The 55,744-nt window shown below is 63.8% G+C and carries 31 protein-coding genes (1 of these 31 cut by a window edge); 20 read left to right on the top strand and 11 right to left on the bottom strand.

Annotated features, from left to right (window positions below; genetic code table 11):
• Positions 1–92 (bottom strand): sugar phosphate nucleotidyltransferase (locus HOY44_RS11055; RefSeq protein ID WP_287434755.1); only part of this gene is annotated, 92 nt, incomplete at its 3' end.
• 143 nt (positions 93–235) lie between these two features.
• Here HOY44_RS11055 and HOY44_RS11050 point away from each other — a divergent pair.
• The 4 genes from HOY44_RS11050 (at position 236) to modC (ending at position 3,191) form a co-directional block, all read left to right on the top strand.
• Positions 236–604, top strand: a complete 369-nt coding sequence (locus HOY44_RS11050; RefSeq protein WP_502710689.1) for a winged helix-turn-helix domain-containing protein — start codon at positions 236–238, stop codon at positions 602–604.
• A 64-nt stretch (positions 605–668) separates the two neighbouring features.
• Positions 669–1,418: a molybdate ABC transporter substrate-binding protein gene (gene modA, locus HOY44_RS11045; protein ID WP_287434711.1), complete on the top strand. Its 750-nt coding sequence runs from the start codon at positions 669–671 to the stop codon at positions 1,416–1,418.
• A 1-nt stretch (position 1,419) separates the two neighbouring features.
• On the top strand, positions 1,420–2,112 hold the full coding sequence (gene modB, locus HOY44_RS11040) for a molybdate ABC transporter permease subunit (protein ID WP_008332722.1): 693 nt from the start codon (positions 1,420–1,422) through the stop codon (positions 2,110–2,112).
• Positions 2,109–3,191: a molybdenum ABC transporter ATP-binding protein gene (gene modC, locus HOY44_RS11035; protein ID WP_287434710.1), complete on the top strand. Its 1,083-nt coding sequence runs from the start codon at positions 2,109–2,111 to the stop codon at positions 3,189–3,191. The genes modB and modC overlap by 4 nt, the downstream gene beginning before the upstream one ends.
• Positions 3,192–3,194: 3 nt before the next feature.
• Here the strand turns inward: modC and HOY44_RS11030 are convergent, their stop codons facing one another.
• Positions 3,195–4,058, bottom strand: coding sequence for a 2-dehydro-3-deoxygalactonokinase (locus HOY44_RS11030; protein WP_287434709.1), 864 nt, complete (start codon positions 4,056–4,058; stop codon positions 3,195–3,197).
• Positions 4,059–4,183: 125 nt separating this feature from the next.
• Between HOY44_RS11030 and glf the strand changes: the two genes are divergently transcribed.
• Entirely contained in the window at positions 4,184–5,329 is a 1,146-nt protein-coding gene (glf, locus tag HOY44_RS11025; protein ID WP_287434708.1) for a UDP-galactopyranose mutase, read from the top strand.
• A gap of 93 nt (positions 5,330–5,422) precedes the next feature.
• Entirely contained in the window at positions 5,423–7,279 is a 1,857-nt protein-coding gene (locus HOY44_RS11020) for a M10 family metallopeptidase C-terminal domain-containing protein (RefSeq protein WP_287434707.1), read from the top strand.
• A gap of 4 nt (positions 7,280–7,283) precedes the next feature.
• On the opposite strand, the gene HOY44_RS11015 is transcribed toward HOY44_RS11020, so the two are convergent.
• The 3 genes from HOY44_RS11015 to HOY44_RS11005 all read right to left on the bottom strand — a co-directional run bounded on the left by HOY44_RS11015 (position 7,284) and on the right by HOY44_RS11005 (position 12,617).
• Positions 7,284–10,700 (bottom strand): calcium-binding protein, encoded by a 3,417-nt coding sequence (locus HOY44_RS11015; RefSeq protein ID WP_287434706.1) that lies wholly within the window; start codon positions 10,698–10,700, stop codon positions 7,284–7,286.
• 124 nt (positions 10,701–10,824) lie between these two features.
• Positions 10,825–11,484, bottom strand: coding sequence for an ABC transporter ATP-binding protein (locus tag HOY44_RS11010; protein ID WP_287434705.1), 660 nt, complete (start codon positions 11,482–11,484; stop codon positions 10,825–10,827).
• Complete coding sequence (locus tag HOY44_RS11005) at positions 11,484–12,617, bottom strand: KpsE/RkpR family capsule polysaccharide export protein (protein WP_287434704.1); 1,134 nt, start codon at positions 12,615–12,617, stop codon at positions 11,484–11,486. The genes HOY44_RS11010 and HOY44_RS11005 overlap by 1 nt, the downstream gene beginning before the upstream one ends.
• Positions 12,618–12,759: 142 nt before the next feature.
• On the opposite strand from HOY44_RS11005, the gene HOY44_RS11000 reads away from it, so the two are divergent.
• Positions 12,760–13,572, top strand: coding sequence for an ABC transporter permease (locus HOY44_RS11000; protein ID WP_287434703.1), 813 nt, complete (start codon positions 12,760–12,762; stop codon positions 13,570–13,572).
• A gap of 175 nt (positions 13,573–13,747) precedes the next feature.
• Here the strand turns inward: HOY44_RS11000 and HOY44_RS10995 are convergent, their stop codons facing one another.
• Together HOY44_RS10995 and HOY44_RS10990 are read right to left on the bottom strand one after the other, a co-directional pair.
• Positions 13,748–14,626: a methylenetetrahydrofolate reductase gene (locus tag HOY44_RS10995; protein ID WP_287434702.1), complete on the bottom strand. Its 879-nt coding sequence runs from the start codon at positions 14,624–14,626 to the stop codon at positions 13,748–13,750.
• A gap of 11 nt (positions 14,627–14,637) precedes the next feature.
• Positions 14,638–16,014, bottom strand: coding sequence for an aminomethyl transferase family protein (locus HOY44_RS10990; RefSeq protein WP_287434701.1), 1,377 nt, complete (start codon positions 16,012–16,014; stop codon positions 14,638–14,640).
• Between HOY44_RS10990 and HOY44_RS10985 the strand changes: the two genes are divergently transcribed.
• Together HOY44_RS10985 and cobF are read left to right on the top strand one after the other, a co-directional pair.
• Positions 15,959–17,326, top strand: coding sequence for a LysR family transcriptional regulator (locus tag HOY44_RS10985; RefSeq protein WP_353806633.1), 1,368 nt, complete (start codon positions 15,959–15,961; stop codon positions 17,324–17,326). The two genes, HOY44_RS10990 and HOY44_RS10985, sit on opposite strands and share 56 nt — an antisense overlap.
• A 73-nt stretch (positions 17,327–17,399) precedes the next feature.
• Positions 17,400–18,167: a precorrin-6A synthase (deacetylating) gene (gene cobF, locus HOY44_RS10980; protein ID WP_287434699.1), complete on the top strand. Its 768-nt coding sequence runs from the start codon at positions 17,400–17,402 to the stop codon at positions 18,165–18,167.
• 22 nt (positions 18,168–18,189) lie between these two features.
• Here the strand turns inward: cobF and HOY44_RS10975 are convergent, their stop codons facing one another.
• From HOY44_RS10975 to HOY44_RS10965, 3 genes are all read right to left on the bottom strand, one after another.
• Positions 18,190–18,765: an invasion associated locus B family protein gene (locus HOY44_RS10975; RefSeq protein WP_287434698.1), complete on the bottom strand. Its 576-nt coding sequence runs from the start codon at positions 18,763–18,765 to the stop codon at positions 18,190–18,192.
• 47 nt (positions 18,766–18,812) lie between these two features.
• Positions 18,813–20,456, bottom strand: a complete 1,644-nt coding sequence (locus tag HOY44_RS10970) for a ShlB/FhaC/HecB family hemolysin secretion/activation protein (RefSeq protein ID WP_287434697.1) — start codon at positions 20,454–20,456, stop codon at positions 18,813–18,815.
• A 127-nt stretch (positions 20,457–20,583) separates the two neighbouring features.
• Positions 20,584–42,765, bottom strand: a complete 22,182-nt coding sequence (locus HOY44_RS10965) for a leukotoxin LktA family filamentous adhesin (protein WP_287434696.1) — start codon at positions 42,763–42,765, stop codon at positions 20,584–20,586.
• A 306-nt stretch (positions 42,766–43,071) separates the two neighbouring features.
• On the opposite strand from HOY44_RS10965, the gene HOY44_RS10960 reads away from it, so the two are divergent.
• Positions 43,072–44,700 (top strand): bifunctional helix-turn-helix transcriptional regulator/alpha/beta hydrolase, encoded by a 1,629-nt coding sequence (locus HOY44_RS10960; RefSeq protein WP_287434695.1) that lies wholly within the window; start codon positions 43,072–43,074, stop codon positions 44,698–44,700.
• Here HOY44_RS10960 and HOY44_RS10955 read toward each other — a convergent pair.
• Positions 44,676–45,170, bottom strand: a complete 495-nt coding sequence (locus HOY44_RS10955; RefSeq protein WP_287434694.1) for an invasion associated locus B family protein — start codon at positions 45,168–45,170, stop codon at positions 44,676–44,678. The genes HOY44_RS10960 and HOY44_RS10955 overlap by 25 nt on opposite strands.
• Before the next feature lie 120 nt (positions 45,171–45,290).
• On the opposite strand from HOY44_RS10955, the gene HOY44_RS10950 reads away from it, so the two are divergent.
• From HOY44_RS10950 to xylB, 10 genes are all read left to right on the top strand, one after another.
• Complete coding sequence (locus tag HOY44_RS10950) at positions 45,291–46,238, top strand: sugar-binding transcriptional regulator (protein WP_138422180.1); 948 nt, start codon at positions 45,291–45,293, stop codon at positions 46,236–46,238.
• A 139-nt stretch (positions 46,239–46,377) separates the two neighbouring features.
• Complete coding sequence (locus HOY44_RS10945) at positions 46,378–47,691, top strand: ABC transporter substrate-binding protein (protein WP_287434693.1); 1,314 nt, start codon at positions 46,378–46,380, stop codon at positions 47,689–47,691.
• Positions 47,692–47,805: 114 nt separating this feature from the next.
• Positions 47,806–48,678, top strand: a complete 873-nt coding sequence (locus HOY44_RS10940) for a carbohydrate ABC transporter permease (RefSeq protein WP_008332601.1) — start codon at positions 47,806–47,808, stop codon at positions 48,676–48,678.
• Positions 48,679–48,688: 10 nt separating this feature from the next.
• Complete coding sequence (locus HOY44_RS10935; protein WP_287434692.1) at positions 48,689–49,519, top strand: carbohydrate ABC transporter permease; 831 nt, start codon at positions 48,689–48,691, stop codon at positions 49,517–49,519.
• Between the two features lie 10 nt (positions 49,520–49,529).
• Positions 49,530–50,534 (top strand): ABC transporter ATP-binding protein, encoded by a 1,005-nt coding sequence (locus tag HOY44_RS10930; protein ID WP_287434691.1) that lies wholly within the window; start codon positions 49,530–49,532, stop codon positions 50,532–50,534.
• Entirely contained in the window at positions 50,531–51,304 is a 774-nt protein-coding gene (locus tag HOY44_RS10925) for an L-iditol 2-dehydrogenase (protein ID WP_287434690.1), read from the top strand. Before HOY44_RS10930 ends, HOY44_RS10925 begins: the two co-directional genes overlap by 4 nt.
• A gap of 4 nt (positions 51,305–51,308) precedes the next feature.
• Positions 51,309–52,778 (top strand): mannitol dehydrogenase family protein, encoded by a 1,470-nt coding sequence (locus HOY44_RS10920; protein WP_353806631.1) that lies wholly within the window; start codon positions 51,309–51,311, stop codon positions 52,776–52,778.
• A gap of 3 nt (positions 52,779–52,781) precedes the next feature.
• Positions 52,782–53,459, top strand: a complete 678-nt coding sequence (locus HOY44_RS10915) for an HAD family hydrolase (RefSeq protein ID WP_287434689.1) — start codon at positions 52,782–52,784, stop codon at positions 53,457–53,459.
• A gap of 13 nt (positions 53,460–53,472) precedes the next feature.
• Positions 53,473–55,035, top strand: coding sequence for an FGGY-family carbohydrate kinase (locus HOY44_RS10910; RefSeq protein ID WP_287434688.1), 1,563 nt, complete (start codon positions 53,473–53,475; stop codon positions 55,033–55,035).
• Positions 55,036–55,037: 2 nt separating this feature from the next.
• Positions 55,038–55,744, top strand: the 5' portion of a protein-coding gene (xylB, locus tag HOY44_RS10905; RefSeq protein WP_287434687.1) for a xylulokinase. 745 nt of this gene lie beyond the right edge of the window; 707 of the gene's 1,452 nt are visible here — the first part of the coding sequence; its start codon is at positions 55,038–55,040; its stop codon lies off the right edge, out of view.

The following is a 55,744-nucleotide window of genomic DNA, read 5'->3' as shown; positions in this document are numbered from 1 at the left end:
AATTGCTTGGGGTAGCTCTTGCGCGACAGAGGCCAAAGGCGCGTTCCCGAGCCTCCGCAAAGCAATACCGGCGTGATCGAGGTGGGTTTCATGTCCAAGCCCTTGTTCTTCTTGCTCGTTCCAACATGACCAAGGCTTGCACCCTACTCAAGCAATCATATGGCGAGAATTGGGTGTGATCCCGCCCTCGGCTTTCTTGCCAGCGCCATGTTCGACCTGCCATAGGATGCAAATGATGCCGAATGATGACGACCCGCGCCTGCGCTTGCGTCTGTTCTTCGCCGGGGGCGCGATGATCGGACCGGGCAAGGCCGACCTGCTTGCGGCGATCCGCGACACCGGCTCCATCTCGGCAGCGGGGCGCGCCATGTCGATGAGCTACAAACGGGCGTGGTCCCTCGTCGACGAGATGAACGGCGCGTTTCGCGAACCACTGGTCGACAGCGCGCGCGGCGGGGCACGCGGCGGTGGGGCTTCGTTGACCGAAACCGGGCTGGCCGTCCTGACCCACTACCGCGCGTTGGAGGCCAAGTCCCGAAAGGCAGGGACAGGCGAAATCGCGGCCATCGCATCGCTTCTGCGCGATACATCCGATGAAACTTGACGCTTGTCGCAGGGTGTTTGAGTTGCGATATGTTTCAGTGAACATATCCAAAGTGAGGATCAAGATGATCCGATCCGCCCTGCTTTGCCTTTTCCTGCTCACGGCACCGGCCTCTGCCGGACAGATCACCGTTTTCGCGGCGGCGAGCCTTGGTGACGTGCTGGAAGACATTGGGGCGGCATTCGAGGAATCGACGGGGCATGAGGTCGTGGTTTCCTTCGCCGGGTCCTCGGTCCTCGCGCGCCAGATCGAACTGGGTGCGCCCGCCGACGTCTTCCTGTCGGCGAACCGTGACTGGATGACCCGATTGATCGAGATGGGCGCCATCGACCCGGATAGCAAAGTCGATCTGCTTGAAAACAGCCTCGTTCTGATCGGCACCGGACCCCAGACACCGGCTGAAATAGACACTGATTTCGACCTGATGCAGCGTTTGGACGGCGGTTTTCTTGCGATGGCGCTGGTCGATGCGGTCCCCGCCGGCATCTACGGCAAGACCGCGCTGTCCGCCCTTGGTCTTTGGGATGCGGTCGAGGATCAGGTGGCCCAGACCGACAACGTGCGAACCGCCCTGACGCTGGTCGCGACCGGCGAAGCGCCTTTGGGTATCGTCTATGCGACGGATGCAAAGGCAGAGCCGCGCGTGAGCGTGATCGGGACATTTCCAGCGGACACGCACCCCCGGATCGTCTACCCCGCCGCTGCCGTCGAGGCGTCGAACAACCCGCTGAACGACGAGTTTCTTGCCTTCCTGCAAGGACCGGAAGCACGCGGCGTGTTCACGGCGGCAGGCTTTGCCATGATACCGGACTGACATGACGACGTGGCTTGGTCCGGCAGAGTGGCAGGCGATCGCGCTGTCTTTGAAGGTCGCGGTCTGGGCGACCCTCGCCGCGCTGCCGCCGGGGCTGTTCATCGCCTTCGCGCTGGCCCGGTGGGAGTTTCCGGGGCGCCAGATCCTGAACGGTCTGGTGCATCTGCCGTTGATCCTGCCGCCTGTCGTGACCGGGTACCTGCTGCTTCTGACCTTCGGCAAGACGGGGCCTGTCGGGTCGGTTCTGGAGCCCCTCGGGATCGTCTTCGCCTTTCGCTGGACCGGTGCGGCGCTTGCGGCCGGGATCATGGCGTTTCCCCTTCTGGTGCGCGCGATACGGCTGTCGATCGAAGCCGTCGACCCCAAGCTGGAACAGGCCGCCGCCACGCTTGGGGCGCCAAAGGGATGGGTCTTCGTCACGGTCACTCTGCCGTTGATCCTGCCCGGCATCCTTGCCGGGGCCATTCTCGCCTTCGCCAAGGCGATGGGGGAATTCGGGGCGACCATCACCTTCGTCTCGAATATCCCCGGCCAGACCCAGACCCTGCCCAGCGCGATCTACGCCTTCCTTCAGGTGCCGGGAAGTGAAAGCGCCGCAATCCGTCTGGTCATCATATCGGTCGCCATCGCCATGCTCGCGCTCGTCCTGTCCGAGATCGCCGCCCAGCGCATCGCCCGAAGGGTTCGCGGATGACGCTTTCGGTGCGCATAAGCCAGCGGCTTGAAAGCTTCACCCTCGACGCGACGTTCGAGGCCCCGGCGGGCGTCACCGTCCTGTTCGGACGGTCGGGTTCCGGAAAGACGAGTGTCATCAACGCAATCGCCGGCCTGACCAGACCCGAAACGGGCCGGATCGAGGTCGACGGCACGGTCCTGATGGATACGGGCACCGGAACGTGGCTTCAGCCGCATCGGCGGCGTCTGGGCTATGTGTTCCAAGATGCGCGGCTGTTTCCCCACCTCACTGTGGCGAAGAACCTCGGCTATGGCGCGCGTTTCGCGCCCAAGGATGCTGCGCCCGTGGACCGCGACAAAGTGATCGACATGCTCGGACTCGGCGGGATGCTCGATCGTCGCCCCGGCACGTTGTCGGGCGGTGAAAAGCAGCGTGTCGCCATCGGGCGCGCGCTTTTCTCGGCCCCGAGGATGCTATTGGCCGACGAACCCCTCGCCGCGTTGGACGAGGACCGGAAGGCGGAGATTCTGCCCTATTTCGAACGGCTTCGCGACACCTTCGACATCCCTATCCTGTACGTGAGCCATGCGGCCGCCGAGGTCGCGCGCCTCGCCACGACCATCGTGGTTCTCGAAAACGGCCGAGTGAAACGCGTGGGTCCCGCAGGTGAGGTCATGGCGGACCCGCAGATCACGCCCCTCGGCCCCGGAGCGGCGGGCGCGATGCTGGAAGCGGTCGTGCTCGCGCAGCACGCCGACGGACTGACGGAGCTCGACGCGGGCGGTCTTCGATTGCTGATCCCGCAGGTGGCGCGTCAAACCGGCGATGCGCTTCGGGTTCATATCGAGGCGCAGGACGTCATGCTCGCCCTCGACCGACCCGAGGGCATTTCCGCCCTCAACGTCCTGCCCGCGACCGTGCGCGATATCCGGATGGGCGATGGACCCGGCGCGCTCGTGCAACTCGACGCGGGCGGCAACCTGATCCTCGCGCGAGTGACCCGACGGTCGGTCGATGCGATGGGATTGAAAGCCGGGCAGCCGCTGTTCGCGATCCTGAAGGCCGTGTCGGTGGCACGGGATGCGGTCGGCGCGTGAGTGTCAGGCGCCTCGGATCGCGCGGAAACCGGCCAGCATGGCCTCTTCTTCATCCGCCTCTTCCAGGAGAACGCCCTGCACCTGCATCGCCGTGCGGTAAGCCGCCATCCGATCCCCCGATCCGATAAGCGCCACACGCTGCCCCAGCCAGTATGGCCGCGCCGCCGCCAGCTCGAGACCAAGGAACAGGCCCCAGACCTCATCCCGGATGGTCTGGTCGGGCAGCGTTCCCAGCCGATGCCCCGCCTCCAGCGCACCGATGCGTGCGGCCACCGCTTCGGGTTTCGAAATGGCCGACGCGACCGCGTCGCCAAGGCCGGCACCGGGCTGGCCGGAATTGCCCATCGCGGCAAAGGCCGTGGCGATGAAATCGCCGGTCACGAAACTTTGGAAGCTGACGATCTCGCCCGCGCTGATGTGAACCCAGCGGGTTCGCGGGCCTGCAAGGCAAATAACCCCGTCGAAGGTGTCGTTGAGGGCAAGAAACCCGCGGATGCGGACGGCATCCGCAAGCATCAGGCCCGGTGGATCGTCCTGACGGACGCCGGTGACGAGGTTGACGTGCAGGCGGTCATCGCGTGCTTCGACCCGCGTCGTCGCGTCAGGTCCGGGCGGTATGCAGGGCACTTTCGCGCAAGCCCCGTCACCCCAGCCGTCCGGGGCCGAAGGATCGCCGGTGACGAGAATGTCGATTCCGTCATCGTCGTCCAGATGGTGTGCGATGATCGGCGCAAGGCCCGTCTCGTAGGCCGTCAGGCCGGTCACATCGGCCTCTTCCCGGTCCAGAACGTCACCGTCGGCCCCGATCACCCAAACCCGCAAACGCCCCGCAGACCAATCGACGGCCATCCACCGCCCTTCGTGCATGCTCAAATCCTGCCCCTCCGCCTATGGCGGTGTTGTGCCACCTTTCCCGATGCCGCGACAAGCCCGCGGGTTGCGCGGCACGGGTCAACATGCCACAGGAATGGCCGAAGATCGGAGGGGTCGCGATGAAGTTTCTGATGGTTGGGGCGGGGTTGTCCGGGGCCGTGATCGGTCGGCGCATGGCCGAAGCGGGACACGATGTGACCGTGATCGACTCCCGCGATCACGTGGCCGGAAACTGCCACACCGAACGCGACCCCGAGACGGGTGTCATGGTCCATGTCTACGGCCCGCACATCTTTCACACCGACGACGAAGCTGTCTGGAACTACGTGAATGCCTTCACCACGTTCATGCCCTACAAGAACCGGGTGAAATCGACCACGCAGGGGCAGGTCTTTTCGCTTCCCGTGAACCTGCACACGATCAACCAGTTTTTCGGCAAGACCATGCGACCGGACGAGGCGCGCGCGTTTATCGAAGAACAGGCGGACACGAGCATCACCGACCCCCAGACCTTCGAAGAGCAGGCGCTGCGGTTCGTCGGCCCCGACCTTTATGAGGCGTTCTTCAAGGGCTACACCGAAAAGCAGTGGGGTTGTTCGCCGACCGAATTGCCCGCTTCGATCCTCAAGCGCCTGCCGGTCCGGTTCAACTACGACGACAACTACTTTTTCCACCGCTTTCAGGGGATGCCGGAGCATGGCTATACGCCGATGGTCGAGGCGATCCTCGACCATCCGGGCATCACGGTGAGCCTGTCCACACCTTTCGACCCGGGCATGAAGGCCGAGCAAGATCACATCGTCTGGTCGGGCCCGCTCGACGGGTATTTCGACTACGACATTGGGCGGCTGGGGTATCGCACGCTCGATTTCGAACGGTTCACGGCATCCGGTGACTGGCAGGGCTGCGCGGTGATGAATTACGGCGACCGTGACGTGCCGTTCACGCGCATCACCGAACACAAGCATTTCTCGCCATGGGAAAGCCACGAGGGCTCGGTGCTCTACCGTGAATTCTCGCGGGCCTGCGGACCCGACGACATCCCGTATTATCCCATCCGCATGGTCGACGAGAAGGCACTGCTGGCGGACTACGTCGCGCGGGCCGAGGGCGAGGATGGTGTGACCTTCGTCGGGCGGCTCGGCACCTATCGCTATCTCGACATGGACGTGACCATACGGGAAGCGATGGATACCGCGCAGGCATTCCTGACGGCCTTGGAACGCCAATCCGCGCTCCCGGTTTTTGCCAAACCGCCGCTTTAGCCGTTTACCAATCGTTCCGGTTTTACTCCCATTTGAGCTTAATGCCCGGTTAATTTCGCAGGCGGAGCGGGGGCTTCGCTGGTGGGGTGTGCCATGCCGGACATTGCTGGGAATCCGGGCACGACGGCAACGATTGCGGTCGGCGAGACCCGCATCGGGGCCTTGGAAACGGTCTTTGACGAAGACTGGTACAGGCTCGACCTGGACGCCGGCCAGACGGTGACGATCACGCTGCGCGGTGCGGCCGAGAACGGAGTGAGCGACCTGATCCTCGACCTGTACGACGCCTCAGGACACCTGATCGACCTGAACCTCGACATGAGCGCCGAGAATCTAAACGCCCGGATCACATACACCGCTACGGAAAGCGCCACCTTTTTCGTCGATGCCTACGCCTCGGGCGCCATGACCGGGCAATACGTTCTGAACGTCTCGTCCCTCGCCGACTCCCCCGTCGCGGCGATCCTCTGGGGAACGCAGGTTCCGACCAATGCGATCACCGTCTGTTTCGCCGCGGCGGGGGTCGAGGTGGACGGGATCACTTCGGAAGGGTGGAGCGCAGACCAGATCACACGGGCGATGCAGGCATTCGGCGCCATCGAAGCGGTCACCAATCTGACGTTCACGCGCGTCGATGACCCTGCGAGCGCAGATTTCCTTTTCGGTCTCGATGACGACGAACTCGCGGTTCACAACCTTCTGGGCTACTTCCATCCGCCGGGCGAAGCCAGCGCGGGACATGGCAATCTGAACGGCGAACGCTGGGACAGAAGCGCGCTTGTTCCGGGCACATTGACCCAAGCGATCCTGATCCATGAAGTTCTGCATGGTCTTGGCCTGTCGCACCCGCATGACACCGGCGGCACATCGACGGTCATGGACGGGGTGGCGGTCGCCTTCGGAGATTACGGCACGGCTGGCCTGAATCAGGGCATTTACACAACGATGTCCTACAACTTCGGCTGGAACGAGGGAGATTGGGGGAGTTTCGCCGCGCTCTCCGGCGGCTGGGGCTACCAGTCCGGGCCGATGGCTTTGGACATTGCCGCGCTTCAATCGATGTACGGCGCGAACCTTGCGACCGCCGACGGCGACGAAATCTACGACTTGCCTGACCTCAACGAAGCCGGAACCGGCTGGCGTTCAATCTGGGACACGGGCGGCACCGATACGATCCGGTATGCCGGGCTGCGCGACGCCATCATCGACCTGAGGCCAGCGACCTTGGACTATGGGCCGGGCGGTGGCGGCTTCCTGTCCGCTGCCCGGTCCGTCGCGGGCGGCTTCACCATCGCGCAGGGCGTTCTGATCGAAAACGCAAACACCGGAACCGGAAACGACGTGCTCATCGGGAACGACGCGAACAATGCCCTGATGTCCGGTCGCGGCAACGATCTGGTCCGGGGCGGCGGCGGTGACGACCGGATCATCGCGCACCGCGGCGCTGACACCGTCGAGGGTGGAGACGGCGAAGACTGGATTTCCGCCGGGCGAGGCGACGATGCCGTCACTGGCGGCCCCGGAGACGATTCGATCTATGCCGGGCGCGGAAACGACCGGATCTCGGGAGGCGCGGGGAACGACATCCTTTGGGGTCGCAAGGGTCGGGACGACATCGACGGGGGCACGGGGGACGATCTGATAATGGCCGGACCCGGCGACGATCGCGTTCGTGGCGGTGCGGGCGACGATACGATCACGCTTGGGTTCGGCGCCGACACCTTCGTTTTTCGGCAGGGCGACGGGCACGATACCATCACCGATTTTCGCCCGGCGCGCGACCGATTGGAGATTGGGCGGGAACTCGTCGACTCCGTCGATCTGGTCGTTGCATCCGCCGTGGCCGAAGCTGGCGGTGTTCGGATCATCTTCGACGCGCGGCACACGATCTTTCTGGAAGGGGATTTCGACCTCGCCGACCTTGTGGACGCTGTTTTGATCGGCGCGTGAGCCATCAGTCGAAAATGATGTCGCCCTTGTCGAAACCGCCATTGGTGAAGTCGACCAATTCAACCTGTTCGTTCCCCCACTCGATGAAGGTGCTCCCCCCCGACGTGTGAACCGACACCATGGACCGCGCGACATTGTGCAGCACGATCCGGTCGGACATCGAAAAATCCATCACCTTGTCCCGGTCGTCCCAGCGCCAGAACTCGAACCTGTCCGCGCCCGACCCACCGTAGAGAATGTCATTCCCCAGCCCACCGACCAGCTTGTCGTTCAAGCCGTCCCCGAAGAGGCGGTCATTTCCACTGTCCCCGCGCAAAAGGTCTGCACCCCATCCCCCGCGCAGCGTGTCGTTTCCCCAGCCTCCATAGAGCCTGTCGACGCCGACACCACCTTCGAGATAGTCCGCGTGGCCGTTTCCGAACAGGATGTCGTTGTGGGTGCCACCGTAAATTCGGTCGGCGCCGTCTCCGCCCCAGAGGAAGTCATTCAGACCGCCGCCATAGAGCCGATCATTGCCGGAATCGCCCCACAGACGGTCCACGCCCCATTCGCCGTAAATCACGTCATTGCCCCAGCCGCCGTGCAGCCTGTCGATGCCGACGCCGCCATACACGGTGTCGTTGTGGCCACTGGCGAAAACCACGTCGTGCCCGTCACCGCCATAAACGCGGTCGTAGCCCGTGCCCCCGTCGATCCAGTCGTTCATCCCGTCGCCATGAATGACGTCGTTGCCGGATTCGCCATAAATCCTGTCTTCACCCCAGCCTCCACGGAGCGTGTCGTTCCCCCAGCCGCCCCAGATGGTGTCGATTCCGATGCCGCCGTAAATCTTGTCGTCGTGCCCATGCCCCTTGAGGATGTCGTGCCATGCGCCGCCGTAGAGAATGTCGTCGCCATTGCTGCCCCACAGCACGTCGCGCAACTCGCCGCCATACATGACGTCATCGCCGTCTCCGCCGAACAGACGATCGAAGCCGCCCTCACCGTGAAGTTCGTCATCCCCATCGCCACCAAAAACAAGGTCCGCGCCATCGCCGCCGACCAGCCTGTCGCGACCGCCGTCCCCGTAGATCAGATCGTCGCCCCCATCGCCGATGAAATGGTCGTCGCCGTCCTGCCCCCACATGGTGTCGTCGCCGTCTTCGCCGTGTGCCACGTCGTCGCCGCTGCCACCTTCCATCAGGTCATTGCCGGCCCCGCCAAGCAGATGATCGCCGCCCGACCCGCCGAAGATATCGTCATCGCCATCGTCACCACGAAGCTGGTCGTTTCCGGACGCGCCCCACAGAATGTCCGCGCCCCGGCCACCGAACAGGATGTCATGACCGGCCCGGCCCCCAAGCCGGTCGTCGCCATCGCCGCCGTCGATCTGGTCGTCCCCGTTGCCGGTCGTGATGGTGTCGTCCCCGTCCTCGCCGTAGACCACGTCATTGTCGGTGGGGCCCTCGTCGTCGCCGTCGAGGTAGGTGTCGTTCCCGGCACCGAGCCACGCCTCGTCGGCCCCGGCGCCGCCCGTCACGGTATCGTTCCCGCCACCGGCCCGGATCAGGTCGCGCCCCGTTCCGCCATCGACATCGTCGTCACCGAGGCCCATGAGCAGCGTGTCGTTCCCGGCACCGCCGCGCACGACATCGCCGTCGAGCGCCGTGCTCGCATCCTTGTCGTCGAAGATGTCGTCGCCATTGTCGAGGTAGATCGTCTTGCGACCGGCACCGCCATCGACCCTATCGTTGCCTCCGCCCGCGTGAACCACATCATCGCCCGTGGACAGCGCGATCATTTCGGAGCGGGAACTGCCGGTAACCAGGTCGTCGCCATCCGTGTCGCCAAGGTCGTAGCCGAACGCGATATCCGGTTCTTCGTCCAGTTCACCGTCCCACTCCGGGAAGTCGTAACCGGACAGGTCCATCGCGCGATCCGGCGTCTTTCGCACGGCGTTGCGAACGGCTGAGGCTGACAGCGGAGTGCCGTCGTAGGATCTGAGCACCAGCACCTCGTCGCGCCATGTCACGACCGCACCGTTCGCGTTCGGCACGACCGACAGGGCGGCCGGGTCGTAAAAGAAGGGCCATGACGACAGGTCGAGCCTATCGACGTCAGGGTCGAAATCCATGATCCGGTCTTCGGTCCGGTCGTCCCGCAACACGAAAACGTCCGCGCCCGCGCCGCCCGTCAGAATGTCCAGCCCGGCACCGTCCACGAGGGTATCGTCACCATTTCCGGCCGAAATCGTGTCTGATCCGGCCCCGCTGACCAGTATGTCGTCCAGCCCGCCGCCCAGAAGCGACCCGCCTGACGTCTGCGTGCGGTGCTGCTGGCCCCCCTGATCCGACAGGTCGTAGGTCAGGCGTGTCAGCCCTCCGACCTCTTCGCTCGCGACGAACAGGTTGAGCGTGTCTGCGATGATCCCGCCCGAGATCGCCGTCACGTCCGCCAGCGCGGCCTGCCCATTTGCCCCATCCGTCCACGTGTTCTCGATCGCGTCGAGGAACTGAAGCTGACCGCCGGGCAACAGGACGAATAGCGAAACGCCATCATCCGCCCCGCCCGCGGCGACGTAGACCCGGCCGTCATGTTCGACCGTGGCGATGTCGGTGACGCCCCCGAACCGGGTGTCCAGATTGTCGGTGACATGATCCGTGCGGGTCAGCGTGCCGTCGGGTGCGACGTGAAACACCGTGAGCGCACCGTTCATGCCCTGCGCCGATGCGAGCACGAGGTAACTTTGCCCGAGGACGTCGACCACCTGCATGTCGGTCGGGTCCATGATGCCGATGCCGTCCTCCGGCCCTGCGGTATCCGCAAGAACCGGGGTGCCCGCCGTCGTCACGAAACTTGTGACACCGTCCTCACCAGCGTCCCCGGCAATGACGATCTGCGCGCCGCCGACCGTGGCCGTCGTGACCGACGTGACATGCGCAAGGTGGGTGTCCTCGTCGTCGGACAGCACAGTCATGCCGGACAGCGCCCCGGACCCGCCACGCACGGCGAAACCGAATGCGCCCGAGGCATCGGCAAAGGCCACGCTGTCGATCCCGACCGAAATGTCGGTGATACGCCCCAGATCGGAGCCCAGACCGGAATAGGACGATATCGTCCCGACCTGCCCCCCATCCGTGACGGAATAGGCACTCAGGGCACCTGTCGCCACCGACCCGAACAACGCCTCGATCCCGCCACCCGGCGCATCGTCGAGCGCGATCACATCCCCGGTGCCGGAGATCCATCCCGCGTTATAGACGACCTGATCGACGAGCCCGACCGTGCCGGTCGACACAGTCCAGCCTGCAAGACCCCCGTTCCGCCCGGAATGGCTGAACAGCGTCAGACCGGACCCGTTGGGCACGATTTCAAGATCGGTGATCCCGATGTCCAGCGCATCGATACCCGATGCGAAGTGACCTTGAACGATGATAGCCATATCCACCCCCAGCGCATTGGCAGGGATGGAATCGCGCAAAGGCATGGCGCCCGGCGGCACGCAAATGTGGCGCCTGCGCGAACTTCGTTTCCAATTCTCGTAAGTGTTTACAGTTGGTTAGGCATCAACGGCGGGCCATATCCCATTCGTGCTGTTCGATCGCGTCGTCGATGTCGTCGAAATATCGCGCTCGTCCACCCGCAAGGACCATCCCGGCGTCACAGGAGGCGCGCAGCTCATCCATGTTGTGACTCACCATGATCGCGGACGATCTGGCCAGACGGTCGCGCAGAACCGCGCGGCTCTTTCGCTTGAACGACGCATCGCCCACCGCGGTCACCTCATCCACCAGATAGGTGTCGAAGTGGATGCCCATGGCCGTCCCGAACGAGATGCGGGAGCGCATACCGGAGGAGTAGGTCTTGAATGGCATGTAGAAGTGGTCGCCAAGCTCAGAAAAGTCGTGCACGAACTCCACCAGTTCGTCGCTGTCGACGCCGTAGACCCGCGCGACGAAACGCACGTTCTGCACCCCCGTCATGTCCTTGTGAAAGGCCGCGCGCAGCCCAACGGGCCACGAAATCGTGCCCTCGGTCCTGACCTCTCCCGCGTCGGGTTTCACCGCACCCGACAGGATCGACAACAGCGTCGACTTGCCCGCCCCGTTGCGCCCGAGAAGGCCAAGCGACACCCCGGCAGGCACCTCGAAGTCGAGGCCGTCCAACACCAGCTTGGGCTTGCCTTTGACCATGTAGGATTTGGTGATCCCAATCCCTTGCAGCATCAGCCGCGATCCCGGATCGAGTAATAGATCAGCACCACGAGCGCCCATCCCAAACACAGGAACAATAGCGAGACGAGCATGATCTGTTGCCGTTTCGGATAGATCGGTGCCTCGGCCAGCGTCGGAAGCGCATAGGCCGCCAGATACCGGCTCTGTCGGGCTGCGCTTGCCTTGGCGGCGTCAAGTTGCGCGAGGGCGGCGCGGTAGGTCTCTTCCGCATATTCGCGGTCGACCGTCAGGCTTTCATACTCGGCGATCAGGGCCGGATACCCCTCGACCCCGACATAGGACTGGTCGGAGGCGAAGGCCTGTCGCTCGTCCGCCAGCCGATCCCGGATCACGTCGATCTTTCGCTCGGCCTGCACGACGCTCGGTGCCTGCTCGCCCGCCGACTGAACGAGAAGGTCGTATTCGACCAAGGCCTGAGCAAGTTGTTGTTGCAGCGATGTCTGAACCCCCATCCGGGCTTCCAGATCGGTTTCCGGGTCGACGATCTGGGTCCGGGTGCGAAAGTTCACCAGCGCCTCGCGCGCCGACTTGAGCCGCGCGAGGCCAAGCTCCACATCGGCTTCGGCCGCCATGACCAGATCGTCGCGGGCCGCCGCGTTCAGGTCATTGACGAGGCTTTGGCTCTCTTCCAGAACCGCCCGCGCCACAGACTGCGCAAAAGCCGCGTCGAAGGCGCGAAGTTCGAGTCCGATCAGACCCGTCGCCTGATCGTAGTCGATCGTGACGATCCGGCCCCAGTAGGCGTGCAGATCCTCGATCGTGCCGCCCGGGCGCAGCGCGAACACCGGGTCGGTCGCGTGAAACGCCGCGTAATGCGACCACAGGTCGAGCCGCTCATCGACCCGCGCCACCAGTCCCTGACTGCGAATGAACTCGTTCAGAATATCGCCGTCCAACGCGCCACCGGCGGCTGTCGGACCCGCCAGTTGCGCCAGTCCACCCAAAAGCGCCTGCGTCTGCCCCTGATCCTCTTGCCGGACCGTGAACCCGACGCGGGACGCGAACTGATCGACCGCCCGAACATAGGTGTACCAGCCGATCACGGCCAAGGGCAGCAGCACGATCACTACGAATGACAGGAGAAGACCGACATGCCGCCGTTTCCGGCGGGCCGGTCCTGCCATCGGGCGCACGATGACATCGGGGCCGGCTGTGGATCGTGACTTTGCCGAATCCTCGGGCACGCGGCGCCTTTCTACCTTGCGTTGAACTCTCGCCTCTCCTTCTACATACTCGCGCGCATCGGCGCCAGAATTCGAGACCCTCTTGTCGGCCAGCGATATCACGAACCAGCCAAGCACAGCTGCGAAACGCTCGTTCCCGACGCTTCGCACGGTCGGCGCGCTTGTTCTCAGGGAAATGTCGGCACGCTACGGCAAATCGCCCGGGGGCTACCTGTGGGCGTTCACCGCACCGTTGCTGATGATCGTCGCGCTGACCTTCGCCTTCGGCTTCCTGCAAAAAACGCCGCGCCTCGGCACCTCTTTCATCATGTACTACGCGTCCGGGCACCTCGTCTTCGCGATCTTCGGACAGGTGAGCGGCCCTATAACGGCAGCCCTCAAGTTTTCACGCCCATTGCTCAGGTTCCCGACCGTGATCTGGCTGGACACCGTGCTCGCGCGGTTCCTGCTCAACGCATTGACGGCCACGGTCGTGTTTTTCCTGCTGCTCTTCGGGATCGCCACTGTCTCGGGCCACGGGCTTCGCTTCGACCTGACCCCGGTTCTCTGCGCGGTCGGCCTTTCGGTGATGCTTGGCGCCGGTTTCGGCGTGTTCACCTGCTGGCTGTTCATGGAACTGCCCATCGTCGCGCGCCTGTGGGGCTTCGCGTCGCGCCCGCTGTTCATCATCTCCGGCGTGCTGTTCCTGTACGAGGATTTCCCGGACGATGTGCAACAGGTGCTTTGGTGGAACCCGCTGATCCACATCACCTCCCTCGCCAAGTCGGGCATTTTCCCGAAGTACGATCCGACGTGGGTTTCACCGCTTTTCGTGGTGACTTTGGCGCTGATCCTGACGGTGTCGGGCCTGTTCATGCTCAAGCAACACCATCAGCGCCTGCTGAACGGCGACTGATCTTCTTCGGTCTGAAAATACCTCGGGGAGTTTGAGGGGCAGCGCCCCTCATCCGCATGGCTTTTCGGGAACCGAAAAGACGTGCTTCCCAAGCGTGCGCCGCCCGGCGCACTCAATTAAAAAGCCCGCCGCCCTCGAAGGCGCCGGGCTTCGTGTCGGAGCAGGTCAGGCCCGTTCAGCCGTTTTCGCGGATATATTCGGCGCTGTTCTTGATGCCGCCCAGCGGGAAGACGTGCACCTTGTCGATCAGGCTGTCCGGGTTCTCGGCCTTGTAGGCCGCAAGGTCGGTCAGCACCTCTGTCGGCTCGAACGGCTTCAGAAGCTTGGTGAGATCCTTCGCGCGCTTTTGCAGCACGTTCAGAGACGGGCCGACACCACAGGCGATGGCGTATTTGATGAGGGTCTGAAGCTTCGCCGGGCCCGCGACACCGGCATGGATCGGCATCGTGATACCATCGGCCTCCAGCCGCTCGGCCCAGTCGATCATCGGCTGCGCGGCGAAGACGAACTGGGTCGTCAGCGCCATGTCGATGCCGGAGCGGTCGGCATAGGCCTGCTTCCAGCGCACGGCCTCGTCCACATGGGTGGTGGTTCCCTTGGCGTCGATGTCACCGTTGCCCTCGGGATGACCGGCGACGTGCAGACGCTTGAACCCGTCGAAGTAGCCCGTCTCGATCAACTGGATCGAGCTGTCGAGCTTGCCGACCGGCGTAGTGGGCGAGCCGCCCAGAAGCAGCGCCTGTTCGACACCGGCCTCCGACACGTAGCGGTCGATCCAGTCCTTGAGCTCGGCGGTGTCCTTCATGATCCGCGCGGGGAAGTGCGGCATGACCTGAAACCCGCCTGCGGCGAGGCGCTGGGCGGTGTCCACCATCTCTTCGATCGGCGTGCCCTCGATATGGGCGATGTAGACACGGGTATTTACCGGCAGGATCGCCGTGAAATCCTCGACCTTCGCCGCCGTGCGCGGCATCACTTCGATGGATACGCCCTCGAGAAACGCCGCCAGTTGGGCGCCCGCAGGACGGTTTTGCATCATGTTCACCACAGCCATCGGTCCTCTCCTCAAGTCTGCTTACGATATGTCTCGCGGACCGCATCATGGATGGGCCACGGGTGCGCTTCGGTCTTCACGTCGATCTGACGGTGCCGCTCGACGGTCGGTTTAGACGATCCGCCATCCGGTTCACCCCACGTTACCGTCACTTCAGTGCCGGTTTCCGCCACGTCGGCGTCGAGCACGGCGAGGCTGATCCAGGCCCGTTCGTTCGCCGAATAGGCCGGCGCGATCGAGATACCTACGGTACGGCCGTCTTTCGTCACCAGATCATAGGGATAGCTCGCGTAATGCGCGGCGGGGAAATCCATGTTCTTCGTCGGCAGGTCACCATCGTCCATGTAGCCCGCGTTCACCTTGAGCACGTCGTCGGCATCCCAGACCAGCGTCATTTTCTTGCGCTGGGGCAGCTCCGCCATCTTCTCAAGCGCCGCGCGCCCGATGAAATCATGGTCGAACTTGATGACCCGGCCATAATCCACGTCCCACGGGGTCATGTAGTAATCTTCGATGTTCCCGGTCTTCATCGACCCGCCAAGGGTCGAGAGCGCCTCGAACGACGTCGCCTTGAGCCATTGGCGATAGGGCTTCATCTTCTCGCCGGTGTAGATCGCCGGAACGACGCTCGGCACCCAGCCGGACTCGGCGGCGGCGGAGGCATAGGCGCGGCTGCCCACCAGACGCAGGCCGTATTTCTCGCCCACTTCCATAAGCCGTGCTTTCACCTTGTCGCCGTCATCGAACGGACCCCAGATCTCAAGCCCCTGCGCGCCGCCCATGCCGTGCGACAGCGTCTGGCCCTTGCAGCCCGCGATGGTGATCTCGCCCATGTTGAAGAATTTGGTGGTCAGCGGACCACCCTCGTTCACCTCGTTCAGCAGGTCGAGCGCCTTAGGCCCCTGCACTTCGTAGCGGTAGGTCAGGCGGCGATTGTCGGGATCGTCCAGCTTGCGTTCGTCGCGGGTGCAGACAACGTCATATCCGCCGGTCTCGGCGTGGAACTGCACCCAGTTCGGCACGATGGGGCGGCCGACGATGTTCACTTCGTCGTCTTCGAGGCCGAACACGATGGAGTCGCCGATAAGATAGCCGTCGTGGTTCACGCAAACGATCTGCTTGGCCTTGCCCTTGCCGAACTTGGCATAGCTGTTGACCGAGATGTCCGAGAGCAACTTCATCACATCCGGGCCCTTCACGTAGAGGTCGGTCATGTGGAAGCTCTGGTTCATCAGCGCCACGCCCTCGCGCCAAGCGCGCTGCTCTTCGGCCCAGTGGGTATATTCGCTCTCGATCGGGAACGGATAGCGGCCCATCTGGTTGTCGTAGAGCATGGCGAACGGGCTTTCATGCCCTGCCAGGCGGTCTTCAAGCGTCTTTGCGCTCATCTGCGCGTCCTCCCTTAATCCTCAAAGCGGATATAATGTGGGCCATCGGGTTTCGCTTATGCGCATATTGTATATGCGGCTTCACTTTACTTATAACTTATGTATGTCTGGAAACTCAGCCATCCTTTCAGCCCGGCAAGTTCGGGTGATCCGGGCCTTGTCCGAGCATCGGCGGCTCTCGGAAGCTGCCGAATCGACAGCCATGTCGCAGCCTGCGTTCTCGCGCACCCTGAACAGCGCCGAGGGCCAGTTGGGGGTCGCCCTGTTCCAGCGTGGCTGGTCCGGGTCCGAGCCCACGGCCCTCGGCGAGATCGTGATCGACCAGTGTCGCCGGATCACGGCCGAGTTCGAGACGCTGGAGCGTGGCGTATTGGGCCATGACGGGCCGCTGCGGTTTCCGAGCCTCGCGCGTTGGCGCCATCTGCGTGCCGTGTCCGCCGTCGTCCGCCATGGCACGGCCTCGGCTGCCGCCAGAGCATTGGGTGTCAGCCAACCCGCCATAAGCCAGTCCCTACGCGACATCGCAGGGTACGTGGCGCCGACCCTTTTCATTCGGCGCAAGGCAGGAATGGAACCGACGGAAGCTGCACGCGCGATTGCGGCGCTTTGGGATCGCATCAACGCCGCGCTGAACGACATCCCCGCGCTTCTGGCCGACACGGGCGACTCGCTCCTCGGGCGCGTGTCGGTGGGAATGCTTCCGTTCTCGGGACAGTCGCTGGTCCTGGAGGCATTCGGAGAGATCACACAGGCCCATCCGCGGGTTCAACTCGTCGCGATTCCCGGTGGCTACGACACGCTGGTCGAGGCACTTCGGCGTGGCGAAATCGACCTTATCATCGGCGTCCTGCGCAATCCGTCGCCTTTTCCCGAAATGGTCGAAAAGCATCTCTATTTCGAGGATTACATGATGATCGCGCGCACGGATCACGCGATACACGACCACAGGCCTTCGATGGCCGAGCTGGCCAAGGAACAATGGATCGTGGCACCTCACGGCACGCCGATCCGTGGTTTCTTCGACCGGATGTTCCGGGCCGCCGGAACCATCCCACCGGCGCAATCCGCCGAAATGTTCTCGTTCTCGAACGCCGAACAGATGATCGTCGCCAGCCGTTCGATCGCCCTGTTGTGCTATGGAAAATCCGGCCTCAGGAACCTCCCGACCGCTTTGAAGCCGGTCGACATCCGCCTGCCCGGCGCCCGCGTCTCGATCGGCGTCACACGCTATGGCGAAGAGCCGCCGAACGAGGCGATTTCAGGGTTTCTGGATATCCTTGCCCGCAAGATCGCAAAGGCCGGCGAGGATTGACGGCACGCCACCCACCTTGACGCGCCCCGCCAAGGACGCTGAAAAGGCGCGACGGATCGACAGGGGCCGAAGAATGAAACGTAATTTGATGGTGATCGGGATCGGTGCGGGGAACCCGGAATACGTCACTGTTCAGGCCGTCAAAGCCCTGAACAAGGTTTCGGTCTTCTTCATCCCGAACAAGGGTCAGGACAAGGCCGAACTGCACCATCTGCGCCGCGAAATCTGTGACCGTTACATCGACGGGTCCGACTACCGTCTCGTCGATTTCGACATTCCGGAACGCGCCAAGGATGGGGTCTACGCCACCGACGTTGCGGCTTGGCGGGCCGAGGTGCGCGCGATCTATGAGCGGCTGATGGTCGAGGAACTTGGAGAGGGCGAAATCGGCGGCTTCCTCATCTGGGGTGACCCTTCGCTTTACGACGGCACGATGGGAATTCTGGATGCCATCACGGCCGCCGGTCAGGTCGAACTGGAGTACGAGGTCATTCCCGGCATCAGCAGCGTCTCGGCTCTGGCGGCCCGGCACAAGGTCGCTTTGAACAGGATCGGGAAGTCGTTCACGGTCATGTCGGGCCGGCAGCTTTCGCAAGGTATGCCGGATGACGGCGGAAACGTGGTCGTCATGCTCGACTCGCGCGATGCCTTTCGCGACCTAGACGGGGATCTGGAGATCTATTGGGGCGGATACGTCGGGACCGAGGACGAACTCCTCGTTTCCGGGAAATTGCGCGACGTCGCGGAAGATGTCGCGCGAACCCGCAAGGACGCCCGCGCGCGCAAAGGCTGGCTGATGGACACCTATCTGCTGTCGCGACCCTCGGACGACGGGGAATGATCCGACCGCCCGTCGGAGGGCGTCACTTGATGGTGGCGGCCTTGAGTGCGGTCATCCCCTCACCGATCCCGCTCAGGTCCATGCGGAAAATCAGGGGTTCGGAGCGCAGGTTCGGGCGGTAGCCCGCGACGACCCCCTCTTCCGACGCCGCGTATTCTTCGAGCTTGGTCAGGTCTTCGGTCAACAATGCCTCACAGACATCGGCCGAACAGGATTGCCAGACGAATTCAGCCCGCTCTTCGCTGTCGGACGGTTTGAAGGCGAAGCCCGACGGGAAATACACGCCATTCGGAACCCGCGCGGCAAGGAAGCTTTGCTCGCCGTCGGCGGACCAGAACGCAAGAACTTCGGCGAGGAAGGCGTTGTCCGACGTCCGCACGAGACGTTGCGACAGCACGCAGGCCGTCTCGCCGACCGCCACGGCCTCACAGGTGACGGTCCAGGCGCCGAAGCGTTGGCCCTTCGCGATGCGCACGGGCGCGGTTTCTTCTGCCGGGGCGGCTTCGGTGGTTTCGGTGGTGTCGTCCTGCGACATGGCCAGACCCGGCAACAGGCTGAACGCAAGGATCGCCGCGAATTTCGTAATCTTCAGTGCCATGCCCCGGATCTCCCTGTTCCGTGTGTGTTGTGCGTTCGACCCGAACCTCAGAAATTGACCGAGATCGAACCGCCGATGGTCGGCGCCGCGCTGGGTGTGGCCCAACCGACGATTCCCGTGGTGAGGGGTTTGGCGATGTAGATATCGCCGAAGACGTTGTTGCCTTGGGTGAAGCTGGTGCCGACCCCGATCGAACTGGCAAGACCAAGGGGCGCGCGGGTGCTGTCGAAGGCCTGCCCGACGTCACCGAACACGAACGGTCGGACCCCGATGGAACCGCCAAGCGCGAAGGGCGAGGACTTTTCGATCTGGAACCGGGCGACATATCCGCTGTCGCCGACCGACAGGTTCGTGGGGTAACCGCGCACGGCGGCAGGGCCGGTCACCGCGAAGGTGTTCCATGTCGGCATGACGCCGGACACGCCATACTGGCCCGAGACCGAGAGTGACGCAAAGATGTGCTCGCCCAAGGACAACGCGCCCAGCGCGGACCCCGACACGGCGACATAGGTGTTGCCCGTCGTGGCGAAGACCGCATCCGAATAGGTGCCGGCGGTGACCTGACCGGACGCGGAAACGCTCCATCCCTCGCCGTTGACGTAGCCCGTCACCCCTGCGGTGCCTTGCGGGCCCCAGGCGTTCAGCGTCTGGACACCGAGAAGCGAAGACCGCTCCCAGTTGTATGCGCCGTTCACGAAGAGCGAGATCCCACGCTCGGCGGAGGCGAGGACGGGCAGCGTGAAGCTGGCATTCGCCGACCGCGTGCGCCCGGTCACGAGCGGCCCGATGACCGAGCGTGAATTGGTGCCGAGCAGGCTGAGGGAAACGCGCCCGCCATTGGGCAGGACGACCCGTGAATAATCGACGGTTCCGGTCAACGACCCTTGCCGGATCAGGGCGGCGACGGTCAACGGATCGTTCCAGCCCGTGACACCGTTGATCGTGTGGCTCACGCCAAGCTGCGCCCGACCGAAGGCGGGCGAGCCGTAGTTATCGAGCGTGATGGTCGTGGCGTGGCGCTGGATGTCGGGCACATTCACCACAACGTCCACGGTGTTCTCGGCCGAAGGTGCGTAGTCATAGGACAACGGCAAACCATCCGTCGCCTGAAGCCGCGCGATGCGTGGGTCGATCTTCCGGTCGTCCGCCAGCTCGCCTTTCGGCAATTGCAGACGGAAGTCCAGATAGCGGTTCGAGACGATATTGGTCCCGCCTCGCGTCGCGCCGATGACCGGTTCGTAAAAGGCCACGTTCAAGACGCCGCCGGAAATATTGTAGGGGATCACCCGGGCCGAGCGGATTCCGCGATCCCGGTACATCTGCGTCAGAGCTTCGGCCAAGGCCTGAGCCGACCCGTTGCCGTATCGACGCCCGACAAGCGCCGCCTTGGCCGCCGCGATGTCCTCCGGTGCGAGATAGGCCGAACTGTTCTGGAACCGGATGTCCCGAAGCACGAAGCCGGACGGGGCGCGTTGCGTCGTCGTGGCGGTCTGGGTGGTCGTCTGCGGCTCTGCCTCCTGGTTCGCCGCCTCGGCGGCCACCTGCGCCTCGGACGAGGTGTCGGGCGTGCCGGTGTCCTGCTGGGTTTCGACCGCCGCACCTTCGTCGAGATCGAGATCCTGTGCGACGAGGCCCGGCGCGGATGCGCACAACCCAAGGGCTGCGGTCAGGGCGAGGATGGAAATTCTCATTTTTCTTTTCCGAAGATCTGGGAGGCCTCAATCCCCTGTGGATAACTCATTCCGGCCATTCTGACGACGCCCTTCAACCAGTTGAAATAGAAGCGTTGTAGGGATGCCGCAGGGACCGAAGGCCGCATTACGCCGCTTCCTCCTGATCTCCGCTCTCATCATCAGATCCGTCTTCGCCTTCTGCGTCCTCTTCTTCCTCTTCGTCGTCGTCATCGTCTTCGCCCCGATCCGAGCCGAAGGTGAAATCCCCCGGCAGCGGATTGCCCTGCGATTTGGTCTGAATGCGCGGGTCGGTTCCGCCGCGCGGGTCCGGGTCGTTGGTCTGGCCGTCGTCACCCTCTTTGCCGGTCGAGCCATTGGACCCGTTGCCGTTGTCCGGGTTGCGCGGATCCGAGGTGTCGCGGCCACCCGTATCGCCGCCACCGGTGTCGCCACCGCCCGTGTCACCGCCACCCGTGTCACCGCCGCCGGTATCGCCGCCACCCGTGTCTCCACCGCCCGTGTCACCGCCGCCGGTATCACCGCCGCCCGCGTCGCCACCACCTGTATCGCCGCCGCCGGTATCACCACCACCGGTGTCACCACCGCCGGTGTCGCCGCCACCCGTGTCACCGCCGCCCGTATCTCCGCCGCCTGTGTCTCCACCGCCCGTGTCACCGCCGCCTGTGTCGCCGCCGCCCGTATCACCACCGCCAGTGTCGCCGCCGCCTGTGTCGCCACCGCCCGTATCGCCGCCGCCCGTGTCGCCGCCGCCGGTATCACCACCGCCCGTGTCGCCGCCATCGCCATCAGGTCCGAACACGTTGAACAGCGGGTAGATTTCCGGGTTCTGGACCGGCGCGGCGCTGGTCGGGGTCGTATCAAGGGCGTCGTCGGACCCGTGCTGCGGCGAATTGCGCAGGCTGTCCACGTTCAGGGTCAGGCCCTGTTGCGTGCCAGCGAGTGCAAGGTCGAGCTCCCCGTCGACCTGAATGCTCACCGGACCTTCCTGTGACACGGCATAGTCCATCGCGACATCGTCTTCGCTGTGAACATCGATCTCGCCGAAGGCCGCAAGATTCAGCATCGCGATGTCTGACGAAGGCTTCAGCGTGAACGGCGTCGAATCGTCGCGACCCTGAATGGTCCCCGTGATCGCGGTCAGGAACACGTTGCCGGACAGCGATACCGGCGCGCGGGAGTCGGCGGTGATGTCACCGTTGATCGACGTTGCAATGACGGTTGCGTCACGATCCACGGACACCGGCCCCGAGAAATAGATGTCGCCCAAGGACACGAGGTCGTAATGGCCCGTCACACCGTTCAGCGCCTGCACCTCGACCGGGCCGAGCGAGCGGAGATAGGCCGGGCCCTGACCGAAGGTCAGATGCGCGCGCTCCGCTTCGAACTGCAACGGATTGGCGGTGGTGCCGACGTTGCTGGCGTCGACGATGAGTTGGCCGTTCGCAGCCGACACGATGCCGTCGCCGGGGGTCAGGGTCTTGGCGCGCAAGGCAATGGTGGCGACGCCGCTCTGGCTGCTCGTCAGCCCCGCGATCCGCAGAACGTCACCGGCTTCGAGGTCGATGTATCCGATCCCGGCGTCGATATCCGCTCCATCGGCAATCGTGATGTCGTCCGCGGCTTCGAGCGCGATCTGGCCTGCGCTGGCGGACCCATCGGCCGTGCCGGTGATCGACTTGTCCACGTAAATGTCATGCGCACTGACATAAAGGTCGCCGCCCACCGTCGATTCACCACCAAGCCGGACCTGCGCGGACGACCCGTTGATGACCACCGGGCCGGGGCCGCTGGTCAATTGGGTGACCCGCAATTCGATGTCGCCGAGCGGCGCGATCCAAGCCTCGCCCTCGACATCCAGCGACAGGGCCGTGGCATCGCCGCCAAGGGTCATTCCGGTGCCGCCAAGACCAACCGTGCCCACGTCCAGAGTGACCTCGCGGGCGATGACCTGACCGACGACGTCGCCGGTGTCGCCCGTCGTCACGTCGACATGCGACGCTTGCACATCGGCAAGAAGGACACCGCCGTTCACCGTGTCGATGTCCAGCACGCCCTCGTGCTCGACGGTGAACAGCCGCACGTTGTCGACCGCAGCGACCCGGATGGTGTTGCCGCCCCCTTCGATCACGCTCGACACCGACCCGGCAACGGAACCGGCACCGCGAAGCCCGGCACGCAGTTCGGTCGCGCCGAAGAACCCGAGCGTGGCGGACCCGAGGTTGATGTTGCGGGCAGCCGCGGCCGAGAACACCTGCGAGGGCCCCGTCGTGAAGTCCCGCAGGAACACGATGTCGGACATCGTGCCCGGCTCGCCAAGCGTGCGCAGGACGAGTTCGCTGAAGGCACCGCCATCCAGATCGTTCAGAAGGTTGCCCGAGGCCCCGACGATCACTTCGCCGCTGCCTGCATTGACCTTGGACAGTGTGAGATCGCCCAAAGCGTTGAAATTGGCGTTCAACTGGCCCGCGCCCGGCATCAGGTTGAGTTCGAGCTTTCCGGCCACGATGGACAGGGCGCGAGTGTCGTCGCCCGCCTGACCATGGCTGGTCAGGTTGACGGTGCCCTCGGTCTTGAAGGTGTTCCACAGACCGGAAGTTTCGGTGATGTCGCCGTTGATCCACGCGGTGATCCCGGTCTTGCCGAAGAACCCGATCATGCCGTCCTGCGATCCGGCGGAGGACGGGTGCACCACCGTCGCTCCGCCGTCCCAGTTGTAGAACGTCAGGTTGCCATTGGTCGACGCCACACGTTCCAGCGCGATCTCTCCGCCGACGACTTCGAGGGTCATGTCGCCACCGGATTCGGCGAACACCGCCGCGCCCGGCTGCGTGAGTTCGACTTCGAGATCCATCGCCCCGAGCGACTTGAGCCAGACGCCGCGCGACAGGATGTCGATGACGCTCGACGGGTCGGCGTCGAGAATCCGGCCGGATTTCGCTTCGAGGAAGACACGCTCGGGCGAGTAGATTTCCTCGATCGAAATATCGGTCGACGGTGCGAACAGGTGGATCTCGCCTGCCGCACGTGCCGCGAAAGTGCCGCCGGGACGTTGCGCATAAAGCAGCGGGCTTTCAAGCGACCCGATCCCGCCGCCCGACGCTTCGAGCACGACCGAAGTGCCGACGATCCCGCTGCCGCCAAGGATCGCGGAAATGGCGCCGGACGTGCGAAGCCGCGCATCCTGATTGGCCTCGAAAGCGTTTAGGGCGACGTCGATCTCGGACCCGACATAGGCGTGGCGTCCGGCCTGAACGGTCACTTCGCCGGTCGCCTCGATGTCGAAATCTTCGTTGCGATGGATGCGCACCCCATCGGGCAGAATCTCCACGTCGGCCCGCGCAGCCGAGAACAGCCACAGGCGTTGCTGTTTCGTGATCTGCTCGCCCGCGTCGATGAAAATCTGGTCCTCGCGCTTGCCGACATCCAGACCCGCCACCAACGTCACGTCGCGGCCGATCACATTCGGCTCCTCGATGGTCAGTTGCGTGTCGAGCACCGGCAGGATCAGATCCTGACGGAAAGCGGCCTCAAGCTCGGTCGTCGTGAAGAACGCGCTCTGAATAAGGTCGCTGACTTCGTCCCCGGTCATTTCGTAGACGTAGTTCTTGTTGAAGTCCTTTCCGGCAAAACGCTCGGCGGCTTTGTGGAACCAGTCGTTCTGAGAGGCTTCGAGCGCGTCGATCTCCACCTCGGTCAGACCGCTCGCGATCATCTCGACCCGGCGCTCGTCGTCGTAGGCATAGGCCTGGAACCCGTCGTCGTAGTCTTCGTGCCCTAGGAGTTCGCCGGTGTCCTCGTCGTAAAGGGCCAGACGCGACCACCACTCCTGATACTCCTGTGTCCGGTTCGCGATTTCGCGCTGGACGATCGGGTTGGCGTCCAGCTTCTCCTGCTCCAGCGCAGCCGTCACGGTCGCCCGTTCGGCCTCGGTCGGCTCATAGCGGTAGTCCTGATCGAACCCGAGATTGAAGAATTTCTGCGCGGCCTCGTGGAACTTGGTCGTGCGTTCCTGAACGATCTGCTCAAGCGCCTCGTTGCTCGTGCCCTTCGCGCGGAAGAGCAATTTTTCTTGCTCGCTGAGTTCCAGAATCAGCCCTTCGTCGTAGTCGCGAACTTCGACGACCTTGCCTTCTTCGTTGTAGGTGACGAGCCACGACCACCATTCGTGGTAGGCCGTGGTTTCGGTATCGACGAGGCCTGAAAGTCGTTCTTCGACTTCCGCCTTGGTCGGCGTCCGAAGAGAGTCGTTGTCGATCAGGCGAAGCTCGTCCCACAGCGCGCCAAGCAACGCGGCCTCGGCGCGCCGGTCAACCGTTTCGCGATTGTCCGCGTCCTGAATGGACGAACCGGCGATCAGGCTGACGTTGCCGGATTGCGACGCGACCTCTTCCACTTCGAAGGTGGCATCGGACGAAAGAGAAATGTCGCCAAAGGCCTGAATGTACACTTCGTCGAGCGCGTTGACGGTCATCGTGCGCTCGCCGAACGGCTCGGTCTCAGGCTTGCCGATGCGACCGGTTTCCGACAGCAGGCTCACCCGACCACCGTCGATCAGGCCGTCCGAGAAGTTCGATGTGATGATGTCGCCCTGAGCCTCGAGCTGGATTTCGTCGGTGTATTCGCTGATGACCTCCGAGACGAAGTAACCGCCGGATGCGTTGCGCAGCCGGATGCTTCCCTCGGCATTCACGACCAGCGTGACCGTGCTCCCATTCAACAGCGCGACCTGCGAGGCGCTCTCGCTCGTCGCCGCCCCGATAAGCTCGTTGCGATAGGACTGCGACCCGGCCTCGAGGTTCGCGCCCGTCCGCCGGCCGTAAATCTCGCGCCCCTCGATCGGGTTGGCGATGCGGTAGGACCGGTCGCTGAACCCTGAGGCCGAGGTTCCTCCGATATCGCCAGCGGCGGTCAGGATCGCGTGGCGCGCGGTCATCGACGTGTCGGGGCCGACCGTTAGGATGTCGCCGCCCGCATCGACCTCGATCGTGCCTACGCCGGATGCGCGAACATTCTCGGTAAACAGGACCGACCCCGCCGCGTCGATCGTCACGTCACCGCGATATCCGTCGCCGAAGAAGTCGATCCTGATCGGTTCGTCGGCTTTCAGCCGGTGCGTATAGGTGCGCCGTTCCGTAAAGCTCACGTCCGTCGTCGTGGTGACGACATCCTTGTCGTAGATCAGATCGAAAATACCGTCCGGCGTCGTCGTCTGGCTGACGAAATCCTCCTGATAGTTCAGGATCTGGCGGCGTTCCTGAAAATCGTAAGCGTTCGGGTAGGTCTGGGTAAGCGGGTTGAAGAAGTCGAGGTTCTCATTCGCGACCTCGATATAGCCGACTTCGGGTTTGTTCGGCAGGTTCACCAGTTGCGGCGCGCCGACCAGCGCGACGCCGAGATCGTCGTTCTCTTTGTGGCCGCATCCGATGAAGCTGATGCAGGTGTATGTGATTTCCGTATGCACCCGCCGCTGCTCAACCGTGCGGTCGTAGGCGGTCGTGTAGTAAAGGGCCATGTCATCGACGGGGTTGTAGAACGCCTGCGTCGTCGGGGCCGGGTCGGTCCCGTGGCTCAGGTCAATCTCGATGGTCGAATACCCTTCGGACAGCCGATACTCGGTCGTCAGGTAAACGGGCTGCCCACCGATGAAGATCGTGTTCTCGGCGATCTTGTTCTTGTCGATGATACGGATGACGCCCTCGACACCTTCGTCCGGGCCAAGGTCGATATGAGAGAACACGAGGTCGCGGGAGGAATTGCTGACGACGTCGAGCGTGCCATACCCGTTCGCCGCGATGATTTCGCCATCGCCGGTCGATACGATCTTGCCGGAAATCTCGATGAACCCGCCTTTGGTGCGGATCGGCGCGACTTCGAGTTGATCCGTGATCGGGTTGTAGTTCACCGAAACGTTGCCGGTCATATAGGGATCGCCGGGGAGGGACGAGGGCGGGTTGTTTCCGATTCCGCCGATCACGTCGACGTTCGTCTGATCCGCGTCGCTGCCGACCGGCTCACCACGAAGCGGCGCATAGAGCGGAATGATCGTGCTGCCCCCGCGGGTGTCGAGATAGGCGTCGATGGCCGAGCTGATCGTGAGATCCCAGTCTGTCACACCGGATTGAATGCGGCCGTTGATGTTCAGGACATCGGCATAGATGAAGATGTTGCCGACAGCGGTGACCGAGCCGCCCGCTGCACGATCCGGCAGAACTTCGGACGGCTGGGGCCCATAGATTGAATTGACCGCCGACCGCGCCGACGCGAGCGACAGGTCGGGATCGTTGTTCATCCTCGAATAGACCCGATCCCAGTAGAGTTCGATCGCGGCGAATTCGTTCTCGTAAAGACCACGCGGATCGCCGGTGATGTGGGTCGTCGGATCGGAGGGTGCGAGGAAGAAGTCGCCGCCGGAATCGATCGTCACCGATTGCGCGTTTATGTCGCCGCCGAAGACATAGACGGAACCGTCCTGCGTGAAGATCTGGACGTTCCCGTTCAGGTTCTCGACATCGCCGACGACATAGACATCCGCGCTCGGCCCGTTGTTCGACGCGGTATAGAGGTTGCGGATGATGATGTTCGGCGGCGTGACGTCGGTGTGGTTCGCCGTCAGGTCGAAGGCAGGCACTTCGCCCACCCCGGTTGCCGTCGGATCGTAATTCGCGCCAAGCGAGATCAGATCGCCGATGGTATCGACGGACACACCGTTGTAGCGGACCTCGCCATAGTCCTCGAAGGGAATGACGAGGCCGGAAACCTCGACGGAAAGCGACGAGCTGTTGATGACCTCGATCAACGCATCACCGTTCGCCGTGATGTCACCGGACCCGAGGAAGAAGTCGCCAGATACGTTCACGTTCCCGCCTTGGGCCGACTCGTCCGTGATATAGAGGAAGTCGGTCGAAAGCTGGCCGATACCGTTCGAGTTCAGGAAATTGTAACGCGCTTGGAGGGCTTCGATCTGGGTCGTCAGCGTGTCATAGACCGACGAATTCACGTCGTATTCGTCGCGCAGCTCTTCCAGCTCGTCGATGAAACTCAGAATCTTTTCACCGATGTTGCGATCGAACTCCAAGGCGTAGGAGATGTCGCCTTCTGTCGTGATGACCAGATCGCCAGCGTCGTTGACCGCCGGATGCGACCCTGATCCGGCGAAAGCGATGTTGATCCGCTTGGCCGCGTAGGCGCCCGCCTCGATCGATCCGTCCACGGTCACACCGGTTTGCGCGACCGAGCGATATGTTCCGCTTTCCCGCGCGAGCGAGACCTCATCGGCGCCGATCAGACCCCCGAAGAAATTGCCGACGGCCTCCGCCGCTTCGGAATAGGCGTCGATGGCATATCCGTAGGCGTAGGGGTCGGTGATCCCGTCGCCCGTTTCGAGATTCACGTCGCCCGCCGCGACCAGCGACATGCCCGAGCCGACGTCGATGAAGGCTTTGTTGCGCAACTCCGCCAGCGCATCCGGGTCGGAACTGAGCGGTATCGCCGTGCGGTTGTGAACCCGCGTTTCGGCATGCTGGTACTGTTCCTGCACGCCCGAGGCATCGGCGCCTGCGAGGATCGAAATGCTTCCCCGGCGGCTTTCGATCTCGCCCGAGGCAAGGTCGATCAGGCTCGAATGCCTGAGGATCGTGTGGGCTTCGGATTCACCCGCGCCCGCGAACCCATAGGTGCGGATATAGGATTCCGACACCATTTCGGCATCCGCGCGCGCCGTTATGTTCACGTCGCCGTTCGCCCGGATGGTCGCGCCCGTCATGCGGATATTGCCCGACGACCAGACGTTCGGATCTTCATGCGCACCCACGATCACATTGGACACCAGCTTGGGCAGCGGCACGGCCCCGCCCATGTCCCCCGTCAGACGGTCGGTGAGGTCATAGTTCGTGCGCATCGCGATATTGACGTAGCCGGTATCGTTCACCGGATTGGCCGTTGTCGAAAGCTGCGTGATCGTAACGCCCGGCCCGATGTTGATAAGCGCATCGCTCTCGACCTCGGTGCGCGACACCAATGCCGCGCGGTTCACGCCACCGAAGCTGCCGGTCACGCCGTTGAAATCGATGGCGCGTTTCGTGATGTCGTTGACCGAAGCGATGTCGATGGTCTTGGCGCTCAGGTCGAGCCCGATATTCAACTGGCTGTCGCTTTGAACCTCGTTGATCTGGCGCGTGGCGCCGTAGCCGACAAGCGCGACTTCGATGCTGTCCGAATTGCTCTCGAACTCGATCTCGCGGTTCGTCGCGATGTCGATGTCGGTCGCGTTCAGTGCCGCACCGTCCAGCCGCAACTCTGTCGTCAGGTCCATCGTCAGGCGGTTCTCGGAGGCATAGATCGACACGATCCCGCCGCGACCGGAAACCGAATTGCCGAACAGGTAACCGTCGCCCCCGGAACGCGCGGTGAAGGTGCCCGCGACCGACGCTTCGGTCACGAAAAAGACGTCGAGGGTGGACGAACTGTAGTCGATGCCGCGGGCGAGCGATGCGCCGAGACCAACGAGGCTCGCCGTGACGCCCTTGGACAGGTATTCGAGGTCCGCCTCGTTGCGCGCTTCGAGCCACGCATCGCCACCGACCTTGAACTGCGAGAACCTGAGATCGGCCGTCACCGCGCTTTCATTGCGGGCCAGCGTGTTCGACCCGTTCAGGCTGCCCCCGGCGATGGTGGTAGAGGTTGCATCCGCCGACACCGTCGCATTCGCCGCGCCCGGAACGTTGTCGGTCGCCAGAACCGTGACGTTGCGGACTTCGAGGTCGATGGCCTGCCCGAAGATCGACGTCTGGGATTCGCGCCGCGCGACGGCGTTGTTCAACCCGGTGGTTCCGGCCCCACCGACAAGGCCGAACGCACTCGCCATTACATCGCCGGAGTTGATCGCACGAACCGTCAGATCGCCGCCGTTGATGCGGACGTTGCTCAGGTCGACATTGACGACCGAACTGTCCTTGGCCGTCGCCGACGTGCCGCCGACACCGATGGCGCCCGAGGTGATGAGGTGCACCTTCGCATCGGTTTCGCCGAACCGGCGCGCTTCGATCACGATGGTCTCGGCTTCGAGCTGTGGCGCTGCGCCCGTGCGGCTGAAGTTGACGCCGACCTGGCTTTCCCGTTTCGCGCCAGCGATCGCGACGCCGACACCGATGGCACCTCCGACACCGGCGGACACCTTGGCCTGCGTGACGCTCGTTTCCTCAGCCTCGATGGTCAGCGTGTCGGCCAGAATATCCGCGTTGCTGCCGATGTTGACGCTGACGGCACGGCCGACACGCATATCGACGATACCCATCGACGAGGCGATGGCGCCGCCCGACCCGGCAATCGCCTCGGGCGTGCCGTCATCCACATCCGCCAGCGCCCCGACGCGGACATCACCCCCGCGCGCGTCGATTGCGACATTGGCGCCAAGGTTCGTGACGACCGTCGTGCCGCGACGGACGATTGCGACGCCATGGGTTGCCGAAATCGCACCACCCGATGCACCGCCCGCAAGGATGTCGAGCCGCCCGCCCTCTTCCGAGCCGATGTCGACATTCGCCGCTTCGATCGTGACGTTCGTGCCGATCCGCGTTTCGATCGTGTCGACATCGGCACCGTTGAAGCTGTTCTCGAGATTGATCGACCGGCGGCCCGTGGTGACCTTGCCCAGCATCGCTGCCAGAAGGTTCTCGTTGCCGTCCTGCGGCCCGTTCGGGTTCGCGCCTTGGGCGACGTTGTAGGTCTCGTCGGGCGGATTTTCGCCCGCTTTCACGGGATCGTCCGTGTTGGTGAAGCTGTCGTCTTGCAGGCTGTCGTCTGCGTCGTCGATCTGCTCCTGCCAATCCGGCACTTCCTCGTCCGGGTCGTCGATGCGCACGCGTTTGCCGTAGGTCAGCAGGATGCCGGACCCCTGCGCGGAAATGGCACCGCCGCCACCCGCGACGACCGCTCCGGTGAAGTCACGCTCGCCATAGGCATTCACGGTGACGTCGCCCGTCGCCTTTAGGATGACGCCCGTACCGATTTCGGCAAGGACGGCGTTGCGCATGGAGGTGATGACGCCTGCCGCACCGACCGAAATCGCGCCCCCGGCAGCGGTCAGAACGAAAACGTCCTGCCCGTAACTCTGATGCGCTTCGACGGTCACGTCGTTGAGGTCCGGGCCATCGACACGCGTGTAGTCGCCGGTCCGCGCGGTCACCGACTGTTTGGCGGACGTGTAAAGCCCGGCCCCCGCGATCCCGACCAATCCGCCGCCGGTGCCGACCACGACCTGATTGACGCTGTAACCGCCTTCGCCGTTCTGGCCGTTGACGAACGGCACCTTCTCGGACGGATCGGTCCGGGCGTCGGCGTGGACGAGAAGATCGCGCCCGACGGTCAGCTCGACATAGCCGTCATTCGCGCTGCGGCCCGACGTGGTTTCGGCGACGACTTCGTCCTGCGCGTCGAGAATGACGATGGAAGCGCCGACACCGACGAAACCGCCCCCGCCCGACCCGGCGGTCATACGCGACTGGCGCGGCGCGGTGGCGATGATCGACGTATCGCGCCCGGATTCGACCGCTGCATCGGCCATATAGGCAATCGTGCGCGACTTGGTGATGCCCACCTGATTGACCCCGGCGACACCGGCGTAGATGCCGACCGCACCCGACACGGCGAAATGGGACAGGCTCTCGGGGGTCACGGCTTCGACCGTCACGTCGCGACCGGCGAAAACATCGGCCTGTTCGATCCCGGCCCGGGTTTCCTTTTCGATCTTGAAGAACTCGTTATGCGCGCCGATCCCGGCCGTCGTGCCGAACGAGGCGGTGACCGAAATCGATTTGATCTTGGTCGCGTTGCCCGCGAACACGTCGACTTCGCTCGCGCTGGTCACATCGGCACCACCCGCGATCTGGGCCACCACGCTGTCGGCCACGAACAGGATCGGAACCTGAGCGGACACGGACACGCCGGCCGAGGCGGAGCCTGTCATGGCCAGAGTGTTGAACTCGGTCGAGTTGTCCGCGACCACCGCGACGCCGTGATAGGTCTGTGTCTGCCGGTCGAGCCAGATATCGCCGCCTTCGCTGCGATGCGTGCCGACGACCCCATCGTCCGATGCGCTGTTCTCGGCGATGACGAGGCTGCCGTCGGTAATGGCCGCTGTGACGATGGACGAGCTGTCGATCACGGCGACTGAAACGCCGATGGCCGCCGAATTGCCGACGGTGACATTCAGCGTCGTCTGGTCGAAGGCCCCGTAGAAGGTTTCGTCGCCGCCGCCGACCGCATCGATCCGACCGCCGTTCAACGCCTCGACAAGCACGTCGCCCGCCTGCACCTGCGCATCCGCAATCAGTGCCGAGGTCGTATCGTTCTTAATCGTGATCGAGATCGAGCCGGTGACGCCAGCCGACCCGCCGTATCCACCACCCATCCCAGACGAGACGACCTTGGTGTTGTTCTGCGCCCGCACGATTGCGTCGTCCGCCGCGCGCACCGTCGCATCTTCGATCTTGGCAGTCGTGAACCCCTTGTCGACGGCAAGACCCAGGGCGCCACCCGCACCGACCGACGACGCGATGACGACCTGATAGGCAAGTCCCGCAAGCTCCTGACTGCGGATCGCCTCGGCGCTGACGTTGGCGGCCGACACGACGGTCGCGCCGCCGTCGATCAACGCATCGACCGCGGAACGATTGAAAATGACTCCGTTCGCCGCACTGATGCCGGTGGAGTTGACGGACCCCACACCTGCGACACCCATTGAGACGACCCGCGTATCGTCACGCGCCGCCAGCCTGACGTCGCCTGCCGAGGTGAAGATACTCGCATCGTCGCTGATGCGGGTCTGCGTCCGGGCGAGCATTTCGTTGAGGGCGAGCGTCGCACCGAAGCCAAGATCCTCACCGATGGACAGGACACCGGCCATCGACCACATGCTGTTGTCGGATGTGGCCGTCAGCCCGATCCCGCCCGTGTTGAGCTGACCGTTGCCGACCACACGGGCGCGAACGAACTGCACCTGCCGCGTGATCGCCCCACCCGCGCCCAGCGCGTTGCCGAGGACCGAGGCACCTGCGGAGGCGGTCATCACCTTGGTCTCGGATCTCGCGGTCAGTTCGATGTCCTGCGCGACGCTGAAGGCGCCCGCGTTTCTCAGGTCGATGACCGCGTCAACCTCGCCCCCGACGCGCACCCACGACACGCCAAGGCCGAAGCTGATCGGGCTGTTGTCCTCGCCCCCGCCGCTGTCGCCGCTCCCCTCGTTCGACTGACCGTCCGCATTCGCGCTGTCGGCCTGATCGAAGCTGTTGGCGCCTTCGCTGTCTTCGCCGGGGTCGACCTCTTTCTCTTGTTCCTCGTTCGCGCTCGCCTCGGACTTGGGCGCATCCGGGCGTTTGGCGACGCGAAATTTCCCGGTGTCGGGGTCGCGTTCGACCGTCCACATATCGAGGATGAAATCGGCGAGGCTGATGTCCAGCGCCGCGGTGACCTGACCCGAGATCACATCGGCCTCGCGCCCGTCGATGGCATTCAGTTCGAGGTTGCCGTCGATATTCACGCTGGCCGTGTCGATATCGAACCGGGCTTCGATCAGGCTTTCACGGGTCAGGTTGAATTCGGGCAGCGTTAGGGTCGTATTCTCCTCGACGAAGTCCGCGCCTTCGTTCAGCGCGTCTTCCACCAGATCGCGCAGAAGTACGCCGCGCGGATCGCCGTCGACCTGACCCAGATCGTCGGAGCGTTGGCCGAAATCGACATAGCCGAACGACCCGACCGCCGCGAAACCCCCGCTGATCGTCACACCGATCCCGACCTGAAGCACTTCGGTCAGGTTCTCGGCCGTCAGGATCACGTCACCATCGACCGTCAGGCTGCGGTTGCCGACGATGCGGGCAGACGTCAGACCGTGGAACTTGAGGATGCCCGCGCCGATGCCCACGCCCTTGGACGAGCGGTTCGCACCCGCTTCGATCGCAAGGAACGTGTCATCACGTCTCGCATCGATCAGGACCGAACCGCCTGCATCGACGGTGACCCGAGAGATCTCGGCGATCACGTCCCGCGCGTCGGTGGTCCAGGCGATATTGGCGAGCCCCGTGATGCTGCTCGACTCGTCAAACAGGTCGGTGCCGCCGCCGTTGTGGCCGAGGATCACGTTGGTCGCCTTGATCCCGGACCGGGCTTCGAGCTCGATATTGGCCGTTGTGGTCGCGGACCCGTCCGAGAGCCGCGCGATGAGGTCACGCTTGTAGATGTCGACGCCGACACCGCCCGATGCCCCGGCCCCCGAATTCTCGGAATAGCCGTTGGCGAACACGTCGTGGCGGGTTTCGTCCAGCGCGGTGATGACGATCTTGCTCGCGGTTACGGCGCTGTCGTCGATCTGGGCGCGCGTTTCGCCGTTGCCTTTGAGGATCGCGGTGATGACGTCGATGCCATACTTGGTTTCGCCGTCACGCACCGCGACCGCCCGCAACAGGCTTTGCGTCGTGGCTTGGGCGACCACGTTCACCCCCGACAGGTTGCTGTCGGTGATTTCGGCGACCGTATCGGCATTGTAATTCGTCAGCGCGACCCCGACCGACCCCGCGATATTGCCGGAGGCGGTGACGGCGCCCTGTCGGTTCTTGACCTCGGCGTCTTCAAGCGCGTCGACCTCGACCCCGCCGCTGCTGTTCAGGTTGGTGTTGTCGATGACCGCGCGGGTTTCCCAGTTCGTCGTCAGAATCGAGATCGGAATGTTCACGGCGAACCCGCCGTCCTCGTCCCCCTCGTTGTTGGACGCGAGACCGGATGTCAGCGCGATGTCCGCCACCCCGGTGTGCCGTGCGCGGGAGCGGATGCCGTCGACGTCGCCGGTGACATACTCGACCGCGGCGGTCGTGGTGCGGCGGTCCACCTGCGCGCCGCCCGTGATGCCCAGCGCAAAGGCGCTGCCCGCGCCCGAGAACCCGACCGTGATCCCGGCATCCGAGGTATTCTCGGCCAGCAGATCGACGGACTCGGCAATGTCGAGTTGCATCGGTGTCGCGCCGGACCCCGCGATACGGGCTTCGGTGGTTTGGGTCAGGACGTTGACCACCACCGATGCGCTGATCCCGATTTTGGGATCATCCCCGGTCGCCGCCGCAACCCCGTCGATCTGGCGCGCGTTCTTGGCGTCGAGTTCAAGCGAGTTTGCCTCGACATTCGTCTGGTAGACCTCGGCCCGCACGGTTTCGACGCGCGTATTCTGGGCATAGGTGATCCCCACGCCGATGCTGTCGGAATTCTCTTCTTCCTGCGGATCATCACCCGCGCCCGCACCTGCATCGCCTTCCCCTTCGTCCGGGATCGGCGTGTCATCCGCCAGCGGGTTCACATCATCGATGTAATCCTGCGCCGTCTCGTCGTTGTCGTCGCCGAGCTGCTCCTCCCGCGCCTCTTCGGCGACTTCACGGGCCAGCGATCCGGCGACCGCCACGGTCGCGCCGGTCAGCTCGGCTTCGAGCGTCACGTCGCCGCCCTCGTTTATCTCGGCGAAACTCACCTGCGCTTCGACGACGGAACGGCCAAGATGCAGCGTGCCCGACCCGACGAGCGAGAAGGTGCTGCCAGCGCCACCGCGCCCGGCCGAGGCGGCCAGCAGATCGCCCGCATCCTTCGCGACGATCGACACGTCGCCGCCGTTCACGGTGTGGGAGCCGCTGGCGATAAGCGCGTGAACCTCGGTCTTCACATCGGTGATCGAGACGGCACCGGCGAGCCCGATGTTTCCTGCCGTTCCGACCACGGCCCCCGTTCCGATCAACGCGTCCGCCGTGTTCTCGGCAGACAGGGCGATGCTGTCGGTCATGACGGTGGAATTGGTGGCAAGCGTGGAAACGGCGGTGTTCGTGCCGAATACCCCGCCGAAATCCGCAGCGAGCGCGAATCCGAATGCCTTGTCGGAAACCTGATCCTGTCCGGTCTCATCCGACGTGGTCTGTTCGCCCAGCCCCTCTTCATTCTCTTCCTGCCGGTCGGCGGTCAATTGATCCGGCAGGTCGATCTTGCCGCGCTTCTTGCCGTCTTCGCTTTCGTCCTCGGGCGTGTCGGGATCGTCCGGTGTCGGCTCGGCCTCGTTCTCGTCCTCGATCCCTTCCGCCCCGGCGCTGGCACCCGCGACCGAATATCCGCCCGTCACGGTGGTGATGCTCAGGTCGCCGAGCGTCAGTTCCGGCGCACCCCCGCTTCCTTTGAGCGTGGCGAGGATGTCTTCGGTCTTGGAGGATGTGACGGCGGCAATGGCGGAACGGTCGGCAAAGATGATCCCGGCGCCCAAGCCAACTGCGACCTTTCCGGCCTGCGACCCGGCGCCACCGAAGGCGAGCAGCCGCGCGGTGTCTTCGGCGTTGAGCATCGTGAAATTGCCGACGACCAGCGGATTGCGGTCGTCCACGATGGCGCGGGCGTCGCCGCGATAATCGATGATCGAGAAGCCACCGTTGAACGCCACCGTTTCCGCCGCCCCGAACGACTTGGTGACGACCATGCCCTGCATGTCGTTCGTGGCCGAGGCGTCGATACTGGCGAGGTTGACCGCGCCGTTATTGGAAAGAACGCCGAAACGAGCCGTGGCATTCGCATCGAGGCGCAGATACTGCACCGCGCCACCGATCCCGACGGTGCCCATGGTCCGCTCTTCATCCTCGCGCGCATCATCACGCTCTTCCTTCGATACATCATCGCCGGGGATATCGTCGGTCAGCCCGTCGACCGGGACGGGCGATGGCGGATCCACATCCTCCTGCTTTTCGGGCGCAACGCTTTCTTCGACCGGAATGTCACGCAGGGCGATCAGCCCGCCTTCGTTCTCGGCCTCCAGCGTCACGGCGGCACCCGACCCCAGCTTGGCGTCGTCCGCGATCTCGGCGACCGTGTCGAGCTTGGCGGTGTGAATGCCGATGTCGACCGCGAACCCGATACCGGCCTGACCCTCGGTCCGGTTGAGGATGTTCCAGTTCTCCTGATCCATCTCCAGCGCCGGATCGGGGAGGAGGTCACCGGCAAGCAACGCCTCGCTGTCGTCGATGGTCTTGAGCCCGAGCGTGGTGTCATTCAGCGGGTTCTGAATGTCGCCCAGCGAGTTGGTGGGAAGTGAATTGGTCGCGCGCACGGTCAGGTCGGAGGCGGTCAGGGCGCCGATCGTCGGTTCCACCCGCGCGGTGACGGCCGACCCGATGAACCCGTATGAAAAGGTGCCGACGAACCCGACCTTGTCATCGAGCGAACCTGCCTTGGTGGCCGACACCTTGCGGTAGTGAGACAGATCCTGACTGGCGGCGAGCGTGACGGTCGACCCCGCCACCGACGCATCGGACAGGTCGAGGTCACCCGCGATCTGGTCGCCCGTGACCGTTCCACCGATCAGGGCGGTCACGGTCGTGTCGGTCCGGTCTGCGTTCACGGCGATGGCGAAGGACAGGGCGTTCCCTGCCTTCTTCTCGTCGTCGTCCTGGTCGCCGGTGCCGGTCTGTTCCTCGGCGGTGTCTTCGGCCTTTTCGGTTTGCGCATCCGCGATGTTGGCGAGCGCGTCGGTCAGGTTTCCGCCCGCCGCATCGGCACCGCCCGCGTCCTCGGGCGTTTCGGCCTTGTCCCTCTTGCCGAAGGGGGTCTTGGGCTTGTCCGGCCCCCCACCCTCTTCGATCTCCTCGTCCAGTTCCTCGTCGGTGAGAGAGCCGGTGGTGACGATCGCCTCGGCCTCATACCGGGTCGTCGTATCGCTGGCGGAGATGCCAAGCGTCCCGCCGCTGCTGGCCTGACCGCCCATGTAAACGGCTGTATCGGCGTCACCGAGTGAGACGATCCCGGCGCCTGCGAACACCAATGACGTGCTGTCCGCGGCATGGGCCGTGAAACCGAAGTCATGCGTGGTCGTCGCGCTGATGGTCACGCCTGTCCCGCCGGAAATGACCGAACCGGTGTTCGTGCCGCCGTCGATGATGACCCGGTTCAGCGCGTCACGCAGCGACAGGATGCCCGCGACCTTGACCCTGCTGTCGCTTTCGACGCGCGCCGACACTTCCTGCACTTCGCCAACGACGGAGCGGACGGAAACCGAGCCGTTTCCGGGTGCGAGCAGTTCGGAGTTCTGAATCCAGACCACCGACTGCGTATCGGTCAGCGCGAAGCTCAGGCCGACCGTGCCCGCGCTTGCGTCTACGTTCGACGTCGTGACCGCCTTCGACAGGATGTCGATTTCACCCTTGCTGCCAGCGACGACGCCGGGCACGTCACGGTCCGCGACGATGAGCGTATCGGTGATGTTGACCGAAGCGGTGGCGTGCACGACCGAGGGCGCAATCGAAATCGACACGCCCTTGCGACCCTTGCCCTTTTCGTCCGGCGCGTCGCCGCCACCGGTGTCGCCCGATCCTGTGTCGCCCGGGTCCGGCGCAGTCTCGGACGGCTCTTCGGCTTGCTTCGCCGCGTCCTCCATCTGTTCGGACAGCTTGTCCATCTGCTGATCGCCGGAATTCTCGGCACCCACCGCGTCACGCGCAGCAAAGACGGTGACGGTCGAAACCGGCAGAGCCTCGGCATGGATCAGGACCTCGCGGCCAACGGTGTTGTCGGAACAGATTTCATCGACGCAGGTGTAGTCGCCCTCGCCTTCGCCCTCGAAGCCTTCCTCGCCCTCGAACCCGCCTTCACCTTCAAAATCGCCTTCGCCTTCAAAACCGCCTTCACCCTCGTCGAAGGAAAAGTCGAAGAAGCGGCCGTTGGTGATCTTGGTGTCTTCGATGTCCACCGACGCGGCGGACTTGAACTGGTTGAAGCTGGCGCTGATCGCTACGCCCCACGCGTCCTCGCTATGCGCGGCGCGCCCCGTGACCAGCGTGTCGAAGACGCTTTGGTCGATGGCCGTGATGCTGGTCAGCCCGTCGCCAGCGTCCGCCTCGTCTTCATAGACGAAGATCATGCTGTCGCGCACGATGACCGAGGTCGTGTGGTCGATCAGGGAAAGCCCGAAGCTTCCCGCGATGCCGACACCGTCGACGGCAGACGCGGTGACCGAGCTGGCCTGACCGTATTCCACGTCGGTCAGCGCCGTTACGGTGATCTCCTGCTCGAATTCAGAGCCTATTTCGGCCCCTTCGATCAGAACTTCGGTCGCGACCGTCCCGAACGTCGCCGCGAAGTCACCCGCGAACGAGAAGGTCTTGGTGCCCTCCCCGCCGCTGTCACCGCTGCCGCCGGGATCGGGTGCCGAACCGTCGTCGCCTTCGCCCATCGCCTCGGCAACCGCATCGGCTTTGTCACCGAACAGGTCCGAGGACAGATCGACCGGCGCCTCATCCTTGTCGGACGGAGGAATCTCGGCTTCGCTTTCATCCTCGGGCGTATCCGGGTCGTCGGGGGTTTCCTCATCGTCGGGGAGCGCGTCTAGGGCCGATGCCGTGCCCGCCGCCAGAACCGAACCGGTGGTGGTTGCGGCGATTTCGATGTCCTTTTCGACATTGACGTCGGGCGTGGTGATGATCGCGCGCGTATTGCGATCGGTCAGGTTCACCGCGACCCCGATCGCGAACCCTTTCTCGGCATCGAGACTGCCGGACCCGGCGAGCGTGACCACCGAGGTCTTGTCGTCGGCCCGGATGACAACGCCGTCGTCGCCCCCGCCTTCGATCCCGTCCGCGTCGTTCCGAACGAGCGTGTTGGCCTGATAGTTCGTGATCGCGACGGCGATGTTGAACCCCGTCCCTCCGTCGTCGTTCTGTGCCTGCGCCCGCGCGGTGTTGACGATCAGCAGATCCTGCTCGGCGCGCTGTTCAGTCGCTTCGAGCGAGAATGTCGCATTCGGGCTGAGAACGGACCGGGCCGAGGCGTTCACGTCCATCAGGGACAGCGCGCCACCGTAACCGCCCTTTTCCCCGCCGGTCGAATTGCCGGGCGACCCGGCGCTTGCGATGATGTCACCCGCATTGCGCGCGATCGCGAAGGCGCGGGCGTTCAGGTCTTCGTTGTCCCGGTCGTTGGAACGGAAATAGGTCTCACGCTCGACCCAGACGTCCCCGACCGTGGCATCGGCGTCGAGTTCGAAGTTGGTCGACAGGATGTTGATCCCCGCACCCACCTCGGTGCCGCGCCCCGTCGTCTCGGCCACGAACATACGCGTGTCCGTGGGCGTCTGCGCCACCGGATCGTCGGCATCTTCGGGCGCATCGGGATCGGTGGTGTCGTCGGGAATGCTCGGATCGCCGGGCTTCAGGCCGGTGACACCGTAGCTGTCGCCATCCGCGAAATTGCCGACCGCACCCGGTCGCCCCGGCCGGTTCGGGCGTGGGCCCTTGGGCGTGCCCGGACCCTTCCAGCCCGGTTCTGTGGTCGACGTTTCGTCATCGGGATCGGCACCTTCGCCGACCTCGTCCTCCGGCACGACATCGCTGGGATCGTCGCTTTCCGTCTGCTCCAAAGCATTGCGGTATTCGCCCCACCAGTCGCCGACCTCGTCACGGCCTTCGGTCTCGGCCAAAATGTTCTCGGCGATGACGCCCGCGTCCGAAGGGCTGCGGATGCGGGCCGACCAGTCGCCGTCGGCGTCACCGTCGATGTTGGCGGTCGCCCCAAGACCCCACTGGGTGATCCCGACCGAGACGAGCAGGACCTGCTCGCCACTGGTCGCAAGCTCTTCCTCGGTCTGCCCGGTCAGATCACCGTCATCCTCGGGGTCGGGCTGGGGGACCGACCCGACCTGCGTCAGCGTCTCCACCCGCACGTCCTGTAACGTGTTTCGGGCCGTGATCGCGACCATCGGGTTGTCGTCGAGGTTGATCTTGGACCCGTCGGCGTAGAACTGGCCACCCGGTCGCCCGTAGGAGCCATCCGGTGTGGTTTCGATCAGGGGCGCGATGAGCGATGCCGTGGACCCGTCGGGCGCTTCGTATTCGTGGTCGCCCCCGGCCTCGGCCACCGAACGCGTCGAATGAACGATGATCGAACCGGCGAGCGCGAAGCGGTTCTCGTCGCTGTCGCCCGACCCGCCGCTGCTGCCGCCAGCGGATCCGTCGTCCATCTTGGCGGACAGCGCGGTGTTGACGGCATCCGTCAGGGTGAAGTTGCCAAGGACGAGCGCAGAGACGTCCGGCGACAGGGCTTCCTGATCGTCCGGGTCGACCGCCTGATCGTCCCGGTCCGGATCGATGTTTTCGACCGTCTCCGACCCGCCCGACACGCGGGCGCGGCTTGCGAACCGTTCGACGGTGGTTTCCGCACGAATGTCGATCTGGCCCGACTGGGCAGCGATGGCACCGCCCAGATAGGTCTCGGTCAGGCTGTTTTCGAGCGAAATGGCAAGCGCCACGCCTTTGGCCGCGTCGCTCACGACCGCATCCGAGGTCATCAGGATGTCGCGGGTGGTGAGCGCGGCGATGTCGATGGTGCCGCCGGTGGTCAGGATGGCGTATTCACCCTGATCGACGTTCGGATTCCACGGAATGTAGATCGACGTGTCCGGATTTGTGCTCGCGAATGGGTCGAAACCGATGACCGGACGCACACCATTCACGATGGTTTCGGCCCGCGACCGGCGCAGCGAGGCGGCGACCGCGAGATTGAAGGCGGTGGGATCGACGTCGGGATCCTCGACCCCCGACTTGGCCACGAGCGTCTGCTCTTCGCTGACCACGGAATGCACTTCGATCGAGTTTCCGGCGTCGATGGCCGTGTTGTGCAGGGTGGTGCGCGCGACCGTGTTGGACACGGCGATGGAGAGCGCGAGGTTCTGGTTCTCGGGCGCGATCTCGAAATGCGTGGTGGCGCGGGACACGACAATGGCATCGGTGTCGGCGAAGATGTAACTGCCGTCCATCTCGATGATCGCGTGCGCGTCGAGGAACATCGGCAGGTTTTCGATGTCGATCTTGTCGAGTTCCGCCTGCGCGCCGCTCGCAATCCCGTTCGCGACGTCGAGCACGGCTTGCACCGCTTCGAAATCCGCGAGCGGCCCAGCAAGGGACGAAAGGTAGGCGTCGGTCGCGGCTTCTACATCGACCTTGTTGTCCTTGAACGTCGTGGCCGAGACATGGACCACGTCACCCTTCAGGATCGCTCCGGTCATGGAAACGCGGGTAATACCGACTGGAAGCGCGTTCTGGGCGACGTCGCCCGGCGCGGTCGTCTGGTCCGTCAGGCGGTCGTCCAGACGCGCCTCGATGTGGATACGCCCGCCGGGGTGAACCCCGTCCGTCGCGATGATCCGGCTGCCCTGCTCAAGCGTGATTTGTGGCGCGGTTAGCGTCACGTCACCAGCCGGGCCGCTGCCGGAGATGGTCGAGATGGTTTCCCCTGCCGACAGGGTGATGGTTTCGGTCGCGATGACCTCGAAATCGGCACCGTTCGTGGCGGTCCCGGTCAATACGGCGTGCTGCGGGTCGATCAGGATCTTGCCGCCGACACCTTGGGCCGAAAACGCCTCGAGGTCGCCGAGCGCCTCGACCGTATTGGTGGCGGAGAACTCGACGAAGCCACCGGTGCCGCTTCCCAGTGCGGCGGCCGAGATGACGGCGCCTTGTGCCAGCAACGCCGACCCTTCGGCATAAATGTCGATCGTCCCGGCCGCCGCCGAGCCGGTGGATTGGCTCAGGATTTTCGCACCGCGTTCAAGGACGATGTCACCGGCCGAGCGGACCCTGACCGTGCCGCCCGTATTCCCGTCCTGCGCGCGCACGGTGGCCGTGCCGGAAAAGGTGACGCCGGTCTGACCGTAGATGTCGACCGTCTGGCCAGCGGTGATTGAGCCGCCGACGTTGACCTGTCCGCCCGCGCGAAGCCGGACGCGCTGATCCGCCGTCAGCGCCCCGTTCACCGCGATGTTTCCGGGGCCGAGCGGCACGGTGCCGTCGATGATCTGGCCGATGCCCTGCGGGTTCACCGAACCCCCGGTCCCGAACAGGTTGTTCACGACGGATTGGGATGGCGTGGAAAGCCCGATGGACCCGGCCCGGATCGTGCCCGTGGGGCCGACGACGACGCCGTTCGGCGCGGCGATGTAGACGTCGCCCCCGACCGAACCATTCTGCATCCCACGGACCATGCCATGAATCTGGGCCTGACTGCCGTTGACGATGTTGATCGTCCCGCGCGTGCCATTCGGAGCGTGGAGGTTGACCGTCGCGCCCTGCCGCACGTTGAAGGATGAGAACGAGTTGACGCCGTGGTTGTTGGCGATGGTGCCCGTTCGCACGTTCGCCGTCGCGCCGTTGCGGGTGATCGACGTGGCGGTGCGCCCATCCGGGGTGACCTGAGCAATGGCGAGGTGAGGCGAAACGAAAGGCAGGGCCACGACCATCGCGGTCGTCGCCAACAAGTTCGCTCTCGTGATGGGTCCCCCGCTGCGCAAAGTGCGCCTCTTCAAAACGTAATTGCAATCTACCGGCTCAGGGTCGGGCGTTCACTAACCTTTGGTCAACGATAACCGTGCCCTACGGCGTCCAGAAGTGTGGGAATTGCCGTCTCAGTTCTCAAATTCGTTGGCGTATACCGCAATTGGTGTATGCTGTTCCGGTATTTTTTGGCGGTGAATATGAGTGACCCGGGCCCCTTTTCGACTCCGGACAGCTTGATCGAATCGATTTACCGGGCCGCGTTGGAGCCCGGATCTTATGACGCGTTCATGCTCGAATGGGATGGATATGTCTCGCAGCGTCTGGCCGCGCTCGAGGCGCTGAAGGATTCCGATCCTACCTTCCAAGCACCTGAATTCGAAAAGCATTTCGAGATCGCTTCGCAGCTAATCGAACGCGCCCCGCAGACGGCCCCGGCGCCCGGTCAACTGGTGTCCCAGATCGGCGCACCGCAGTTCCTGATCGACGCGTCGGGTCAGGTCGTCTGGCGCAATGGCGCCTCGGCCGACGCGCTTGGATTGCAGCGCCGCGACGCCGTGGATCGGCTGCCTTTGCCCCCGCATCAGGCCGCCGCGCTCAAGGCGCTGGTCGCTGATCTGTCGAGCGACCTGTCCGAGATGCGGGCGCCTTTGCTGTTGCAGCTACAGGCCCCGAATGGCGGAAAGCCGATCCATCTCAGGGCCGAGCGTTTCCGTTATGCGGGGAGCACGGATGTCATCCTCGTGGCCGGGCTGGAACCGGTGTGGCCGCCGCTTGCGTCGCAAATGTTGACCGATAGCTACGGCCTGTCGGCTTCGGAATGCGAAGTGGCCGGGCTGGTGGCCGAGGGTCTGCCGCCCGCAACGATCGCGGAGCGGCGCGGCGCTTCGGTCGCCACTGTGCGCACGCAGGTCAAAAAGATCATGTCCAAGACCGGCACGAATGCGCAGGGCGAGCTGACCGCGCTTTTGAACAACATCCGGCGTTTGGCCGAGCGGCACGATCTGAAGCGCGAGGAAACGCTGGGGCCGGAAGGGCGCATCGCGACGGCGCGGATCGGAGATCGGCGCATGGACCTTGAGTTCCATGGGACCGAGAGCGGAGATCCGGTCATTTTTCTGCACGGAATGCTGGACGGCACGGCCTTTACCCGCAGCGCGCAGGAGTTGCTTGCCGAATACAATCTTCGGTTCATTTGCCCGCACAGGCCCAGCTTCGGCCAATCCGACCCCGATCCCGGACCTTTTTCCGAAGCGCCCCAACGCTTTGCGCGGGATCTGAAACAGGTCTGCGGGCAGCTTGGCGTGACACAACCCGTGGTCGTCGGCCACATGGCCGGGTCCGTCTATGCCTTCGCGGCGTCGCAGGTGTGCGAGCCGCGGGGGATCGTCTGCGTGTCGGGCGGTGTGCCCATCACATCCCGCAAACAGATCAGCGCGATGACCAGGCGGCAACGGCTGGTCGCCTTTACCGCGCTTCATGCACCGAACATGCTGCCATATGTGCTGCGCGCCGGAATCCATCAGCTCAAGAGTGGCGGAGACAAACGGTTCCTCACGTCGCTCTACGAAAACGCGCCGGTCGACTTCAAGGTCACGCAAGACCCTGAGATCAGACGCCTTATCCTCGACGGCTACCAGTTCACCGTTCGACAGGGGCACCGCGCGTTCGAGATCGACAGCCATCAGGTCGTGCGCGACTGGTCCCACCTGACAGCCGGTTCGGACGCGCCCGTTCACCTGATCCACGGCGCGCACGACAGCGTCGTGACCGTCGACTCGGTGCGCGAATTTTCGCGGTCACTGGGGCGTCGCGCCGAACTGACCGTGCTGGACGAGGCCGGACAGCTTTTGTTCTATCAATCGCCCCGTGTCGTGCTCGACGCCATCCGCGCTCAGTTCGCTTGTTCGCAGGCCTGAGCGGCGTCCCAGGCCCGTGTCACGCCGAGCAACGACACCGGAACGATCAGGGGGCGCGCACCCGGAAGCGGTTGAAAGCCAAAGAAAATCCGGTTTGCACGCTTCAGTTTGTCGAGTTCCGGCTTGCTGACGGGTCCAGAGGCGAGGCAGGTCCGTTCGCTACAGCTTTGCCATTCCAGACCCACGGCCTCATCCCCGCGTGGATAGGTATAGGTCAGCGGCTGGTTCAAGGCGGCACCCAAGGGCACGCGCACCGTCATGATGGACGGCGTGTCGTCGTTCGGACCGGGCAGTAGCGCGAGGGTCAAAAGGCCCGAGTCCGCTTCCCGCAACCCAACGCTGATGACCGCGATGCATCCCGCCGAATTCCGGGCGACGGACCAATCGCGAAAGGTTTCGCCCGCGTCCTGCGCGACGGCAATCGCCGGAAAAAACATGGCCAGAATGAAAGACGAAAGGCGCTGGAACATGCCGCTCACAAAGGCGGGTCCGGGCCTGTCTGTCAATCGGATCGGACCCTGGACAGGTGGCACGCCTTGTCAAAGTCCGCGATTGCCGCGACCATTGCGGTAGCGTTACGGGACTAACCTATGAACTCGATGGACCGAAAACTGGACGACGCGGCACGCGCTGCTTGGTTGTCCTATATCGCCGGCAAGAAGCAGGACGAGATCGCGCAGATCATGGGAATTTCCCGTCAATCTGCCCAGCGTCTGCTGTCGCAGGCCCATGCGGCCGGGCTTATCAAGGTCCGCATCGACCACCCCATCGCGCGATGCATGGGTCTGGCGCAGGACTTGCAGGCGACCTTCGGTCTGGAGGCCTGCGAGGTGGTTCCATCGCTCACGACGCCCTCGGAAAGCGGTGTCGCCGTCGCCGTCGCCACGGGTGACATGATCGAAAGCTGGTTGATGCGCGACACGCCGATGGTGATCGGTCTCGGCACAGGGCGCACATTGCGCGGAGCGATCGAGCACCTGCCGCATATCGACTGCGCGCAACACCGGATCGTGTCGTTGACGGGCAACATCGCGCCGGATGGATCGACGGCGCATTACAACGTCCTGTTCACCATCACCGACAAGGTCAGCGCCTCGACCTTTCCGATGCCGATGCCCGTCATCTCGGCGTCGACGGATGAGCGCGAGACGCTGTTGGGCCAGAAAACGGTGCAGACCGCACGGGATCTTGCGGCGCGGACCGATGTTCGCTTTGTCGGGGTCGGCCCGATGACCGACCCCTCCCCCCTTCTCATGGACGGCTTCATCTCGGCCGAAGATCAATCGCGTCTTGTCGAGAAGGGTGCCGTGGGCGAGGTGATCGGCTGGGTTTTCGACGAAAACGGCACGCTCATCGACGACCGGATCAACGATCGCGTCAGTTCTGCGGTCATGGAGCCGTCGCCACCCCGCCCAACGATCGCGAGTGCGCACGGGCCCGACAAACTGGCCGCGATTCGCGGCGCGCTCCGGGGCCGATTGGTGAATGGTCTGATTACGGACGAGGAAACTGCGATTGCGCTAACACAAGCGCCGTAGACCTTTTTAAACTGCATTTACAGGGTGTTGCCTGCTGTCTCTGCGGTGCAGAGCGGAATGTGCGTTGACGTGAGTCGCGCCTGAATGAATAATTGCCAATGAGCGTAGCAATTGCTCATTTCAATTTTGGGAGGATATCATGACGACCATGATCCGCGCGCTTTTGGGCGCGACCGCACTTACGGCTACCGGTTTCGCCGCCAGCGCACAGGATACCACACTCACCATCGCGACCGTGAACAACGGCGACATGATCCGCATGCAGGGTCTGGCCGACGCGTTCACGGAAGAGACCGGCATCGCCCTGGAATGGGTCACGCTGGAAGAGAACGTGCTGCGTCAGCGCGTCACGCAGGACATCGCCACCAACGGCGGCCAGTTCGACGTCATGACCATCGGCACCTACGAAGTTCCGATCTGGGGGGCGCAGGATTGGCTCGTGTCGCTGAACGATCTTCCCGCCGAATACGACGTCGATGATATTCTGCCCGCAATCCGCGGCGGTCTGACCGTCGATGGCGAGCTTTATGCCGCACCGTTCTACGGTGAATCCTCGATGGTGATGTATCGCACCGACCTGATGGAGGCCGCCGGGCTGGAAATGCCTGACGCGCCGACTTGGGACTTCATCAAGGAAGCCGCGGCGGCGATGACCGACAAGGACAACGAAATCTACGGCATCTGCCTGCGCGGCAAGGCGGGCTGGGGCGAGAACATGGCGTTCCTGACCGCCATGTCCAACTCCTACGGCGCGCGCTGGTTCGACATGGACTGGAACCCGCAGTTCGATAGCGAAGCATGGGCGAACACGCTGAACGACTATCTTGACCTCATGAACAGCTACGGCCCGCCGGGCGCGTCCGGCAACGGGTTCAACGAAAACCTCGCGCTGTTCCAGCAGGGCAAGTGCGGCATGTGGATCGACGCCACCGTCGCCGCTTCGTTCGTGACCAACCCGAACGATTCCACCGTCGCCGACAAGGTCGGCTTCGCGCTGGCCCCCGACAACGGGCTGGGCAAGCGCGGCAACTGGCTCTGGGCATGGTCGCTTGCGGTTCCTGCCGGGTCCGACAACCCGGATGCGGCCAAGCAATTCATCGCTTGGGCGACCTCCAAGGACTACACCGCGCTGGTCGCCGAGAACGAAGGCTGGGCCAACGTCCCGCCGGGCACGCGCACCTCGCTTTACGAGAACCCCGAGTATCAGGAAGTTCCGTTCGCGCAGATGACGCTGGAATCGATCAACGCGGCGGACCCCACCGCACCGACCGTGGACGAAGTGCCCTACACGGGCGTTCAGTTCGTCGCGATCCCGGAGTTCCAGTCGATCGGCACCGCCGTCGGCCAGACCTTCTCGGCCGCGCTGGCGGGCCAGATGTCGGCGGAAGATGCGCTGGCACAGGCTCAGGCGCTGACCGAGCGTGAGATGAAGCGCGCGGGCTACATCGAGTAATCCTCCCGACTGGGGTCGGCCTTCGGGCCGGCCCCGACGCATATGCGACAGTGTCGTGGCGATGGCCCATCGGGGTCATTCCTTCGGAACTGTTCCAATGGGCGAGGGCAGAACATGGCCACCAAAGCATCCAGAACCGCGGCCCGGGCGATGATTTCGCCATCCGTCATCCTGCTTTTGGGCTGGATGCTCATCCCGCTGGGCCTGACGATCTATTTCTCGCTTCTGCGCTACAACCTTCTGATGCCGGGGGCGCGGCCCTTCGTCGGGTGGGAGAACTATGAGTTCTTCATCACCAACCCCGCCTTCACCACCGCACTCATCAACACGCTGCTGTTGGTCGGGGGTGTCCTGCTCATCACCGTGATCGGGGGCGTGCTTCTCGCCCTGCTGCTCAATCTCGAGATGTGGGGCCAGGGGATCGTCCGTATTCTGGTCATCGCGCCCTTCTTTGTCATGCCCACGGTGTCGGCACTTGTCTGGAAGAATATGTTCATGAACCCCGTTAACGGGTTGTTCGGATATCTGGCGAAAGGGCTTGGGTTAGAGCCTTTCGACTTTCTCAGCCAAGCCCCGCTCGCCTCGATCATCGGAATCGTGAGCTGGCAGTGGCTGCCTTTCGCGACACTGATCCTTCTGACCGCGATCCAGTCGCTCGACAGCGAGCAGCTGGAGGCCGCCGAGATGGACGGGGCCGGACCGTTCAGCCGGTTCTTCTACATCACACTGCCCCACCTCGCCCGCGCGATCACCGTCGTCGTGCTGATCCAGACGATCTTCCTGCTGTCGATCTTCGCCGAGATCTTCGTCACGACGAACGGCGGGCCGGGCAACGCGTCGACCAACCTGACCTTCCTCATCTACAAGGAAAGCCTTTTGAGCTTCGATGTGGGTGCAGGCTCCGCCGGTGGCGTCATCGCCATCATCCTCGCCAACATCGTCGCGATCTTCCTCATGCGGATGATCGGTAAAAACCTCGACGCCTGAGGGGGGACACATGGCACGCGCAGTCACCACACAACGCAAGGCGATCAACACCCTGATCGCATGGATCGTCGGGCTTCTGATCTTTTTCCCGATCCTGTGGATCTTCATCCTGTCGTTCCATTCGGAAGGCGACGCGATCAAATCGCCGCTCGAGGTCATCACCTCGACATGGACGTTCGAGAGCTACGCCACCGTGCAGGAGCGGTCGAACTACTTCCGCCACTTCTGGAACTCGGTCGTGATCTCGGTCGGCTCCACCGTTCTGGGTCTCATCATCGCCGTGCCAAGCGCCTGGGCGATGGCCTTCGTGCCCGGCAAGCGGACCAAGGACGTGCTGATGTGGATGCTGTCCACCAAGATGCTTCCGCCGGTCGGCGTTCTGCTCCCGATCTATCTGATCTGTCAGAACCTCGGGCTGCTGGATACGCGCGTCGCACTGGTCTTCATCCTCATGATGATCAACCTGCCGATCATCATCTGGATGCTCTACACCTACTTCCGCGAAATTCCGGGCGAGATCCTGGAAGCCGCGCGGATGGACGGCGCTTCGCTGCGCGAAGAGGTGATCTATGTCCTCCTGCCGATGGCCGTTCCGGGCATCGCATCCACCCTGCTTCTGAACATCATCCTCGCCTGGAACGAAGCGTTCTGGACGCTCACGCTGACCGCCGCCAAGGCCGCGCCGCTGACCGCGTTCATCGCCAGCTATTCGTCCCCCGAGGGGCTGTTCTACGCGAAACTCTCGGCGGCCTCGATCATGGCCATCGCGCCGATCCTCATCATGGGCTGGTTCAGCCAGAAACAACTCGTCCGGGGTCTGACCTTCGGCGCGGTGAAATAAGGAAAAGACCATGGGACGCATTACGCTTGATAAAGTGACCAAGGCCTTCGGCGAGGTTGAGGTGATCCCGCCCTTGGACCTGACCATCGACGACGGTGAATTCGTCGTGTTCGTCGGCCCGTCGGGCTGCGGGAAATCGACCCTACTTCGGCTGATTGCGGGGCTTGAGGATGTGTCGTCGGGCGAAATCCGCATCGACAAACAGCCCGCCACGCACCTGCCGCCCGCCAAGCGCGGCCTTGCGATGGTGTTCCAGTCCTACGCGCTTTATCCGCATATGTCGGTGCGCAAGAATATCGCCTTTCCGATGAAGATGGCAGGCATCCCCGAGGACGAACAGAACCGCAAGATCGAGGATGCGGCGCGGGTGCTGAACCTGACCGACTACCTCGACCGGCGGCCCGGCCAATTGTCGGGCGGTCAGCGCCAGCGCGTCGCCATCGGACGCGCCATTGTGCGCGAACCGGCGGCGTTCCTGTTCGACGAACCGCTCTCGAACCTCGACGCCGCGCTGCGCGTGGGGATGCGGCTGGAGATTTCCGAGCTGCACGAACGGCTCAAGACCACCATGATCTACGTGACGCACGATCAGGTCGAAGCCATGACCATGGCCGACAAGATCGTCGTGCTCCAGAAAGGCGTGATCGAGCAGGTCGGAAGCCCGCTGGAACTGTACAACGCGCCGCGCAACATCTTCGTGGCGGGCTTCATCGGTTCGCCCAAGATGAACATGATCGAAGGCGCCGAGGCCGCCAAGCACGACGCGCACACCATCGGTATCCGGCCAGAACATCTGGCGGCATCGAAAGACGCGGGCGAATGGAAGGGAACGGTGACGGTTTCCGAGCATCTGGGTTCCGACACCTATCTGCACGTCACCGAAACGGGCCTCGCCGACACCATGACCGTGCGCGTCGGCGGCGAGTTCGCGGTCAAGCATGGCGACACCGTTTTCCTGACGCCCGACGCCACGAAGATCCACCGCTTCAACGCTCAGGGGCTGCGCATCGGATGAAACGCCTCGACGGCAAAACGGCGCTGATCACGGGATCGGCGCGCGGGATCGGCCTCGCCTTCGCCAAGGCGTTCGTGCGCGAAGGCGCGCGGGTGGCGATTGCCGATATCGACATCATTCGCGCGCGTGAAGCAGCGGCGGAGATCGGCGCAGCGGCCCACGCCGTCGAGTTGGACGTCACCGATCAGGCCTCGATCGACGCAGGCGTGGCAGAAACCATCGCGCAATTCGGGCAAATCGACATCCTCATCAACAACGCCGCGATCTTCACCGCTGCGCCCATCGTCGAAATCGACCGCGCGGATTTCGACCGTGTCGTGTCGATCAATGTGGCCGGGACGCTCTTCACGCTTCAGGCCGTCGCGAAGCACATGATCGAACGCGGTCATGGCGGGAAGATCATCAACATGGCGTCGCAGGCCGGACGTCGCGGCGAACCGCTGGTCGGTGTCTACTGCGCGTCGAAGGCCGCCGTCATTTCACTGACCCAATCCGCGGGGCTGAACCTGATCGAGCACGGGATCAACGTGAACGCCATCGCGCCCGGCGTGGTCGACGGTGAGCACTGGGACGGCGTGGATACCTTTTTCGCAAAACACGAAAACAAACCCCTCGGCCAGAAGAAGCGCGAGGTCGGTGAGGCGGTGCCGTTCGGACGAATGGGCACAGCCGACGATCTGACCGGCATGGCGATCTTCCTCGCCACGGACGAGGCAAATTACATCGTCGCTCAGACCTACAACGTCGACGGCGGGAACTGGATGAGCTGAGCCTATGGCCGTAAAACTGTCTCTAACCAACCTTGATATGCTTCCTGCGTCCGTAGGTCGCCCGGCATATGCGCGCGAAGATCTTTCGGCGGGGATCCTGCATTTCGGCGTCGGAAATTTCCACCGCGCCCACCAGGCCGAATATCTCGATCGTCTTTTTGCGGCGGGTGAGAGCCACGATTGGGCCATTGTCGGGGCCGGTGTGTTCGAAGGCGAACGCAAGGGGAAGGATGTCCTCCAAGCACAGGACTGGCTGACGACGCTTGTCGAGCAGGAAGCAGACCGATCCGAGGCTCGCGTCCTCGGATCGATGATCGATTTTATTGAACCTGCCGATGCAGATGCGATTGTCGCACGCATGGCGCAGCCGGATATCCGGATCGTGTCGCTCACGATCACCGAAGGCGGATATTTCCTTGATTCTTCGGACAGGTTCGACCCGTCGCATCCCGCGATTCAGGCGGATGGGACAAACCCCGGAAACCCCAAGACCGTGTTCGGAATGATTCTCGCTGGTCTTCGCGCGAGGAGCCGAGCCGGACACCCGCCGTTCACCGTCATGTCCTGCGACAACATTCCCCACAACGGCACGGTGACGAAAAACGCGCTCGTGGGTCTCGCAAAGCTCTCCGATCCCGACTTCGCCGATTGGATTGCGTCGAACGTCGCCTTTCCGAACGGCATGGTCGACAGGATCACCCCGGCAACCACCGACCGCGAGCGCGAGATCCTTGAACGTGAGTTCGGTGTCGAAGACGGTTGGCCGGTCTTTTGCGAGGGGTTCACGCAGTGGGTGCTCGAAGACAACTTCTCGCTCGGTCGCCCTGCGTTTGAGAAGGTGGGGGTGCAGTTCGTCGACGATGTTTCGCCATTCGAGCTGATGAAGCTTCGCATTCTCAACGGTGGCCATGCGACGATTGCCTATCCCGGCGGCCTGATGGGCATTCACTATGTCCACGAGGCGATGGAGCACCCGCTGATCCGCGCGTTCCTGCGAAAGCTGGAAGAGACCGAGATCATCCCGATGGTGCCGACGGTGCCGGATACCGACACCAACGCCTATTTCGACCTGATCGAACAGCGGTTTTCGAACCCCAAGATCGGCGACACGATCCAGCGCCTGTGCCTTGACGGATCGAACCGGCAACCCAAGTTCATCGTCCCGGTCATCCGTGACGCCATCGCCAAGGGGGCTTCGATTTCCGGTCTGGCGCTGGAATCCGCACTGTGGTGTCGGTATTGCGCGGCGATAGACGAGTCCGGTCGGGCGATTGCACCCAACGATCCGAATTGGGACACGCTGGTTCGCGTGGCTCAAGCCGCCAAGGACAACCCCCAAGCGTGGCTAGATCAGGAGGCGGTCTACGGCGCCGTCGGATCGGACCCGGGGTTTTCTGCGGCCTTTGCGCATTGGCTCGACATGCTTTGGTCGCGCGGAACCGTCGCGACGCTCGAACACTATCTTGCAGCCTGACCGATGGCCTTGAACGCAAAACCGGGACTTGTGATCTTCGATTGCGATGGCGTTCTTGTGGACAGTGAGCCGATCTCGCTTTCGGTCATGCTCGACGTCTTGCACGAGGCCGGGATCGACGTCACTGAGGCCGAAGGGTATCGGCACCTGCTGGGCCGGTCCATCGCGTCGAATGCGGATTGGATACGTGATGAGAAAGGGCTCGAACTCACCAACGAACACAGGGAGGCGTTGCGTCATCGGGTGTTCGAGCAGTTTCGGGCTGAATTAGAGCCTGTTTCGGGTGCCCGCGCGGCGATCGAAGCATTGAACATCGAACGGTGCGTCGCATCTTCCAGTCAGCCGGATCGCATCAGGTTGTCGCTGACCCTGACCGGGCTGATCGACCTGTTCGACCCCCACCTGTTCAGCGCCACGATGGTCGACAACGGTAAACCGGCGCCGGACCTTTTCCTTCATGCCGCGCGGGAAATGGGTGTGTCGCCGGGCGATTGCCTCGTGATCGAAGACAGCCCGGCAGGTATCGGTGCGGCCAAGGCTGCGGGCATGTCCGTCGTCGGTTTCGTCGGTGGCAGTCACGCCAAGCCGGCGGACTTGAAAACCGCCGTTGCATCGGCTGGCCCGGATGCGATCATCGAACATATGAGCGACTTGCCGTCGCTGATCGAAGTCACGGCCTGATCCGGGGGAGGACATGGCGAAATTCGTCTGTGCCGTCGATGTTGGCACCCGCTCGGCCCGAGCGGCGTTTTTCGACGCGCACGGCAATATGTCGGCGCGGGAAGTCGCGCCGATTCATGTGACCGTCGAACCCGATGGTCATGGCGCATATCACTCGGCCGAGATCTGGTCCGCGGTCTGCCGCGCCGTCCAGCTCGCGCGGTCGGCGGCTGGAGTCGAAGCGGGCGATGTCGAAGCTGTCGCGTTCGACGGCACCTGCTCGCTCGTAATCATGGACCGAGAAGGCGATGGTTTGCCGTTCGGTGATGACGGCACGAACACCTTCGCCTGGTTCGATCGGCGCGCTGTGTCGCAGGCCGAGGCCTGCACCCGTGTCGGTGGGCGAACCGTCGACCTTCTGGGCGGCGTGATGTCGCCCGAAATGCAACTGCCAAAGCTGATGTGGCTTCGCGAGACATGCCCGGATGTCTGGTCCCGTTTCTCTACGGCGCTTGACCTGCCGGACTGGCTCGCATTCCGCGCGACAGGCGCCGTATCCCGTTCCGTCTCGGCGTTGGGGGCGAAATGGCCGTGGTCATCGCGGGAGGGATGGGATGACGTATTGTTGGATGCCCTCACACTTGACGATCTGCGCGCGACGCCCGGCTGGGCCACGCCCGTGCGGCCGGTCGGAACCGTGGCTGGGCACCTATCCCCTAAAGCGGCAAGTGAAATGGGATTGTCCTTTGGCATCCCGGTCGCAGTCGGCATGATCGACGGCTACGCGGGCGCGATGGGCTGTCGGTCCATGGCGTTCGCGGCAGACGTGCCGGACGCTCTGACATTGATCGCCGGAACCTCGGCCAGCGTCATTGCCCTTCGCCCGGACGCCGTGTCACTCGATGGTCTCTGGGGGCCGTTCCGGGATGTGCCCACGGCGGGCCTGACTAGCCACGAAGGCGGGATCACCAACGCGGGTGCTCTGCTCGACCACGTGCTGACCCATTGGCCGGAAATCGGCGGCTCGAAGATCGGGCACCCTGCCGTTATCGCTGAAATAGAGACACATCTGGCCCGTCGCGGCCATGCCTTTGCGTCCGACCTGCATGTGCTGCCGGATTTTATCGGGAGTCGTGGGCCGGTGGGTGACCCCCGCTGGCGTGGCGTTGTTCACGGTCTCCGGCTTGATTCGTCCCTGTCCGCCCTTGCCGCGCTCTATTGGCGAACGGCCGTCGCCCTCTCCATTTCCATCGGTGATGTGATCGACCGCTTCGGCGCATCGGGGTTGGAGGCGCGCGCGATTGCGGCGACCGGGGGGCTGATGCAAAGCGATCTGATCGCGCAGTTGTTCGCGGATGTGACGGGTAGGACGCTGATCCTGCCTGTCGGGGTCGATGCGGTGCTTCTGGGCACGGCAATGGCCGGTGCTGTCGCGGCAGGCTGGGCTGATGACATGGACGACGCCGGTCACCGGATGGCACCTGAGATCAGGACCATGGAACCGAACCCCGCAAGGGCGACCGATGTCGCGCGGGACCGCCGAGTCCATCGTCTGATGCAAAAGCATCGCGCCGAAATCGCCGGTTTGCAGGAGTAGTCATGTATCTTGGGATCGATCTGGGCACCTCGGGTGTCAAAGCCGTTGTACTGGACGACGATCAACGCATCGTCGCGCAAGCGACCGCGCCCCTGTCGGTGTCCCGTCCGGCCGATCTTTGGTCCGAACAGGACCCGGCAGACTGGATCAAGGCGACAGAGACCGTGCTCGACAGCCTCGCCGTGAATGGCGGGCTCGAGAAGGTGCAGGGGATCGGATTGTCCGGCCAGATGCACGGCGCCACCTTGCTAGATGCGGCGGATGACGTGATCCGCCCCGCCGTTCTTTGGAACGACACGCGGAGCCACACCGAAGCGGGCGCTCTGGACAGCGATCCGCTGTTTCGGGAGCTGACCGGAAATGTGGTATTCCCGGGTTTCACCGCCCCAAAGCTCGCCTGGCTCCGAACCCATGAACCCGCTGCATTCGCAGACATCGCAACCGTGCTTTTGCCCAAGGACTACCTGCGCCTTTGGCTGACCGCCGAACGGGTGAGCGAGATGTCGGACGCCGCAGGGACCGCCTGGCTCGATATGCAGAAACGCGACTGGTCCGAACCTTTGCTGGCCGCAACCGGTTTGCGGCGGGAGCATATGCCCCGACTCGTCGAAGGGACCGAGCCGTCGGGCGGGTTGCGGGAAACGCTCGCCGCGCGGTGGAGCATGAAACCCGGTCTTCCCGTGGCAGGCGGCGCCGGTGACAACGCAGC

It is taken from the genome of Maritimibacter sp., from assembly GCF_016774595.1.
Lineage (GTDB): Bacteria > Pseudomonadota > Alphaproteobacteria > Rhodobacterales > Rhodobacteraceae > Maritimibacter > Maritimibacter alkaliphilus.
The sequence above is the reverse complement of the archived record's forward strand: the minus strand, read 5'-3'. Positions and strand labels throughout refer to the sequence as shown.

Excerpts from the sequence above, each read along its gene's own strand:
- HOY44_RS11050 (WP_502710689.1), top strand. The coding sequence starts at position 236 with ATGCCGAATGATGACGACCCGCGCCTGCGCTTGCGTCTGTTCTTCGCC.
- modA (WP_287434711.1), top strand. The coding sequence starts at position 669 with ATGATCCGATCCGCCCTGCTTTGCCTTTTCCTGCTCACGGCACCGGCC.
- modB (WP_008332722.1), top strand. The coding sequence starts at position 1,420 with ATGACGACGTGGCTTGGTCCGGCAGAGTGGCAGGCGATCGCGCTGTCT.
- modC (WP_287434710.1), top strand. The coding sequence starts at position 2,109 with ATGACGCTTTCGGTGCGCATAAGCCAGCGGCTTGAAAGCTTCACCCTC.
- HOY44_RS11030 (WP_287434709.1), bottom strand. The coding sequence starts at position 4,058 with ATGCACGAAGGGCGGTGGATGGCCGTCGATTGGTCTGCGGGGCGTTTG.
- glf (WP_287434708.1), top strand. The coding sequence starts at position 4,184 with ATGAAGTTTCTGATGGTTGGGGCGGGGTTGTCCGGGGCCGTGATCGGT.
- HOY44_RS11020 (WP_287434707.1), top strand. The coding sequence starts at position 5,423 with ATGCCGGACATTGCTGGGAATCCGGGCACGACGGCAACGATTGCGGTC.
- HOY44_RS11015 (WP_287434706.1), bottom strand. The coding sequence starts at position 10,700 with ATGGCTATCATCGTTCAAGGTCACTTCGCATCGGGTATCGATGCGCTG.
- HOY44_RS11010 (WP_287434705.1), bottom strand. The coding sequence starts at position 11,484 with ATGCTGCAAGGGATTGGGATCACCAAATCCTACATGGTCAAAGGCAAG.
- HOY44_RS11005 (WP_287434704.1), bottom strand. The coding sequence starts at position 12,617 with ATGGCAGGACCGGCCCGCCGGAAACGGCGGCATGTCGGTCTTCTCCTG.
- HOY44_RS10995 (WP_287434702.1), bottom strand. The coding sequence starts at position 14,626 with ATGGCTGTGGTGAACATGATGCAAAACCGTCCTGCGGGCGCCCAACTG.
- HOY44_RS10985 (WP_353806633.1), top strand. The coding sequence starts at position 15,959 with ATGGCGAACGGGCTTTCATGCCCTGCCAGGCGGTCTTCAAGCGTCTTT.
- HOY44_RS10990 (WP_287434701.1), bottom strand. The coding sequence starts at position 16,014 with ATGAGCGCAAAGACGCTTGAAGACCGCCTGGCAGGGCATGAAAGCCCG.
- cobF (WP_287434699.1), top strand. The coding sequence starts at position 17,400 with ATGAAACGTAATTTGATGGTGATCGGGATCGGTGCGGGGAACCCGGAA.
- HOY44_RS10975 (WP_287434698.1), bottom strand. The coding sequence starts at position 18,765 with ATGGCACTGAAGATTACGAAATTCGCGGCGATCCTTGCGTTCAGCCTG.
- HOY44_RS10970 (WP_287434697.1), bottom strand. The coding sequence starts at position 20,456 with ATGAGAATTTCCATCCTCGCCCTGACCGCAGCCCTTGGGTTGTGCGCA.
- HOY44_RS10960 (WP_287434695.1), top strand. The coding sequence starts at position 43,072 with ATGCTCGAATGGGATGGATATGTCTCGCAGCGTCTGGCCGCGCTCGAG.
- HOY44_RS10955 (WP_287434694.1), bottom strand. The coding sequence starts at position 45,170 with ATGTTCCAGCGCCTTTCGTCTTTCATTCTGGCCATGTTTTTTCCGGCG.
- HOY44_RS10950 (WP_138422180.1), top strand. The coding sequence starts at position 45,291 with ATGAACTCGATGGACCGAAAACTGGACGACGCGGCACGCGCTGCTTGG.
- HOY44_RS10945 (WP_287434693.1), top strand. The coding sequence starts at position 46,378 with ATGACGACCATGATCCGCGCGCTTTTGGGCGCGACCGCACTTACGGCT.
- HOY44_RS10940 (WP_008332601.1), top strand. The coding sequence starts at position 47,806 with ATGGCCACCAAAGCATCCAGAACCGCGGCCCGGGCGATGATTTCGCCA.
- HOY44_RS10935 (WP_287434692.1), top strand. The coding sequence starts at position 48,689 with ATGGCACGCGCAGTCACCACACAACGCAAGGCGATCAACACCCTGATC.
- HOY44_RS10930 (WP_287434691.1), top strand. The coding sequence starts at position 49,530 with ATGGGACGCATTACGCTTGATAAAGTGACCAAGGCCTTCGGCGAGGTT.
- HOY44_RS10925 (WP_287434690.1), top strand. The coding sequence starts at position 50,531 with ATGAAACGCCTCGACGGCAAAACGGCGCTGATCACGGGATCGGCGCGC.
- HOY44_RS10920 (WP_353806631.1), top strand. The coding sequence starts at position 51,309 with ATGGCCGTAAAACTGTCTCTAACCAACCTTGATATGCTTCCTGCGTCC.
- HOY44_RS10915 (WP_287434689.1), top strand. The coding sequence starts at position 52,782 with ATGGCCTTGAACGCAAAACCGGGACTTGTGATCTTCGATTGCGATGGC.
- HOY44_RS10910 (WP_287434688.1), top strand. The coding sequence starts at position 53,473 with ATGGCGAAATTCGTCTGTGCCGTCGATGTTGGCACCCGCTCGGCCCGA.